The sequence below is a fragment of the Streptomyces sp. PA03-5A genome (genome assembly GCF_033792725.1).
Classification (GTDB): Bacteria; Actinomycetota; Actinomycetes; order Streptomycetales; family Streptomycetaceae; genus Actinacidiphila.
The window spans coordinates 57,510-115,180 of record NZ_JARAVL010000028.1 but is presented as its reverse complement, the minus strand read 5'-3'; the positions used below and the strand labels follow the sequence as shown (position 1 = coordinate 115,180).

49 protein-coding genes (2 of these 49 cut by a window edge) are annotated in these 57,671 nt (G+C 73.4%); 24 read left to right on the top strand and 25 right to left on the bottom strand.

The window, feature by feature from the left end; translation table 11 throughout:
• Together PV410_RS30595 and PV410_RS30590 are read left to right on the top strand one after the other, a co-directional pair.
• Positions 1-225, top strand: partial view of a MarR family winged helix-turn-helix transcriptional regulator gene (locus tag PV410_RS30595; RefSeq protein WP_326575414.1) — the 3' end only. 273 nt of this gene lie to the left of the window's left edge; the window shows 225 of its 498 coding nt (coding positions 274-498); the start codon falls outside the window, past its left edge; the stop codon is at positions 223-225.
• Between the two features lie 242 nt (positions 226-467).
• On the top strand, positions 468-1,970 hold the full coding sequence (locus PV410_RS30590) for an SH3 domain-containing protein (RefSeq protein WP_500328999.1): 1,503 nt from the start codon (positions 468-470) through the stop codon (positions 1,968-1,970).
• 75 nt (positions 1,971-2,045) lie between these two features.
• On the opposite strand, the gene PV410_RS30585 is transcribed toward PV410_RS30590, so the two are convergent.
• From PV410_RS30585 to galT, 4 genes are all read right to left on the bottom strand, one after another.
• Complete coding sequence (locus PV410_RS30585) at positions 2,046-2,861, bottom strand: LuxR C-terminal-related transcriptional regulator (protein ID WP_500328998.1); 816 nt, start codon at positions 2,859-2,861, stop codon at positions 2,046-2,048.
• 444 nt (positions 2,862-3,305) lie between these two features.
• A complete protein-coding gene (galK, locus tag PV410_RS30580; protein WP_500328997.1) occupies positions 3,306-4,451 on the bottom strand; it encodes a galactokinase in 1,146 nt (381 codons plus the stop codon).
• On the bottom strand, positions 4,448-5,437 hold the full coding sequence (gene galE / locus PV410_RS30575; protein WP_500328996.1) for a UDP-glucose 4-epimerase GalE: 990 nt from the start codon (positions 5,435-5,437) through the stop codon (positions 4,448-4,450). The genes galK and galE overlap by 4 nt, the downstream gene beginning before the upstream one ends.
• Positions 5,438-5,536: 99 nt before the next feature.
• Complete coding sequence (gene galT / locus PV410_RS30570; RefSeq protein WP_500328995.1) at positions 5,537-6,586, bottom strand: galactose-1-phosphate uridylyltransferase; 1,050 nt, start codon at positions 6,584-6,586, stop codon at positions 5,537-5,539.
• A gap of 103 nt (positions 6,587-6,689) precedes the next feature.
• Here galT and PV410_RS30565 point away from each other — a divergent pair, with 103 nt between their 5' ends.
• Together PV410_RS30565 and PV410_RS30560 are read left to right on the top strand one after the other, a co-directional pair.
• Positions 6,690-8,360 carry a sodium:solute symporter family protein gene (locus PV410_RS30565; protein WP_500328994.1) on the top strand — a complete coding sequence of 557 codons (1,671 nt, stop codon included), beginning with the start codon at positions 6,690-6,692 and terminating at the stop codon, positions 8,358-8,360.
• 11 nt (positions 8,361-8,371) lie between these two features.
• Positions 8,372-8,704: a hypothetical protein gene (locus tag PV410_RS30560; protein WP_500328993.1), complete on the top strand. Its 333-nt coding sequence runs from the start codon at positions 8,372-8,374 to the stop codon at positions 8,702-8,704.
• Here PV410_RS30560 and PV410_RS30555 read toward each other — a convergent pair.
• The 3 genes from PV410_RS30555 to PV410_RS30545 all read right to left on the bottom strand — a co-directional run bounded on the left by PV410_RS30555 (position 8,628) and on the right by PV410_RS30545 (position 13,101).
• Positions 8,628-9,359: a helix-turn-helix transcriptional regulator gene (locus PV410_RS30555; protein WP_500329014.1), complete on the bottom strand. Its 732-nt coding sequence runs from the start codon at positions 9,357-9,359 to the stop codon at positions 8,628-8,630. The two genes, PV410_RS30560 and PV410_RS30555, sit on opposite strands and share 77 nt — an antisense overlap.
• A 277-nt stretch (positions 9,360-9,636) precedes the next feature.
• Positions 9,637-11,205, bottom strand: coding sequence for an outer membrane protein assembly factor BamB family protein (locus PV410_RS30550; RefSeq protein WP_500328992.1), 1,569 nt, complete (start codon positions 11,203-11,205; stop codon positions 9,637-9,639).
• Between the two features lie 105 nt (positions 11,206-11,310).
• Entirely contained in the window at positions 11,311-13,101 is a 1,791-nt protein-coding gene (locus PV410_RS30545) for an ABC-F family ATP-binding cassette domain-containing protein (protein WP_500328991.1), read from the bottom strand.
• A gap of 157 nt (positions 13,102-13,258) precedes the next feature.
• On the opposite strand from PV410_RS30545, the gene PV410_RS30540 reads away from it, so the two are divergent.
• A complete protein-coding gene (locus PV410_RS30540) occupies positions 13,259-13,534 on the top strand; it encodes a type II toxin-antitoxin system Phd/YefM family antitoxin (RefSeq protein ID WP_500328990.1) in 276 nt (91 codons plus the stop codon).
• A 153-nt stretch (positions 13,535-13,687) separates the two neighbouring features.
• On the opposite strand, the gene PV410_RS30535 is transcribed toward PV410_RS30540, so the two are convergent.
• From PV410_RS30535 to rsmI, 7 genes are all read right to left on the bottom strand, one after another.
• Entirely contained in the window at positions 13,688-15,019 is a 1,332-nt protein-coding gene (locus PV410_RS30535; RefSeq protein WP_500328989.1) for an acyltransferase family protein, read from the bottom strand.
• Positions 15,020-15,101: 82 nt separating this feature from the next.
• Positions 15,102-16,010, bottom strand: coding sequence for a 4-(cytidine 5'-diphospho)-2-C-methyl-D-erythritol kinase (locus tag PV410_RS30530; RefSeq protein WP_500328988.1), 909 nt, complete (start codon positions 16,008-16,010; stop codon positions 15,102-15,104).
• Between the two features lie 91 nt (positions 16,011-16,101).
• A complete protein-coding gene (gene rsmA / locus PV410_RS30525; protein ID WP_500328987.1) occupies positions 16,102-16,995 on the bottom strand; it encodes a 16S rRNA (adenine(1518)-N(6)/adenine(1519)-N(6))-dimethyltransferase RsmA in 894 nt (297 codons plus the stop codon).
• Positions 16,996-17,306: 311 nt separating this feature from the next.
• Entirely contained in the window at positions 17,307-18,554 is a 1,248-nt protein-coding gene (locus tag PV410_RS30520; protein ID WP_500328986.1) for a resuscitation-promoting factor, read from the bottom strand.
• 231 nt (positions 18,555-18,785) lie between these two features.
• Positions 18,786-19,691, bottom strand: a complete 906-nt coding sequence (locus PV410_RS30515; RefSeq protein WP_500328985.1) for a TatD family hydrolase — start codon at positions 19,689-19,691, stop codon at positions 18,786-18,788.
• 31 nt (positions 19,692-19,722) lie between these two features.
• Positions 19,723-20,121 carry a hypothetical protein gene (locus PV410_RS30510; protein ID WP_500328984.1) on the bottom strand — a complete coding sequence of 133 codons (399 nt, stop codon included), beginning with the start codon at positions 20,119-20,121 and terminating at the stop codon, positions 19,723-19,725.
• A 191-nt stretch (positions 20,122-20,312) separates the two neighbouring features.
• Complete coding sequence (rsmI, locus tag PV410_RS30505; RefSeq protein ID WP_499512282.1) at positions 20,313-21,197, bottom strand: 16S rRNA (cytidine(1402)-2'-O)-methyltransferase; 885 nt, start codon at positions 21,195-21,197, stop codon at positions 20,313-20,315.
• Positions 21,198-21,287: 90 nt separating this feature from the next.
• Here rsmI and PV410_RS30500 point away from each other — a divergent pair, with 90 nt between their 5' ends.
• The 5 genes from PV410_RS30500 (at position 21,288) to PV410_RS30480 (ending at position 28,696) form a co-directional block, all read left to right on the top strand.
• A complete protein-coding gene (locus PV410_RS30500) occupies positions 21,288-23,018 on the top strand; it encodes a dolichyl-phosphate-mannose--protein mannosyltransferase (RefSeq protein ID WP_500328983.1) in 1,731 nt (576 codons plus the stop codon).
• A gap of 91 nt (positions 23,019-23,109) precedes the next feature.
• The gene (locus PV410_RS30495; RefSeq protein WP_500328982.1) at positions 23,110-25,530 is read left to right on the top strand and encodes a SpoIIE family protein phosphatase; all 2,421 of its coding nucleotides are present in this window, start codon (positions 23,110-23,112) and stop codon (positions 25,528-25,530) included.
• A 167-nt stretch (positions 25,531-25,697) separates the two neighbouring features.
• The gene (locus tag PV410_RS30490) at positions 25,698-27,317 is read left to right on the top strand and encodes a penicillin-binding transpeptidase domain-containing protein (protein ID WP_500328981.1); all 1,620 of its coding nucleotides are present in this window, start codon (positions 25,698-25,700) and stop codon (positions 27,315-27,317) included.
• 54 nt (positions 27,318-27,371) lie between these two features.
• Complete coding sequence (locus PV410_RS30485) at positions 27,372-27,857, top strand: YbaK/EbsC family protein (protein ID WP_500328980.1); 486 nt, start codon at positions 27,372-27,374, stop codon at positions 27,855-27,857.
• The gene (locus PV410_RS30480; RefSeq protein ID WP_500328979.1) at positions 27,854-28,696 is read left to right on the top strand and encodes an EamA family transporter; all 843 of its coding nucleotides are present in this window, start codon (positions 27,854-27,856) and stop codon (positions 28,694-28,696) included. The genes PV410_RS30485 and PV410_RS30480 overlap by 4 nt, the downstream gene beginning before the upstream one ends.
• A gap of 207 nt (positions 28,697-28,903) precedes the next feature.
• Here PV410_RS30480 and PV410_RS30475 read toward each other — a convergent pair whose 3' ends face one another.
• Positions 28,904-29,683 (bottom strand): SDR family NAD(P)-dependent oxidoreductase, encoded by a 780-nt coding sequence (locus PV410_RS30475; RefSeq protein WP_500328978.1) that lies wholly within the window; start codon positions 29,681-29,683, stop codon positions 28,904-28,906.
• A 109-nt stretch (positions 29,684-29,792) separates the two neighbouring features.
• Here PV410_RS30475 and PV410_RS30470 point away from each other — a divergent pair, with 109 nt between their 5' ends.
• The 3 genes from PV410_RS30470 (at position 29,793) to PV410_RS30460 (ending at position 36,174) form a co-directional block, all read left to right on the top strand.
• Complete coding sequence (locus PV410_RS30470) at positions 29,793-31,448, top strand: FAD-binding dehydrogenase (protein WP_499512289.1); 1,656 nt, start codon at positions 29,793-29,795, stop codon at positions 31,446-31,448.
• Positions 31,449-31,549: 101 nt separating this feature from the next.
• Positions 31,550-32,755, top strand: coding sequence for a serine hydrolase domain-containing protein (locus tag PV410_RS30465; protein WP_500328977.1), 1,206 nt, complete (start codon positions 31,550-31,552; stop codon positions 32,753-32,755).
• 50 nt (positions 32,756-32,805) lie between these two features.
• Positions 32,806-36,174 (top strand): S41 family peptidase, encoded by a 3,369-nt coding sequence (locus PV410_RS30460; protein WP_500328976.1) that lies wholly within the window; start codon positions 32,806-32,808, stop codon positions 36,172-36,174.
• 81 nt (positions 36,175-36,255) lie between these two features.
• Here PV410_RS30460 and PV410_RS30455 read toward each other — a convergent pair whose 3' ends face one another.
• From PV410_RS30455 to PV410_RS30440, 4 genes are all read right to left on the bottom strand, one after another.
• The gene (locus PV410_RS30455) at positions 36,256-36,516 is read right to left on the bottom strand and encodes a hypothetical protein (protein ID WP_500328975.1); all 261 of its coding nucleotides are present in this window, start codon (positions 36,514-36,516) and stop codon (positions 36,256-36,258) included.
• Positions 36,517-36,614: 98 nt separating this feature from the next.
• Positions 36,615-37,508: an SDR family oxidoreductase gene (locus tag PV410_RS30450; RefSeq protein ID WP_500328974.1), complete on the bottom strand. Its 894-nt coding sequence runs from the start codon at positions 37,506-37,508 to the stop codon at positions 36,615-36,617.
• A complete protein-coding gene (locus PV410_RS30445) occupies positions 37,505-38,437 on the bottom strand; it encodes an alpha/beta fold hydrolase (protein WP_500328973.1) in 933 nt (310 codons plus the stop codon). The genes PV410_RS30450 and PV410_RS30445 overlap by 4 nt, the downstream gene beginning before the upstream one ends.
• The gene (locus PV410_RS30440) at positions 38,434-39,945 is read right to left on the bottom strand and encodes a flavin-containing monooxygenase (RefSeq protein ID WP_500328972.1); all 1,512 of its coding nucleotides are present in this window, start codon (positions 39,943-39,945) and stop codon (positions 38,434-38,436) included. The genes PV410_RS30445 and PV410_RS30440 overlap by 4 nt, the downstream gene beginning before the upstream one ends.
• Positions 39,946-40,084: 139 nt before the next feature.
• Here PV410_RS30440 and PV410_RS30435 point away from each other — a divergent pair, with 139 nt between their 5' ends.
• From PV410_RS30435 to PV410_RS30425, 3 genes are all read left to right on the top strand, one after another.
• Complete coding sequence (locus PV410_RS30435; RefSeq protein WP_500328971.1) at positions 40,085-40,801, top strand: MerR family transcriptional regulator; 717 nt, start codon at positions 40,085-40,087, stop codon at positions 40,799-40,801.
• 71 nt (positions 40,802-40,872) lie between these two features.
• Positions 40,873-42,906, top strand: coding sequence for an MDR family MFS transporter (locus PV410_RS30430; RefSeq protein WP_500328970.1), 2,034 nt, complete (start codon positions 40,873-40,875; stop codon positions 42,904-42,906).
• A gap of 50 nt (positions 42,907-42,956) precedes the next feature.
• The gene (locus tag PV410_RS30425; RefSeq protein ID WP_500328969.1) at positions 42,957-43,781 is read left to right on the top strand and encodes an arylamine N-acetyltransferase family protein; all 825 of its coding nucleotides are present in this window, start codon (positions 42,957-42,959) and stop codon (positions 43,779-43,781) included.
• Positions 43,782-43,789: 8 nt separating this feature from the next.
• Here the strand turns inward: PV410_RS30425 and PV410_RS30420 are convergent, their stop codons facing one another.
• Positions 43,790-44,005, bottom strand: coding sequence for a DUF4287 domain-containing protein (locus PV410_RS30420; protein ID WP_499512298.1), 216 nt, complete (start codon positions 44,003-44,005; stop codon positions 43,790-43,792).
• Positions 44,006-44,184: 179 nt separating this feature from the next.
• Between PV410_RS30420 and PV410_RS30415 the strand changes: the two genes are divergently transcribed.
• The 4 genes from PV410_RS30415 to PV410_RS30400 all read left to right on the top strand — a co-directional run bounded on the left by PV410_RS30415 (position 44,185) and on the right by PV410_RS30400 (position 47,112).
• Positions 44,185-44,997: a helix-turn-helix domain-containing protein gene (locus PV410_RS30415; protein WP_500328968.1), complete on the top strand. Its 813-nt coding sequence runs from the start codon at positions 44,185-44,187 to the stop codon at positions 44,995-44,997.
• Positions 44,994-45,188 (top strand): DUF397 domain-containing protein, encoded by a 195-nt coding sequence (locus tag PV410_RS30410; protein WP_500328967.1) that lies wholly within the window; start codon positions 44,994-44,996, stop codon positions 45,186-45,188. The genes PV410_RS30415 and PV410_RS30410 overlap by 4 nt, the downstream gene beginning before the upstream one ends.
• A 60-nt stretch (positions 45,189-45,248) precedes the next feature.
• Entirely contained in the window at positions 45,249-45,899 is a 651-nt protein-coding gene (locus PV410_RS30405; protein WP_500328966.1) for an HAD family acid phosphatase, read from the top strand.
• Between the two features lie 139 nt (positions 45,900-46,038).
• Positions 46,039-47,112, top strand: coding sequence for a glycerophosphodiester phosphodiesterase family protein (locus tag PV410_RS30400; protein ID WP_500328965.1), 1,074 nt, complete (start codon positions 46,039-46,041; stop codon positions 47,110-47,112).
• Between the two features lie 67 nt (positions 47,113-47,179).
• Here PV410_RS30400 and PV410_RS30395 read toward each other — a convergent pair whose 3' ends face one another.
• From PV410_RS30395 to PV410_RS30385, 3 genes are all read right to left on the bottom strand, one after another.
• Positions 47,180-48,085, bottom strand: coding sequence for a DMT family transporter (locus PV410_RS30395; RefSeq protein ID WP_500328964.1), 906 nt, complete (start codon positions 48,083-48,085; stop codon positions 47,180-47,182).
• Positions 48,086-48,290: 205 nt separating this feature from the next.
• A complete protein-coding gene (locus tag PV410_RS30390; RefSeq protein ID WP_500328963.1) occupies positions 48,291-49,487 on the bottom strand; it encodes a MarP family serine protease in 1,197 nt (398 codons plus the stop codon).
• 274 nt (positions 49,488-49,761) lie between these two features.
• Positions 49,762-51,285, bottom strand: a complete 1,524-nt coding sequence (locus tag PV410_RS30385; RefSeq protein WP_500328962.1) for an MFS transporter — start codon at positions 51,283-51,285, stop codon at positions 49,762-49,764.
• Between the two features lie 186 nt (positions 51,286-51,471).
• On the opposite strand from PV410_RS30385, the gene PV410_RS30380 reads away from it, so the two are divergent.
• Entirely contained in the window at positions 51,472-51,741 is a 270-nt protein-coding gene (locus PV410_RS30380; protein WP_500328961.1) for a DUF2630 family protein, read from the top strand.
• A complete protein-coding gene (locus PV410_RS30375) occupies positions 51,738-52,046 on the top strand; it encodes a GNAT family N-acetyltransferase (protein ID WP_500328960.1) in 309 nt (102 codons plus the stop codon). The genes PV410_RS30380 and PV410_RS30375 overlap by 4 nt, the downstream gene beginning before the upstream one ends.
• A 94-nt stretch (positions 52,047-52,140) precedes the next feature.
• Here PV410_RS30375 and PV410_RS30370 read toward each other — a convergent pair whose 3' ends face one another.
• Positions 52,141-52,782: a TetR/AcrR family transcriptional regulator gene (locus PV410_RS30370; protein ID WP_500328959.1), complete on the bottom strand. Its 642-nt coding sequence runs from the start codon at positions 52,780-52,782 to the stop codon at positions 52,141-52,143.
• 133 nt (positions 52,783-52,915) lie between these two features.
• Positions 52,916-53,356: an OsmC family protein gene (locus PV410_RS30365; protein ID WP_499512309.1), complete on the bottom strand. Its 441-nt coding sequence runs from the start codon at positions 53,354-53,356 to the stop codon at positions 52,916-52,918.
• Positions 53,357-53,585: 229 nt separating this feature from the next.
• On the opposite strand from PV410_RS30365, the gene PV410_RS30360 reads away from it, so the two are divergent.
• Both PV410_RS30360 and PV410_RS30355 read left to right on the top strand, forming a co-directional pair.
• Complete coding sequence (locus PV410_RS30360; protein WP_500328958.1) at positions 53,586-56,120, top strand: SpoIIE family protein phosphatase; 2,535 nt, start codon at positions 53,586-53,588, stop codon at positions 56,118-56,120.
• 258 nt (positions 56,121-56,378) lie between these two features.
• On the top strand, positions 56,379-57,671 hold the 5' portion of the coding sequence (locus PV410_RS30355; RefSeq protein WP_500328957.1) for a dihydrolipoyl dehydrogenase family protein. 186 nt of this gene lie beyond the right edge of the window; only the first 1,293 of its 1,479 coding nucleotides appear in the window; it begins with the start codon at positions 56,379-56,381; the stop codon falls past the right edge of the window.

The following is a 57,671-nucleotide window of genomic DNA, read 5'->3' as shown; positions in this document are numbered from 1 at the left end:
CGGCTCACCAAGAAGGGGCTCGTGGAGCGGCTGCCCGACCCCTCGGACCGGCGCGGCGTCCTCGTACGGCTCACCCCGGAGGGCCGGGACCGGGCGGACCAGGCCCTGGCGGGCCTGCTGGCCCAGGAGCGGGCCATCCTCGGCGAGCTCTCCGGCCGCCAGCGGGGGGAACTCGCGAACCTGCTCCGACAGTTGACCGCACCCTTCGACAACGTCCCCGGTTGACGGCGATTACCCGGCGTAACCGCCAGGGAATGATCACAAACGGCCACGCTCCGCCACCGGTTGCGCACACAAAGTGGCGCACTTAGCGTGATGACCGTGAACGCCGCATAAAGGCTCAAATGGCCACTTTTGCGGCTGCCGGCGCACCACATTCCGACAACGTCAAGTGGAAGGCGGTCGGGGCGCGTCCGGCTTCCATTTCCCTGGACCCCGCCGGGTCCCGCTCCACCTTGGAGATGCAGATGACTCTGCACACCCGCGCAAGCAAGATAGCCGCAACCGCGGTGACCGGCGCCTTGGCCGGCACCCTCGCCATCGGCACCATGGGCACCGCCTTCGCCACCGACGGCCGGCCTGCCGCCGGGGTGCCTGCCGCTCCTGGACCGGACGGCCAAAGTGAACTCGTTTCCCCCTCGGAGCGTCTCCGGGACCTGTCCCGTGAAGTGGCGGTGAAGTCCGCACGCTCCCCCAACGCAGCCCTGTTCCAGGGCCGCGTCGTCGCCCGTACGGGTCTGCGGGTCCGCAGCGGACCGGGCGTCCAATTCGCCAGCGTCGGCGTCATCCCCTTCAACGCCCTGGTGGCCATCGTCTGCAAGTCCGTGGGCAGCCCCATCGGCGGCAACCCCCGCTGGTACCAGCTCAGCGGCAACCTCTGGGCCTGGTCCTCGGCCCGCTTCGTCGCCAACGTCGGTCCCGTGCCCGGCTGGTGCAGCGGCACCGGTGGGGTAGGCGGCGTCGGCGGCGTCGGCGGCGTCGGCGGTGTCGGCGGCGTCGGCGGCGTCGGTGGCGTCGGTGGGGTCGGCGGGGTCGGCGGAGTCGGTGGCATCGGTGTCCCCGGCTTCGTCGGTGGTATCGGCGGCATCGGCATCTGCCGCAACAACGGGCACGGCGGCCGCGAGCACGGCCGCGGCGACGAGCGCTTCAACGGCGTGGACGACCCGTTCCGCGAGGACACCCGCGCCGAGGAACCCCTGGACAGCGTCGCCCTCGCCAAGCGCAGCGACGGCCCCGGCGGTCGCGGTGGTCCCGGCTTTGTCGGTGGCGTCGGCGGTGTCGGTGGTGTCGGTGGCGTCGGCGGAGTCGGCGGCGTCGGCGGTGTCGCCGGTCCCGGCTTCGTCGGCGGTCCCGGTGGCGTCGGCGGGGTCGGCGGCGTCGGTGGCGTCGGCGGAGTCGGCGGAGTCGGCGGTCCGGGCTTCGTCGGTGGCGTCGGCGGAGTCGGCGGTCCGGGCTTCGTCGGCGGTCCCGGTGGCGTCGGCGGGGTCGGCGGCGTCGGTGGCATCGGCGGAGTCGGCGGTCCGGGCTTCGTCGGCGGCATCGGCGGCATCGGTGGCGTCGGCGGTATCGCCGGTCCCGGCTTCGTCGGCGGTCCCGGCTTCAACGGTGGCTTCAACTGCCGTGACAACGGCCGGGGCGGCAACCGCGGCGACAACGGCCGGGGCGGCAACCGCGGCGACAACGGTCGCGGCGGCAACGGCGGCAACGGCGGCAACGGCGGGGACAACGGTCGCGGCGGCAACGGCCGGGGCGACAACCGCGGCGACAACAACCGCGACCCCTTCGACGACGCGGGTGACAACCACCGCGGCGACAACAACGGCCGCGACCCGTTCGACGGCCTCAATGACCGCGGTCAGGAGAACGGTCACCGCGACCGTGCCAACGACCGTGACACCAGCCGCTCGGCGCCGACCACCGGCGTCAGCGGTGACCGCCCGGCGCCGGCCACCGGCGTCGGCGGTGAATGACCGCGGGTATCCGCGGTGACCCGGCGGGTCGCTCTCCCCGGTCACGGGGAGGGCGATCCGCCGCGCTCCATGCCGTCAGACGTGCTGCACCGGGGCCGCGGAACCCACCCGGCCGCCCTCTCCGTCGGCCGGTGGCACCCCGGCCCGCCGGGCCAGCGCCACGGCGGCCAGCGTCGAATGCACACCCAGCTTGCCCAGCACGTTCTGCATGTGGGTGCGGACGGTGTGCGGCGACAGGTACAGCCGCTCGGCGACCGCCTTGCGGCCCAGGCCGGCCACCATGCAGCGCAGCACCTCCTGCTCGCGCGGGGTGAGCGACTCCACCAGCCGCTCGCTCTCCGTCCGGTGCCGGCGCGCGGCGGTCAACTCCCGCAGCACGCCGGTGAGCAGGGCGGGCGGCAGATGCGTCTCGTCCCGCAGGACGCCGCGCATCACGGCCAGCAGCCGGGACAGCGAGCAGTCCTTGGCGACCCAGCCGCAGGCGCCGGCCTGCAGGGCGCGGGCGGCACGGCGCGCGTCGTCCCGCTCGGCGAGCACGACCGTCCGGGTGGCGGGGTGTTCGGACCGTACGCGTTCCACCAGGGCGATGCCGTCGAGCCCGGCCTGGGCGCCGCCGTCGGCCGCGCCGAGCGGGGCTGCCCTGGGCGCGCCCATCACCCGGGCCCCCACGGCGGACGTCGTCCCCAGGTCGGCGTCGACGAGGAGCACGTCGTAGCGGCGGCCGTCGGAGGCCGCGCGTTCCAGGCAGCGCTGGGCAGCCGCCCCGCTCCCGGCGGCCGAGACGTCGACATCGGGCTCGGCCGCGAGGGCGGCCGCAAGCGATTCGGCGAAGATGCGATGGTCGTCGACGACGAGAACGCGGATTCGTCCCACGGGCCCCACTCCCGGCATTCGGCACTTCCCCCCACGGACGAGGTCGATGTGCACGGAGGCCCGGCACCTGGAGCGGACGCCGCACGCCGCCGGGCTAGCAGCCGTCCCCAACCAGGTGCCGAACCCTTGTGTCTCGCCCCCTGATGCCGCCGGCCCCCACCGGCGCTGCCAAAAAGCGTAGGGGCAGGAGCAGACAAAGGCGCCCGAATGGAAAAACTTGCGGGACGGAGTTCCCCGGGACGTGCCGAACTGTGGCCCACGGTGCGGTTTTCCACAGCGGTGGACGGAGGAAGGCGTGCCGAGCCGCGGCAGCGCCGGTGGGGGCGCGGACCGTGGGCTCCCCGGCGTCGTCCACGCGGTGCCCGGCCACCCGCCGGGCGTGACGGACTTCCTGCCGTGCAGGCCTCCCACGGCAGGGAGCCGGCCCCGGGACCGGGGCCGGCTCCCTGTCTCCGCAACGGGTCAGACCAGCCGGCGGGCCCCCGCGGACGGCACCGCGGTGAAGATGCGCGGCTCGCGGTGGCCGGCCGTGGCGAAGGCACCGGCGATCGCCTCGGCGGTCTTCTCCGCGGCGGACTCCTCCACCAGCACGATCGCCGAACCGCCGAAGCCGCCGCCGGTCATGCGCGCGCCGAGGGCACCCGCCTCCACACCGGCCGACACCACCAGGTCGAGCTCCGGGCAGGAGACCTTGAAGTCGTCGCGCAGCGAGGCGTGGCCCTCGGTCAGCACCGGCCCGATGGCACGGGCGTCGCCCGTCTCCAGCAGTTCGACGACCCGCTCGACCCGGCGGTCCTCGGTGACCACGTGCCGTACCAGCGGCCGCAGTTCGGGGTCCTCGACGCGGGCGAGGGCCTCGTCGAGCCCCTCGTACGGGATGTCCCGCAGCGCGTCCACGCCGAGCAGCGCCGCCGCCTCCTCGCAGCCCGCCCGCCGCTTGCCGTACTCGCCCTCGCTGTGGGCGTGGGTGACCCGGGTGTCGACGACGAGCAGCCGCAGGCCCTGGGAGGCCAGGTCGAAGGGGATCTGGCGCTGCGACAGGTCGCGGGTGTCGAGCCACAGGGCGTGCCCCTCGGTGCAGCACGCCGAGGCGGTCTGGTCCATGATCCCGGTGGGGGCGCCCACGTAGACGTTCTCCGCGCGCTGGCAGAGCCGGGCGATCCGCCACCGCTCCAGGCCCAGGCCGTAGAGGTCGTTCAGGGCGACGGCGGTGACGACCTCGAGGGCTGCCGAGGAGGACAGGCCGGCGCCGGTGGGGACGGTGCTCTCGAAGTGGATATCGGCGCCGGTGATCTCGTGCCCGGCGTCGCGCAGCGCCCAGATGACGCCCGCGGGGTAGTCGGCCCAGCCGGCACCGCCGCCGGGTGCGAGTTCGTCGACGTGCAGTTCGACGACGCCGGCGGGGACGTCCGGCGAGCCGCTGTGCAGCCGCAGCCGGCCGTCGGCGCGGCGGGCGACCGCGGCGACGGTGGTGTGCGGCAGCGCGAACGGCATCACGAAGCCGTCGTTGTAGTCGGTGTGCTCGCCGATCAGGTTCACCCGGCCGGGGGCGGCCCAGACCCCTTCGGGGCCGGTGCCGTACGTGGCGCGGAAGCCGTCCTCGCTCACTTGGCGTCCTCCCGGTCCCGCAGGTCCTGGGCGAAGGTCCAGGCGTCGCGGACGATCTGGGCGAGGTCGGTGCGCGAGGGACGCCAGCCCAGGCGCTCCTTGGCCCGCTCGGCGGAGGCCACCAGGACGGCCGGGTCGCCGCCGCGGCGCGGGGCGACGACCTCGGGGACGGGGTGACCGGTGACCTGGCGGACGGTCTCGACGACCTCGCGTACGGAGAAGCCGTTGCCGTTGCCGAGGTTGCAGATCAGGTGCTCGCCGGAGGCGGGCGCGTCGACGGCGAGCAGATGCGCCTCGGCCAGGTCGGCGACGTGGATGTAGTCGCGGACGCAGGTGCCGTCGGGGGTGGGGTAGTCGTCGCCGTAGACCGAGATCGCCTCCCGGCGTCCCTGGGCGACCTGCAGCACGAGCGGGATGAGGTGCGACTCGGGGTCGTGGCGCTCGCCGAACGTCCCGTAGGCGCCCGCGACGTTGAAGTAGCGCAGGGAGACTGCCGCCAGGCCGTGGGCGACGGCCTCGCTGGTGATCATGTGGTCGACGGCGAGCTTGGACGCGCCGTACGGGCTGGTCGGCAGCGTCGGGTCGTCCTCGGTGATCGGGACGGACTTCGGCTCCCCGTAGGTGGCGGCGGTGGAGGAGAAGACCAGCCGCCGGACCCCGGCGTCACGCATTGCCGTGAGCAGGTCCAGCGTGCCCACCACGTTGTTGCGCCAGTACTTCTCGGGGTGGACGACGGACTCGCCGACCTGGGAGCTGGCGGCGAAGTGCAGCACGGCGTCGTAGGTGGCGTCGAGCACCTTCGCCGCGTCCTGGACCCGCCCCTCGACGAAGTCGGCGCCCTCGGGGACGCCGTCCCGGAAGCCGGTGGACAGGTCGTCCAGGACGGTGACCCGGTGGCCCGCCTCCAGCAGATGGGCCGCCACGACGCTGCCGACGTAACCAGCGCCTCCGGTGACCAGAACCTTCTTCGTGCTCGGGTCGCTCACAGGGTCACAGCCTTTCTCGGGTTCGACTCGGGGCCACGGTAGCGGCGCCGGATGAACACTCGCCGGTAGGGGGCGGGGTGACGATCACGGGTGCGCCGCTCACGGGGAGGCGACCTCCCTCAGGCGGCTCGCGGCGGTCTCCGGCGGCACGTCGTTGATGAAGACGCTCATGCCGGACTCGGAGCCCGCGAGGTACTTGAGCTTCCCCTCGGTGCGGCGGATCGTGAACAGCTCCAGGTGGAGCGCGAACTCCTCGCGCTGCGCGCTGCTGAACGGCGCCTGGTGCCAACCGGAGATGTACGGGGTGGGCGGCGCCCCCTCGGGACCGAACAGCCGGTCGAAGCGGCGCAGCAGTTCCAGGTAGAGCCCGGGGAACTCGGCGCGGGCCGCCTCGTCCAGGGCCGTGAGGTCCGGCACCCTGCGGCGGGGGTAGAGGTGCACCTCGTACGGCCAGTGCGCGGAGTACGGCACGAACGCCGTCCAGTGCTCGCCCTCCAGGACGACACGGCTGCCGTCCTCGCGCTCGCGCGCCACGAGGTCGTCGAAGAGGTTGCGGCCGCCGGTGGCCTCGCGGTGCCGCTCCAGCGAACGCAGCATCAGCTCGGTGCGCGGGGTGGCGTGCGGGTAGCCGTAGATCTGGCCGTGCGGGTGGCCGAGGGTGACGCCGATCTCCTCGCCGCGGTTCTCGAAGCAGTAGACCTGCTCGACGCCGGGCAGCCGGGAGAGTTCGGCCGTGCGGTCGGTCCAGGCGTCGAGGACCAGCCGCGCCTGCTCGGGGGTGAGGTCGGCGAAGGACCTGTCGTGCCGGTCGGTGAAGCAGACGACCTCGCAGCGGCCATGTTTTCCGCTGAGCGAGGGAAAGCGGTTCTCGAAGACGGCCACGTCGTAGTGGTCCTCGGGGATCTCGCTCAACCGGCCGTCCCGGGAAGGGCACAGCGGGCACTCGTCCGCGGGCGGGTGGTAGGTGCGGGCCTGACGGTGGGAGGCGATGGCGACGAAGTCACCGAGCAGCGGGTCGTGGCGGATCTCCGAGGCGCTGGTCACCGGGTCCAGCGGGCGGCGGTCGACGGCGTCGCGGGGCTCGTCGTCGCGCAGGTCGTAGTAGATCAGCTCGCGCCCGTCGGCGAGCCGGGTCGATGTCTTCTTCACCCTGCGGGCTCCTCACACCACGCCAGCAAACAGAACCAAACACAATGAACCACAACGCAACAGCAACGTCAACGGAGACCCCGTTGCGGGGAGTGATCACACCATGCAGAACCTGGCAGAAGGGCTACGGCTCCCCACGAACGCGCTCGACTACTCGATCCTCGCGATCTACTTCGTCGTCGTCCTCGGCATCGGCTTCGCCGCCCGCCGCGCCGTCCGGACCAGCCTCGACTTCTTCCTGTCCGGCCGGTCACTGCCCGCCTGGGTCACGGGTCTGGCGTTCATCGCCGCCAACCTGGGCGCCACCGAGATCCTGGGGATGGCCGCCAACGGCGCACAGTACGGGGCGTACACGGTGCACTGGTACTGGATCGGCGCCATTCCGGCCATGGTCTTCCTCGGCCTGGTGATGATGCCGTTCTACTACGGCTCCAAGGTCCGCTCCGTGCCGGAGTTCCTGCTGCACCGCTTCGGACCGGCCTCGCACCTGCTCAGCTCGATCATCTTCGCGGTGTCCGCGCTGCTGATCGCGGGCGTCAACCTCTACGCGATGGCGATCGTGCTGGAGGCGCTGATCGGCTGGCCGCAGTGGGTGGCGATCGTCGTCTCCGGCTTCTTCGTGCTCTTCTACATCACCCTCGGCGGCCTGTCCTCGGCCATCTACAACGAGGTGCTGCAGTTCTTCGTGATCCTCGCGGCGCTGATCCCGCTCACCGTCGTCGGCCTGAAGCGGGTCGGCGGCTGGTCCGGGCTGACGGACTCGCTCACCGACTCGCACGGCGCCGCGTTCCTCACCGCCTGGGACGGCACCGGCATCGGCTCGTCGAACCCGCTGGGGGCGAACTGGCTGACCATCGTGCTGGGCCTCGGTTTCGTCCTCAGCTTCGGCTACTGGACGACCAACTTCGCCGAGGTGCAGCGCGCCCTGTCCGCGAAGAACCTCTCGGCCGCCCAGCGCACCCCGCTCATCGCTGCGTACCCCAAGATCTTCATCCCGCTGATCGTGGTCCTGCCGGGACTGATCGCCCTCGTCATGGAGCCGGACATCGGCAAGCCGGGCAGCGGGCTCCAGTACAACGACGCGATCCCGGTGCTCATGCGCGACCTGCTGCCCAACGGCGTCCTCGGCATCGCGATCACCGGGCTGCTCGCCGCCTTCATGGCCGGCATGGCGGCCAACGTCTCGTCCTTCAACACCGTCTTCACGTACGACATCTGGGGCGCCTACGTACGGCGCGACCGGCCCGACCGGTACTACGTCACCACCGGCCGCGTGGTGACCGCGATCGGCGTGCTGATCGGCATGGGCACGGCCTTCATCGCCTCGTCCTTCAGCAACATCATGAACTACCTGCAGACGCTGTTCTCGTTCTTCAACGTGCCGCTGTTCTGCGTCTTCATCCTCGGCATGTTCTGGAAGCGCTCCACCGCCGCGGCCGGCTTCTGGGGGCTGCTGAGCGGCACGGTCGCCGCGATGATCAACTACTTCTGGTTCTACAAGGGCGGCCTGATCTCGATCCCCAGCGACCAGGGCGCCAACTTCGTCTCCGCCATCGCCGCCTTCGTCGTCGGCGGTGTCGTGATGGTCCTCGTCTCGTGGTTCACCCAGCCCAAGCCCGTCGAATCACTGGCCGGACTCGTCTACGGGACCACCTCCCCCGGCATGGCCGAGCCGCCCGCCCAGGGCGACGACGCCTGGTACCGCAGGCCCGCTCTGCTGGGCTGGGGCGCCGTCCTCCTGGCCGCGCTGTGCTACATCCCCTTCTCCCTGTGAGGTGACGCGTCGTGAGCGAGTACGGCAACGAGCCGGATTTCCAGCACCGCATCGAGGACCTGGAGCAGAAGTCGGCCTCGGCGGCACGCCTGTTCGACGTGCGCCGTGTGATCGGCGGCCTCTTCGTGGTCTACGGGGTGATCGTGACCATCGCCGGGATCACCGCGTCCGACGCGGACATCGCCAAGGCCCAGGGCATCAACATCAACCTCTGGACCGGGATCGGCATGCTGGTGCTGGGACTGCTCTTCCTCCTGTGGATGAAGCTCAGTCCCCCTCCTCCCCCGCCCGCTGCGCAGGAGACGCCTGAGGCGGGATCGCACCGCCCGGGAGATGGTGACTGACCCGGTCCAGCAGCCCCGTGCGGGCCGCCAGGGCGGCGGCCTCCAGCCGGGAGCCCACCCCCAGCTTCATCAGCACCCGCTGGACGTGCGTACGGGCGGTGCTCGGCGCGATCCGCATGCCCGCCGCGATCAGCCGGGTGTCCTCGCCCTCCGCGACCCGCAGCAGCACCTCGACCTCGCGCGGGGTGAGCATCTGCAGCAGCCTGGTGCCCTCGTCGTCCGGCTCGGCCACCGGGTTGAGCAGCTCGGCGAATGCGCCCTGCAGCAGCGCGGGCGCGACCGCCACCTCGCCGGCACGCGCCTTGGCCATCGCCCGCTCGACGCCCTCGATCCGCTCGTCGTGCCGTACGTAGCCGGAGGCGCCGGCGGCGAACGCGGCGGCTATGCCGCGCGGGTTGGGCACCGGCCCCAGGACCAGCACCGCGACCCCCGGCCGCTCCCGCTTGATGCGGACGACCGCGTCGAAGGCGCCCGGCTCGGCCGGCGCCGCCGTCCCGATCAGGCACACCTCGGGCGACCGGCTCAGTACGAGATCCGCCGCGCCCGACGCGGGCGCGGCCGCCGCGAGCACCCGGTGCCCGCGCAGCTTCAGCGCCGAGGCGAGCGCCTCGGCCAGCAGACGATGGTCGTCGACGACGACGAGCCGTACGCCCATGGGCGTCCCCCTCATCCCCCCATGGACTGGTGCGGGCCTGCCCACCGAGTCCAAGCCGGTCCCCCTTCACATGCCGCGGCGAAGCCCGTCCGGCATACCGCCTGTGCCCCCGCTGCGGCCCCGGGCCATGCCCGGGAAGGTACACGCTTGTTCGACGCTTTGCGCCCCCTACTCGGCAGAAGCCTCCCTAAATCCGCATTATCTCCAAACATGGCCGACTTGCGACCGGGTGTGCTTGTTCGCGGGCCCGCGTTCCGTCCCCCTCCCCCCGGCCCGGTCAGCCGAAGGCGGCGATGGACCGGTCCGTCAGGTTGGCGGAGGCGGAGATGTGGTCGGAGGTCAGGAAGAAGTGGTCCTGGTACAGCCACCAGCCCGAACCGCTGTCCAGGAAGTCGTTCTCCAGGTCCTTGCCGCTCTCCGGCAGTTCCATGAAGACGGTGAACCCGCGGGTCGCGGGATCGAGCCGCAGCAGGCGGCCCGGCTTGTCGTAGGTGTTCTTCTGGTACGCGACGACCTTGCCGCCGCTGATGCCGACGATCTTGAGCTCGCGCTCCTGGTCGGGCTTGGCGAGCCACTTCGGCTTGCCGGTGGTGAGGTCGAGCGCGGCGATCTCGTTCGTCTGGGAGTAGGAGGTGCCGCTGCCCGAGTGGGTCTTGGTGGGCAGGTAGATGGTTGTGCCGTCGACGGCGACGTTGGTGCACCGGTTGTCCTCGCAGTGGATCCGGTACGTGGCGTCCGCGCCGCCCGCGCCCAGCGAGATGCGGCTCTTCATCTTGCCGCCGTCCAGGTACACGACGTCGGTCATCGACAAGCTGCCCGCCGACAGCCCCACGACCACCGGGTCCGTGGAGATGACGCTGTACACCTCACTGCCGCTCGGCACCTGCCAGGACCACTTCTTGGCGCCGCCCTCGCCCAGGCCCTGCACGTACTCGTCACCGCCGAAGCCGCCGCACTCGACGACCGCGACCAGCGCGGCGCCGCCGTGGTAGCCCTTGTCGGTGCACTCCGAACCGGCCTTGGGCGTCCACAGCACGGCCCCGGTGCTGATCTTGTACGCGACCGAACCGCCGATCCAGGAGACGGCCGCCGTGTCGCCCGTGAGCGCGATCTGCGAGTAGCTGTGCGAGGTCCGGCCGTCCGGGTCGGGCAGCTTCTTCGCCCACAGCTTCTTGCCGTGGGCGATGTCGACGGCGATCACGCTGTCGCAGTCCGTGCCGTACTGCAGCACCAGGCGGTCACCGGCCGCCGACTCCGGGCCCGGGCAGGACTCCCCCTCCAGCGGTATCGACCAGTTCTCCTTGCCGCTGTCGATGTCGAAGGAACGCAGCGCGTCCGGCATCGTCTTGACGACCGCGTCGCCGGTGAACCAGGCCTCCGCCACCGGGGCGGTGATCTCGGCCTTGGACGGCCGCACCGCTCTCTTGTCCCACAACGCGCGGGCCTTGAGCGGGCCGTCGCCGGCCGGCCGGGTGCTGCCGCCCTTCGACGGGGTGTCCGAGGGCTCGTCGTCGCCACCGTTCGCGACCAGGAAGACCCCCGCGCCGACGACCAGCAGCGCCGCGATCGCCGCCGCCACGATCCCGGCCACCTTGCCGTTGCCGCGCTTCGGCGGCTGCGGGTACTGCGGGTACGGCTGGTAGCCGTACCCGGGGAGAGGCTGGGTCGGCGCCTGGGCGTACGGGTTGGGGCCGTACGGGCCCGGCGGCGGGGGCGGCGGCTGCTGTCCCTGGGGGTGGGCCGGTGGCTGGGCGTAGGGGTTGGGCTGCTGCGGCGGGTAACCGTACTGAGGCGGCTGCGGCCCGAATCCGGGCTGGTTGCCGGGGGGAGGCGGCGGCTGCGACATCAGCGGGCACCTTTCGGGCACAGGTGTGCGGGGCGGACGGTGACCCTCTTTGTACCACCGGTGACGCACCGTTCCGCCCCGCGCCGAAGGACCGTTACGGCACTGCTACACCTCGTCCGCCAGCTCCAGCCAGCGCATCTCCAGTTCCTCGCGCTCGGCGGCCAGCGACCGCAGTTCCATGTCGAGTTCGGCCACCTTCTCGAAGTCGGTGGCGTTCTCGGCGATGGCGGCGTGCAGCTTCGACTCCCGCTCGCCGATCTTGTCCAGCTGCCGCTCGATGCGCTGCAGTTCCTTCTTGGCCGCGCGGCTGTCGCCGCCGCCCTTCGGCTTGGCCGGGGCGGGGGCGGGGGTGGCGGCCTCGACGGCGGCGCGGCGCCGCTCCAGGTACTCGTCGATGCCGCGCGGCAGCATGCGCAGCGTCGCGTCGCCGAGCAGGGCGAAGGTGCGGTCGGTGGTGCGCTCCAGGAAGTACCGGTCGTGGGAGATGACCACCATCGAGCCGGGCCAGCCGTCGAGCAGGTCCTCCAGCTGGGTCAGGGTCTCGATGTCCAGGTCGTTGGTGGGCTCGTCGAGGAAGAGCACGTTGGGCTCGTCCATCAGCAGCCGCAGCAACTGCAGCCGGCGCCGCTCGCCACCGGACAGGTCACCGACCGGGGTCCACTGCTTCTCCTTGGTGAACCCGAACTTCTCGCAGAGCTGACCCGCCGTCATCTCCCGTCCCTTGCCGAGGTCGACGCGGCCGCGCACCGACTCCACCGCCTGCAGCACCCGCAGCGACGGCTCGAGTTCGGCGACCTCCTGCGACAGGTAGGCCAGCCGTACGGTCTTGCCGACCACCACCTTGCCGGCCACCGGCTGCTGCTCGCCCTCGCTGACGGCGGCGTCCGCGAGCGCCCGCAGCAGGGACGTCTTGCCCGCGCCGTTGACACCGACCAGGCCGACCCGGTCGCCGGGGCCCAGCTGCCAGGTCAGGTGCTTCAGCAGCACCTTGGGCCCGGCCTGCACGGTCACGTTCTCCAGGTCGAAGACGGTCCTGCCCAGCCGGGTCGTCGCGAACTTCATCAGCTCGGCGTTGTCACGCGGCGGCGGCACGTCGGCGATCAGCTCGTTGGCCGCCTCGATGCGGAAGCGCGGCTTGCTGGTGCGGGCGGGGGCACCGCGGCGCAGCCAGGCCAGCTCCTTGCGCATCAGGTTCTGCCGCTTGACCTCCTCGGTCGCGGCGATCCGCTCGCGCTCGGCGCGGGCGAAGACGTAGTCGCTGTAACCGCCCTCGTACTCGTGGACGTCACCGCGCTGCACGTCCCACATGCGGGTGCAGACCTGGTCCAGGAACCAGCGGTCGTGGGTCACGCACACCAGGGCCGAGCGCCGTGCCCGCAGATGACCGGCCAGCCAGGAGATGCCCTCGACGTCGAGGTGGTTGGTGGGCTCGTCGAGCACGACCAGGTCCTGCTCGGCGATCAGCAGCTTCGCCAGCGCGATCCGGCGGCGCTCACCACCGGACAGCGGCCCGATCACCGTGTCCAGCCCCTGCGGGAAGCCGGGCAGGTCCAGCCCGCCGAAGAGGCCGGTGAGCACGTCCCGGATCTTCGCGTCGCCCGCCCACTCGTGGTCCGCGCGGTCGCCGACCACCTCGTGCCGGACGGTGGCCTGCGGGTCCAGGCTGTCGTGCTGCGTCAGCACGCCCAGCCGCAGGTCCGAGGTGTGCGTCACCCGCCCGGTGTCCGGTCCCTCCAGCTTCGCCAGCATCCGGATCAGGGTCGTCTTCCCGTCGCCGTTGCGGCCGACGACGCCGATGCGGTCGCCCTCCGATACGCCGAGCGAGATCCCGTCCAGCAGGGTGCGCGTTCCGTACACCTTGCTGACGGACTCGACGTTGACCAGGTTGACGGCCATGGGACTCCTGTCACTACGAAAGAACGACCTCCCAGGGTAGTGCGGCCCCCTCACCCCCCGGGCACGGCGACCGCCCCCCGGACACCCGTGCGGGTGGGCTCGCCCACCACAGGTGAATCGCCAACCGTACACAGCCGCAGCTCTGTGCAGTTTTCCCATGGATACGTATCCGCTCGTGGAAGCGCGCAACCGGCTCGGGCAGCTCGTCGGCCGAGTCCGGCACGGGCATGAACACATCCTGATCAGCGAGTACGGGAAACCCGCCGCCGCGCTCATCCAGATAAGCGAACTCGAGGAACTGCAGCGTCTGCGCGATGCGGCGGACGCCGCCGAGGCAGCGGCCCGCGAATCGGCTCCCACCGGCCCCGCGATGACGCACGACGAGTTCACGGCCCGGTTGGAGGACGAGGACCGTCAGGCCGATGCCTCGTGACCCAGGGCGTGCGCGGCTGCTGTCCGGGATGTGGCCGGGGAACCGCCCCCCCGGACTGCGCGCGCCCTGGGAGCTTCGGGGTACTGGCGGCTGACCGTCGGCGACTGGCGTGTCTGTACCGGCCCGGCGCCGAGACCGTCACCGTGCTCGTCCTCAAGGTCGGCCGGGTGGGGTGAAGTCCGGCTCAGCCCTGACGCGGCCCGCCCGTTCGACCAGAGCCCAGCCGGCGACGGCCATGAGGACGGCGGCCGGTGCCGTGACGCGGAAGGCGATCAGGGTGGCCGAGTGGCCGTCGAGGAGGCCGCCGAAGCCGACGGCGGACAGGCCGAGGACGCCCAGCAGCGCGAGGGCGACGCCGAACGCGGCACCGGGGCCGGAGAGCGGGCCCGGCGCCTGGGCGGGGCGCGGGGCCGGGGGGCGTTCGGCGCGGCGGAAGACGGCGACCAGGGCGGCGGTGAGGGCGGTCGCGGCCGCCACGCGCAGCGGCACCTGGGCCCACCAGGCGGCGGTGGCCGGGGCGGGCAGCGTGCGGCCCAGGGAGATCAGCGCGCCGTACACGGCGAGCATGGCCGTGAGGTGCCAGAGGAAGGCCGTCATCGCGATGCCGTTCGCGGCGACCACGCCGCGCCACACGCGCGGGCGCTCCAGCAGGCGCGCGGCGGGGCGCCGCAGCAGTTCGACCGCGCCGACCAGCCACACGCCGTGGCAGAGCAGGGCGAGCGTGGGCGGCGCCATGTTCGAGATCCGCTCGCCGGGCATGCCCACCATGGACAGCGGGTACGGCCCGAGCGCCACCAGCGCGACCGCCCCGGCCAGCCCGCACGTGGCCGCCGCCGCGGGCAGGCGCAGCCGGCCGTCCGCCCGCAGGAAGCCCAGCTGGTGCACCGCGAGCCAGACGAAGGCGAAGTTCAGGAACGGCACGTAGGGCACGTCGAAGGCGAAGCGCAGCACGTCCACCACGACCGCGCCGGCCGACAGTGCGGCGAAGGCGCCCCAGCCGTACCGCTCGTGCAGCCGCAGCAACGGCGGGGTGAAGGCCACCATGCCGAGGTAGATCCCGATGAACCACAGCGGCTGCGCCACCAGTCGCGCCGCCACGTCCGGCACCGGGGGCAGCAGCGCGACCGCGGCCCACACCGCGGTGAACAGCATCGTCGGCCGCAGCAGCCGGCGCAGCCGGGCCCGCAGGAAGGCCGCGTACCCGCCGCCGGAGCGTGCGACGGAGCGGTAGGAGAGCGCGTGCGAGAAGCCGCCGACGAAGAAGAACACCGGCATGACCTGCAGCACCCAGGTCAGCGGTTGCAGCGCCGGGCGCAGCGCCAGCAGGTTGCCGACCTCGACGCCCCCGTCGGCCCCGGTGGTCACCGCCGCCATCAGCCAGTGCCCCAGCACGACCGTGGCCAGCGACGCCACCCGCAGGAAGTCGGCGTAACGGTCCCGTGCCGCGGGCGTGGCCGCGGCGATCTCTCCGGCTGTCATCCCCATGCCGGCACGATCCCGCGCCGGGGCGCCGCTCCGTCAGGCCCGCCCTACTCAACTCGCCCCGGAAGACGGTGAGTACGGGTACTCAGAGCAGGGTCGCGCCCTGCGCGGGGCCGGTGGTGACCCGTACCGCGCGGCAGGTGCCGGAGGCGGCGAGGGCGGCGGCGACGGCCTGCGCGGACTCGGCGTCCTTGGCGAGGAAGGCGGTGGTGGGCCCGGAGCCGGAGACCAGGGTGGCCAGGGAGCCGGCCTCGGCGCCCGCGGCGAGGGTCGCGGCCAGCGAGGGGCGCAGGGAGAGAGCGGCCGGCTGGAGGTCGTTCGCCAGGGAGGCGGCGAGGGCCACCGCGTCACCGGTGCGCAGCGCGTCGAGCAGGTCCAAGGACGCCTCGGGCTCCGCCACCTCCGCGTCGCCGCGCAGCCGGTCGCACTCGCGGTAGACCTCGGGCGTGGACAGGCCGCCGTCGGCGACGGCGAAGACCCAGTGGAAGGTCCCGCCCGTCTCCAGCGGCTCCAGCAGCTCGCCGCGGCCCCGGCCGAGGGCGGCGCCGCCCACCAGGCTGAACGGGACGTCGCTGCCGAGCCCGGCGCAGATCGCGAGCAGCTCCTCGCGGCTCGCGCCGGTGCCCCACAGCGCGTCGCAGGCGACCAGGGCGCCCGCCGCGTCGGCGCTGCCTCCGGCCATGCCGCCCGCGACGGGGATGTCCTTGGCGATGTGGATGTGGACGCGCGGCTCCAGCCCGTGCCGCGCCGCGAGCGCGATCGCGGCGCGGGCGGCGAGGTTGCTCGCGTCGGCCGGGACCTGGTCGGCGTCCGGTCCGGCGACCGTGATCCGCAGCTCTTCGGCGGGAGTGACGGTGACCTCGTCGTACAGGCCGACGGCGAGGAAGACGTTGGCCAGGTCGTGGAAGCCGTCGGGGCGCGGTCCGCCCACCGCGAGCTGGACGTTGACCTTGGCGGGGACGCGGACGGTCACGGACGCGGGTCGGCGGGTCACTTGCGCGGTTCTCCTCGGAGCGTGAGCGTGGGGCACTCGATGCGGGGCCTTCGGTACGTGGGGCACGGCGGCGCCCCCATTGTGCCCTCTGTCACCGCGGTGAGCGGCCGCCACCGCCGTGCTCGGCGATCGCCGCGAACTCCTCCACGGTCAGTGCCTCCCCGCGCGCCTGCGGCGACACCCCCGCGGCCACCAGCGCCTCCTCGGCGGCGGCGGCCGAGCCCGCCCAGCCGGCCAGCGCGGCCCGCAGCGTCTTGCGGCGCTGCGCGAAGGCGGCGTCCACGACCGCGAAGACCTGCTCGCGGGTGGCGGTGGTGGCGAGCGGCTCCTTGCGGCGTACGAGCGAGACCAGCCCGGAGTCCACGTTCGGGGCGGGCCAGAAGACGTTGCGGCCGATGGCCCCGGCCCGCTTCACCTCGGCGTACCAGGCCGCCTTCACCGAGGGCACCCCGTACACCTTGGAACCGGGCCCTGCGGCCAGCCGGTCGGCGACCTCGGACTGCACCATGACCAGGGAGCGCTCGATGCTCGGGAAGGTCGCGAGCATGTGCAGCAGTACCGGGACGGCCACGTTGTACGGCAGGTTGGCCACCAGCGCCGTGGGCGGCGGGCCGGGCAGCTCCTCGACGCGCAGCGCGTCGCGGTGCACGAGCGCGAAGCGGCCGGCCCGGCCCGGCAGCCGGGCGGCGACGGTCGAGGGGAGGGCCTCGGCCAGCACGTCGTCGATCTCCACGGCGGTGACGTGCTCGGCCACCTCCAGCAGCGCCAGCGTGAGCGAGCCGAGCCCCGGGCCGACCTCGACGACCACGTCGTCGGGCCGGACGTCCGCGGTGCGCACGATGCGGCGCACCGTGTTCGCGTCGATGACGAAGTTCTGGCCGCGCTGCTTGGTGGGGCGGACGCCCAGCGCGGCGGCCAGCTCACGGATGTCGGCGGGGCCGAGCAGGGCGTCGTCGGCGGGACCGGAGTGGTCGGTGGTGCTCACCGCTCAAGGGTATCCGGGCCCGGCGGGACCTCCCGCGGGCCAGGGCCCTGTCGTCGAAGTCCTGCCGGCCGCCCGAAGGGCGGGCCCAGCGGCACCCCCGGCTCCGCTGGGAGGTGCCCCCAGGTGCGGTGCATCGCAAGGCGGAGAGTCGTCCTCGTAGTGGGCTACTCGGACGATTCGACGACTCCCCCGGGCCGAAGGCTGGGGGAGTGCCGTGCCTGGGGCACCTCCCAGCGCCGGCTGGGGGGGGAGCGGCGCGGGGTGGGGGCACCCCCGGCCGAAGGTTGGGGGAGGACACCTGACGACACGGCCTAGGAGTAGAGCTTGCGGCCGCACACCGGCCAGGGGCTGGCACCGCGCTGGATGTACAGGCGCTTGGCGCGGTACGTCTGCTCCTTGGCGGAGGCGTCCTGGGGGCGGCCGTGGCCGCCCAGGTTGCGCCAGGTGCGCTGGTCGAACTGGTAGAGGCCGCCGTAGGTGCCGGAGGCGTCCACCGCGTTCGGGCGGCCGCCCGCCTCGCACCGGCCGAGGGCCTTCCAGTTGAGGTGGTCGGCGCCCTGGACGCTGTCGGGGAGCGGCTTGGTGCCGACGCGCACGACCTGCCGCACGGGCTCGCGCAGCACCTCCTCGGCGATGCGCCGCGGCTTGCGCCGGACCCCGTCGACCGTGCGGTACGCGTACGTGACGCGGCGCAGCCCGTTCCTGCCCCGGGTGTCGACGGCGGTGGTGCCCTCGAACAGCGAGGGGTCCTGCGTCCGCTCGACGGGGAAGGGCACCGGCTCCTCGTGGACCTCGTCGTGGCCCCGGATGCGCCGGACGGAGATCGTCTGGCCCTCGCGCGGGAAGCTGTCGGGGTCGGCGGAGGTGGTGTCGAGGCCGTGCAAGGCGATGCCGGCGTCACGCAGCGCCTCGCCGACGGTGGCGGCGTTGGTGCGGACCGGCCGTTCGTGGCCGTCGACGAGGAAGGTCACCTGGCGTTCCGTGCGGACGTCCAGCTCCAGCCCGTGCCGCCCGATCGCCTCGCCGCGGGAGGCGGACAGGTACGCGCCGTCCGCGCGCACGCCCAGCTGACGCAGGGCGCCGTCCACGGTGCCGGCCGTGGTCCAGATCCGCCGGGGCCGGCCGTCGAGGGTCAGCGCGATCGGGCGGCCGTAGCGGACGGCGACGGCGTCGCCGTCCTGCAGCGCCGCGTCGGGGTCGGGGGCGACGATGTCGTGGTCGCCGACGTCGATGCCCTGGCGCTGCAGCAGTTCCTCCACGCTCCCGGCGAAGGTGTGCAGGGTGCGCGGCCGGCCGTCCACGCTGAGCTGCACGGCCTTGCCGCCGGCGAGGTAGGCGGTGCTGCCGCCCGCCAGACAGGCGACGACCAGGGCCTGGGGCAGCAGCCTGCTCAGCGCGTCCGGGCGCCGTGCGGCGCGCCTGCGCCGGGCGGCCGCACGTCCGGGGCGCGGCTCGACGTCCTCGTCGACGGGGGCCGTGCCCGGTGTCCTGCGGTAGGGGCCGTCCGCGTAGGACCGTGTTCCGGCCTGCGTCGTGCCCGCCTTGCTCATGTTGCTCACGGCGTACCTCCGGCCCGGTCCGATCGGACCGAACCGGGACCATAGCGGAGGATTCGTCACTCTCCCAAGCCGAACGGTCACGCCGTGTCGCCGGACGAGGGGGCCGCGACACCCTTCGTGACCGTGGTCAGCGCGCCCTGCGCCGCCCCCGGCGGCCGCCGGCGCGGCCACCGGGCGTCCGGAATCGGACATCCGGAGTTACGCCGACCGCGCGAACCGCGCGACGCGGCGTCAGTAGCCGAAGGCCCGGGCCGTGTTGGCCCCGATGGCCGCGGCGAGCTCGTCCTCCGCGGCGCCCCGGGCGGCGGCCATGGCCCGCACCGTGACCGGGATCAGGTACGGGGCGTTGGGGCGGCCGCGGTGCGGTACGGGGGTGAGGAAGGGCGCGTCGGTCTCGACCAGGAGGAGCTCGGCGGGGGCGACGGCGACCGCGTCGCGCAGGTCCTGGGCGGACTTGTAGGTGACGTTGCCGGCGAAGGACATGTAGTAGCCCTTGTCGGCGCAGAGCTTGGCCATCTCCGCGTCGCCGGAGTAGCAGTGGAAGACGACGGTGCCGGGCGCGCCCTCCTCGTCGAGGATGCGCAGCACGTCGGCGTGGGCCTCGCGGTCGTGGATGACCAGGGCCTTGCCGTGCCGCTTGGCGATGTCGATGTGGCGGCGGAAGGAGTACTGCTGGGCCTCGACCCCGTCGGGCCCGGTGCGGAAGTAGTCCAGCCCGGTCTCGCCGACGCCGCGCACCTGGGGCAGCGCGGCGAGGGCGTCGATCTGCGCGAGGGCGGCGTCCAGCGCGGACAGCCCGCCCGCCTGCCGCGCCCCCTGCCGGCTCCAGCCGTCGGGGTCCCCGTGGACGATCCGGGGGGCCTCGTTGGGGTGCAGGGCGACCGCCGCCCACACCTGGTCGTACGCCCCGGCGGTGCGCGCCGCCCAGTGGGAGCCGTCGACGTCGCAGCCGACCTGGACCACGGTCGTCACGCCGACGGACGCCGCCTTCGCCAGCGCCTCCTCGACGCTGCCCTCCTGCATGTCGAGGTGGGTGTGCGAGTCCGCCACCGGGACCGCGAGTGGTTCGGGGAGGGGAGGGGCGGCGGACGCGTCCTTCTTCGGGCGCCGGCTCTGGCTCTGGTTCTGCTCGGGCATGCCCCAGATCCTAGGCGGGGGGCCGAGGCGGCTACCGGGCGTCCCTCCTGCGGTGCAGCAGGTTGCGGGGCGACCAGTGCCGTGCGCGGCGCTCGGCGTCCTCCACGGCGGGCGAGGCCGGCACCCGGCGCATGTCGGAGGCCGCGGGCAGCGGGCCGGCGGCCGCGGTGGCCGACCAGGACCCGGCGACATCGGAGACCTGTCCGGCCCGCATGATGCGGACCTTGTGGCTCTCGCACTCCACGCACGTCGGCCGGGTCAGCGGGGACGGTACCCGCTTGCCGTCCGCCATGTACCAGACGACCTCGTGACCCTGTGCGTCGACGTGGTGCTCGATCTCGTACGCCTGCTCCCATCCCCGTCCGCAGCTGATGCAGACGAAGGCGTACGCCTCACGAACCGTGCCATCGGTTCCGATGGTCTCGCTCATGGCAGCTCCTGTTGCCCTCCGGACGAGGCGTCCGGAGCGGGACTTCCCTCCATCAGCGAACGCCCGGGAAGGCGCCGGCGATAGCGGGGGTGCCCTTTCTTGAGCCAGTTTTGGGGAGTATGTGACACGGGGCCGAGCAGGCGGCCCAGGTTTTTCCCTCTCCTACGATAGGACTTTGCACCGCGCCGCGTTTAGCCGGTTGTGGGCTGGTTCGCGGCGTGCTTCGCGGACACCACGGCGTCGAAGACCTCCCGCTTGGGCAGCCCCGCCTCCGTCGCCACGGCCGCGATCGCCTCCTTGCGCCGCTCCCCCGCCTCCTCACGGACCCGGACCCGGCGCACCAGCTCGGCGGCGTCCAGTTCCTGCGGCCCGGTCTCCGGGGCGCCCTCGACGACGATCGTGATCTCCCCGCGCACCCCCTCGGCGGCCCAGGCCGCCAGTTCCTCCAGGGGACCGCGCCGGACCTCCTCGTAGGTCTTGGTCAGCTCCCGGCAGACGGCGGCCCGGCGCCCGGCGCCGAAGGCCTCGGCCATCGCCGCGAGGGTGTCGGCGAGGCGGTGCGGGGCCTCGAAGTACACCAGGGTGCGCCGCTCCCCCGCGGCCTCGCCCAGCCGGGCCCGCCGCTCGCCGGCCTTGCGGGGCGGGAAGCCCTCGAAGCAGAAGCGGTCCACGGGCAGCCCGCTGAGGGCGAGCGCGGTCAGCACGGCGGACGGTCCGGGGACGGCCGTCACCCGGATGTCGCGCTCGACGGCCGCCGCGACCAGCCGGTAGCCGGGGTCGGAGACCGAGGGCATCCCGGCGTCGGTGACGAGCAGCACCCGGGCGCCCTCCTCCAGCGCCGTGACCAGCTCCGGGGTGCGGGCCGTCTCGTTGCCCTCGAAGTAGGACACGACCCGCGCGGTGGTGGTCACGCCCAGGGACTGGGTGAGCCGGCGCAGCCGCCGGGTGTCCTCGGCGGCGATCACGTCGGCCCCGGCCAGCTCCGCGGAGAGCCGGGGCGGCGCGTCGGCGACGTCACCGATGGGGGTCCCTGCGAGCACGAGTACGCCTGCGGCCGGTCCTGCGGAGCTAGTCACCGCCCCAGTCTCCCATCCGCCGCACACCCGGCCGGGCCCGCCGCGGCACGGCGGCGTACGCCCGGTTGGCCCGGTCCTCAGCACATACACATGCGGCTTCCCTACGATGGCCCGGTGACGAGTGACACCGCGACGCATGCGCACCGGGTCGAGGACGCCCCCAAGGCCGCGGAGGAGCAGAGCCCCTGGCAGCGGCAGCTGCGCCGCTTCGGCTACGTGGACCGCCCGCGCCCCGACGTGCGCGAGCGCCTGGTCCCGCCGTTCCCCGAGCCGGGGACACGGGCGTGGGCGGCGCTCGGCGTGGGCCCGGCGACGGCGCGCCGGCTGGCCCGCTGGACGGGCTGGGGCGGGCCGCTGCTCGTGGCGTTCTTCGCGGGCCTGCTGCGGTTCTGGAACCTGGGCAGCCCGCACGCGGTGATATTCGACGAGACGTACTACGCGAAGGACGCCTGGTCGCTCCTGCAGTACGGCTACGAGGGCAGCTGGCCGGACAAGGCCAACGACCTGATCCTCGCCACCCCGCCCTCCATCCCGCTCTCCGACGCCCCCTCGTACGTGGTGCACCCGCCGGTCGGCAAGTGGGTGATCGCCTCCGGTGAGTGGATCTTCGGGCTGAACCCCTTCGGCTGGCGCTTCGCGATGGCGGTGCTCGGGACGCTGTCGGTGCTGATGCTCTGCCGGATCGGCCGCCGGCTGTTCCGCTCGACCGCGCTGGGCTGCCTCGCGGGCGGCCTGATGGCGGTCGACGGCCTGCACTTCGTCATGAGCCGCGTCGCCCTGCTCGACCTCGTCGTCATGTTCTTCGTGCTGGCCGCCTTCGGCTGCCTGCTGATCGACCGGGACCGCGCACGGGCCCGGCTCGCCGCCGCCCTCCCCGAGGGCCGCCCGGACGACCGCGTCGCCTCCTTCACGTGGCTGGGCGTCCGCCCGTGGCGGATCGCGGCCGGGATCTGCCTGGGCCTGGCCATCGGCACCAAGTGGAACGGCCTGTACGTGCTGGCGCTGTTCGGCGTCCTCACCGTGCTGTGGGACGCCGGCGCCCGCCGCGTGGCGGGTGCCCGCTACCCCCGGCTGACGGCGTTCTGGCTGGACGGGCTGTGGGCGGGCCTGTCCATGGTCGGCGTCGCCGTCGTCACCTACCTGCTGTCCTGGCTCGGCTGGTTCACCACCGACAAGGGCTACGACCGTGACTGGGCCAAGGGCGACGGCGGCTTCCCCTCCCGGTCCTGGGCGGCGCTGCGCAGCCTGTGGCACTACGAGTCGCAGGTGTACGACTTCCACGTCAACCTGCACTCCCCGCACACCTACCAGTCCAACCCGTGGAGCTGGCTGGTCCTGGGCCGCCCGGTGTCGTACTTCTACGAGTCCCCCAAGCTCGGCGAGGACGGCTGCACCGCGGCCGGCGGCTGCGCCCGCGAGGTGCTCGCGATCGGCACCCCGCTGCTGTGGTGGGCCGGGTGCTTCGCCCTGCTGTACGTCCTGTACCGCTGGATCTTCCGCCGCGACTGGCGCGCCGGCGCGATCGCCTGCGGCATCGCGGCCGGGTACCTCCCGTGGTTCCTCTACCAGGACCGGACGATCTTCCTCTTCTACGCGGTCGTCTTCGTGCCCTTCCTCTGCCTCGCGGTCGCGATGATGCTCGGAGCGATCCTCGGACCCCCCGGCGCGAGCGAACGCCGCCGCATGTGGGGCGCGGTCGGCGCGGGCACGCTGGTGCTGCTGATCGTCTGGAACTTCATCTACTTCTTCCCGCTCTACACCGGGCAGACGATCCCCATGGACGCCTGGCGCGACCGGATGTGGCTGGACACCTGGATCTGACCCGCCCGGCCGCGGGGCCGCTGACCTGCTCGGTGACCGTTTGCAGGGGGACGACCACGGACCTAGCGTGAACCCCGAGGGAATGTCACGTATGTCCGCCCCCGATCGCAACGTGCCCGGTCAGGCGTCGGCGCTCGACAGCGTCGGCGCGGCTCTGGCGGTGGTCGACGCGGAGGGGGTCCTCGTCCGCTGGACCGAGGTCGCGCAGAGGCTGCTGGGCTACGCGGCGGCGGACGTCCTGGGCAGGCCGGCGTCGATGCTGCTGGACGGCCCGGAGGGCGGGCCGCGGGGGTTCACGTGGGAGTGGGCCGGCCCGGTCGCGCTGCGGCACCGCAACGGCGGGCCGCTGGACGTGGACCTGCGGGTGACCGGGTTGCCGGGGGCCTCGGGCATGACGGACTGGTTGGTCTCGACGGCCGGGGTCCCTCCGTCCGTGCTGGAGTCGGCCGCGGAGCTGTGCCCCTTCCCGATGGCGATCTGGGACAGCGACCTGCGCACCGCGTGGCTGAACGACGCCCTGGCCGAGGCGTTCGGCCTCTCCCGGGAGGAGCGCCTGGGCCGGCACCTGGACGAGTCACCGCTCTACTCGAACACCGAGCAGGTCGAGGCCCTGCTGCGCGAGGTCCTGGAGAGCGGCGTCCCGGTGATCGACCGGGAGCTGAGCCAGCTGGACCGGCTGCGGCACCGCGCGTACGCGCTCTCCGTCTTCCGGATCGAGGACGTCCGCCACGGCCGGGCCGGCGTCTGCTCGGTCAACGTGGACGTCACCGAGAGCCGGCGGGCCAGGGACCGCATGACCGTGCTCGGCCGCGCGGCGACCAGCATCGGGACCAACCTGGACGTCCTGCAGACCGCGCAGGACCTCGCCGACCTGCTGGTGCCGCTGCTCGCCGACTACGCGACGATCGACCTCGCGGAATCGGTGCGGCTCGGTGACGCCCCGCTCACCCGGCTCGGCCCGCTGGAGGACGGCAACGTCCCCGTCTTCCACCGGGCGGGGATCGCCTCGGTCCACCACGACTTCCGGGAGTCGCTCTACGCACGCGGCAGCCCCGTCTTCGTCCCCCCGCACTCGCCGTTCATCGAGGTGCTGAGCTCCGGCCGGACGTACATGGAGGCGGAGCTGGACACCGAGCCCGGCACGTGGCTGGAGGAGGACCCGCGGCGACTGGAGCGGGTCCTCGACCTCGGGATGCACAGCCTGCTGATCCTCCCGGTCGTCGCGCGGGACGAGATCCTCGGTGTCGCCGTGCTCGTCCGCAGCGAGAACCCCACGCCGTTCGACGAGAACGACCGGACGCTCGCGGAGGAGCTGGTCAGCCGGGCCGCCCTCAGCCTGGACAACGCCCGCCGCTACACGCGCGAGCACACGATGGCCCTGACGCTGCAGCGCAGCCTGCTCCCCCGCAACCCGAGCGCCGGGTTCTCCCTGGAGACGATCTGGCGCTACCTCCCGGCGGACACGCAGGACGGCGTGGGCGGCGACTGGTTCGACGTGATCCGGCTGTCCGGCGCCCGGGTGGCCCTGGTCGTCGGGGACGTGGTGGGGCACGGGCTCAACGCCGCCGCGGCCATGGGGCGGATCCGCACGGCGGTGAGCACCCTCGCCGGCCTGGACCTGCCCCCCGACCGGCTGCTGTCCGCGCTGGACGACCTCGTCGTCCGGCTGGGTTTCGAGGACTCCGACGAGCCCTCGCCCGCCGCCGGCATCCTCGGCGCCACCTGCCTGTACGCGGTCTACGACCCCACCGACGAGCGCCTGACCATCGCCCGGGCCGGGCATCCGCCGCCGGTGATCATCACCCCGGACGGCACCGCGGGTTTCCCGGAGATCCCCGCGGGCGCGCCGCTGGGCGTGGGACTGCGGTCCTTCCCGTCGGTCGACCTGGAACTGCCCGCGGGTAGCGTGATCGCCCTGTACACCGACGGGCTCGTGGAGACCCGGGACGGTGACATCGACGAGGGCCTGGAGCGCCTGCGGACCGCGCTCAGCCGGCCGCCGGGCACGTCGCTGGAGGACCTGTCCGCCGCGGTGGTCGACCTGCTGCCCAAGAGCGGGCAGGACGACGACGTCGCCCTGCTGCTCGCCAAGACCTGCCGGCTGAGCCCCGAGCGGGTGTTCCGCGTGGAGATGCCCACCGATCCGGCCGCGGTCGGACGGGTGCGGGCCGAGGCGGCCCGGCAGCTGTCCGCCTGGGGGCTGGACCGCCTGCGGGCGGCCGCCGAGCAGATCGTCGGGGAGTTGCTGGCCAACGCCGTCCTGCACGGGGCGGGACCCGTACGGCTGCGGCTCATCCGGCACATGAAGCTGGCCTGCGAGGTCTTCGACGCCGGTCCGGGCCCGCCGCTGCCGTGCCGGCCCGACCCCACCGACGAGGGCGGCCGGGGCATGCTGATCGTCGCGGAGCTGTGCACGCGGTGGGGTGTCCGCAGGACCTCCGAAGGCAAGATCGTCTGGGCGGAACTGGCCCTCACCGACGAGGAACGGCTGCCGCCCGGGCCGGAACGCTGAGCCCGCCGCACGATGGCCCCGACCGGCGGACTTTCCCGATCGATGGGAAGCGCGTGCCGAAGCTGTGACCCGGTCGACAGCCTCAGGCCCCTCTCCGTCCCGTAGAGTGCGCTTGCATTGCCTCATTTTTGAACACGTTCAGGGGGACCACGGGGAGGGTCGGTGCCATGCGCCGAGGTGTGAAGCTGGGGATCGTCGCCACGCTGACCGCGGGACTGGTGGGGACCGCGGGGTACGGGGCGTACAACATCTACAACGGGCTGGCCGGGGGCGGCGGTTTCGCCACGGAGGCAGCCCCGGTGGAGACCGGTCCGCCGACCGCGGCGGAGGTGAAGAAGACCGCCGCGGACTTCCTGGCCGCGTGGGCCAAGGGGGACACCACCGCGGCGGGGGCCCTCACCAACGACGCGGCGGCGGCGTCCGGGGACCTGTCCGCGTACCGGAAGCAGGCGCACGTCGCCCGCGTACGGCTGACGCCGGGCACGGCCCAGGGGGCCGTGGTGCCGTTCAAGGTCGTGGCCTCGCTCTCCTACCAGGGCAAGTCCTCCACGTGGACGTACTCCTCGGCCCTCACCGTCTTCCGCGGCGAGACCACCCATCGCCCCATGGTGGACTGGGAACCCGCGGTGCTTCACCCCAAACTGACGGAGGGTCAGTCGCTGGAGACCGGTGAGGCCTCCTCGCCGCCGGTGGTCGTCGTCGACCGCAACGGCAAGGAACTGGACGCCGACGACTACCCGTCCCTGGCCTCGGTGCTGCCGCAGTTGCGCGAGCGCTACGGGGCCAAGCTCTCCGGAGGCAAGCCGGGCATCGAGACCTGGGTGAACGGCGCCGACGGCCCCGGGCAGACGCTGCACGTGATCACCAAGGGCACGGCCGCGAAGCTCCCCACCACCTTGGACGCGACGCTGCAGAAGGCCGCCGAGCAGGCGGTCAAGCGCAGCAGCCAGTCCTCGGTCGTCGCGGTCAGGACAGGCACGGGCGAGATCCTCGCCTTCGCCAACAACCCGGCGAGCGACAACAACAACGCCTTCAACGCGCAGGTCGCCCCCGGCTCCACCTTCAAGGTCGTCACCGCGACCGCCCTGCTGGAGAAGGGCGTGTCCCCGGGCACCCCGGCGCCGTGCCCGGCGACCGCGAACTTCGACAACGGCAAGATGTTCCACAACGTGGAGAGCTCCTCCGACCCGTCGGCCACCTTCCAGCGGGACTTCGCGATCTCCTGCAACACCGGCTTCATCAAGCTCGCCGGCCACCTCGACGAGTCCTCGGTCCCCTCGGTCGCCCAGCGCTACTACGGCTTCGGCCGCACCTGGAACGTCGGCGTCCCGGCCTGGGACGGCCGCGTCCCCGGCGGCCCGGGCGACGAGATGACGGAGGAGATGATCGGCCAGGGCCAGATACAGATGAGCCCGCTCAACATGGCCTCCGTCGCCGCCACCGTGCAGAACGGGGTGTTCCGCCAGCCCCGGCTGGTGGCCGCCGACCTGATCGAGGGTCCGCTCGCGAAGGCGGGCAGCGCCCTCCCGTCCGGCGTGCGGAGCAACCTCAAGTCGATGATGCGGCTGACCGCGTCGAGCGGCACCGCCGCCGGCGCGATGCGCGGGGTCTACGGCGACGTCGGCGCCAAGACCGGCTCCGCGGAGGTCGGCGGCCAGGAACAGCCCAACGGGTGGTTCCTCGCCTACCGCGGTGACGTCGCCGCCGCCGGGATGGTCCTGGAGGGCGGGCACGGCGGCGACTCCGCCGGGCCGATCGTGGCCTCGGTGCTGAAGGCCGCCTCGTGACCCGCCCGCAAATGGCTTGGCACCCCGGCCCCGCCGAGGGCTAGCGTGCTGGCCATGTCGACATCAGCTGCAGCCCATCCCCGGTTCGCGGAGGCACTCACCGCGCTGGGGCTCCAGGTACCCGTGCGCGCCTTCCCGGACGCGACCCGCACCGCGGCGCAGGCCGCCGCGGCGATCGGCTGCGAGCTCGGCCAGATCGTCAAGTCCCTGATCTTCGCGGCGGACGGGGTCCCGGTGCTGGTGCTGATGGACGGCGCGTCCCGGGTCGACGTGGAGCGGGTCCGCGCCGAACTCGGCGCGAACGAAGTACGCCGGGCCGACGCGGACCTGGTGCGCGAGACCACGGGGTACGCCATCGGCGGCGTACCCCCCTTCGGGCACCGGACCCGCACCACCGTCCTCGCCGACCGGGGGCTGCTGGCGCACGGCACCGTGTGGGCGGCCGCCGGCACCCCGCACACCGTCTTCCCCATGGCCCCGGCCGAACTGGTCGGGCACGCCGGGGCGACCCTCGCCGACGTCCGCGAACGCACCGCGTGACGCCCCTGATAGCGGCGGCCGTCCTGCTCGCGGCGGTCACCCACGCGGCGTGGAACGCCATCGCCCACGGCATCAAGGACCGGCTCGTCGCGTTCACCCTCGTCGGGGGCGGCGGAGCGATCTGCGGCGCGGCGACCGCCGGGTTCGCCCCGCTGCCCGCGGGGGACGCCTGGCCCTACCTGATCGTCTCGGTGGGGATCCACATGGCGTACATGTACCTGCTGATGAAGTCCTTCACGCTGGGGGACTTCGGGCAGGTCTACCCCATCGCGCGCGGTGTCGCCCCCATGGTCGTGACGCTGCTGGCGGCGGTCTTCGTGGGCGAGGTGCCGGACGCCCTGCAGACCGCGGGCGTCCTCGTCGCCTCCGCCGGGCTCGGCGGGGCCGCCCTGTGGGGCATGCGCGGCCGCAGCAAGGACTGGCCGGCGGTGGGCGCGGCCGTGGGCACCGGGCTGACCATCGCGGCGTACACCGTGGTCGACGGGGTCGGCGTCCGCGCGTCCGGCACCGCCCTGGGCTACGTCGCCTGGCTCCTGCTCATCCAGGGCGTCCTGCTCGTGTGCTGCGCCCTCGCGGTGCGCCGCGCCGCGCTCCCCGCGCAACTGCGCCCGGTCGCGGCCCGCGGACTGCTCGGCGGGGCGCTGTCCATGTCCGCGTACGGCCTCGTCCTGTGGGCCCAGACGCGGGGCGCCCTCGCGCCGATCGCGGCCCTCCGGGAGACCTCCATCATCGCGGGGGCGGTCATCGGGGCGGTCTTCTTCAAGGAGCGGCTGGGGCGCCCGCGCATCGTCGCGGCGCTCGTGGTCGTGGCCGGGATCGGGCTCATGCTTCACGTGTGACGACGCGTTCGTCTGCGGCCCGGTGGTTGTGTGCGGGTGCGTTGCGCCTGCGGCGGGCATCCCCCGCCCTCCCGCAGGATTGCCCGGCGCGGTCAGCGACCGCCTCGCCGCGTACGTGTGGGGCCGGTGCCGCGCCGGGCAATCGGGAGGGCGGGCGGGGAAACCGCCCGCCGCAAACGAGCCGCAGACAGACACCGGGCCCGGGCGTCAGTCCAGCGCCGCGCGGAAGGCGGATCCGTTGACGAGGATGCCCCCGTCGACGGGGAGCGTGAGGCCCGTGATCCAGGACGCGTCCCGGGAGGCGAGGAACGCGACGGCCGCCGCGATGTCGTCGGGCTCGCCGACCCGCCCGAGGGGGTAGACCCCGGTGAGGCGGTCGAGGGCCTCCTCGCGCCCCGCCCACGCGGGCGTCCGCACCGTGCCGGGGGCGACGAGGTTGACCCGGACGCCGCGCGGGGCGGCGTGCACGGCCAGCGTGCGGGTCAGCGAGGCGAGGCCCGCCTTGGCGGCGCTGTAGGCGTGGTTGCCGAAGTTCATGTGCCCGTTGACGGAGCCGATGCTGACGATCGCCCCGCGCCCGCCCGCCTGCGCCAGCAGCGGAAGCGCCGCGCGGGCGCAGCGCATGGCCCCGGTGAGGGTGACCTCCAGGTCCTCGTACCACTCCACGTCGGGCAGGTCCTCGAACCGCGGCGGGTCCACGTGGCAGGCGTAGGCGTTGTTGACGAGCACGTCGAGCCGCCCGAAGCGCTCGGCGGCGTACGTCATGGCGGCGTCCACCGCGGCCTGGTCGACGACGTCGCACGCCACCGCCGCGGCCCGGCCGCCGGTCTCCTTGCCGAGGGCCTCCGCCGTCGCGGCGGCACGCTCCGCGTCCAGGTCGGCCAGCAGGACGTCCGCGCCCTCGGACATCAGGCGCCGGGCGGTCGCCGCGCCGATGCCCTGGGCGCCTCCGGTGACGACGGCGACGTGTCCCTCGAACCTGCGCATGGCGTCATCCCCCGCCGGCGAGCGATGTTGAAAGGCGCTGCCCTCTCGCCTCCTTACTCGCGCGTAGCGTAACGTGCCTGCACACCAAAGGGGAGCGGAAAGGCACACCATGGCGCTGGACGCGGACGTCATCGTCGTCGGAGCGGGGCTGGCCGGTCTGGTCGCGACGGCCGAGCTGGCCGACGCGGGCCGCAAGGTCCTCCTGCTCGACCAGGAGCCGGAGAGCAACCTCGGCGGCCAGGCGTTCTGGTCCTTCGGCGGGCTGTTCCTCGTCGACTCCCCCGAGCAGCGCCGGATGCGGATCAAGGACAGCCGCGAACTCGCCCTGCAGGACTGGATGGGGACCGCCGGATTCGACCGTGCCGAGGACCACTGGCCGCGCAAGTGGGCCGAGGCGTACGTGGACTTCGCCGCCGGCGAGAAGCGGTCCTGGCTGCACGCGCAGGGGATACGGTTCTTCCCGGTGGTGGGCTGGGCGGAGCGCGGGGGCTACCTCGCCACCGGGCACGGCAATTCGGTGCCCCGCTTCCACATCACCTGGGGCACCGGGCCGGGCGTCGTGGCGCCGTTCGTCCGCCGGGTGCGGGAGGCGGTCGCCAAGGGGCTGGTCGAGCTGCGTTTCCGGCACCGCGTGACGGCGCTGACGACGACGGGCGACGCGGTGGACGGCGTGGCGGGCGAGGTCCTGGTGGACAGCGACGCCGAGCGCGGCCAGGCGAGTTCGCGGGAGATCCGCGCGGAGTTCCAGCTCAGGGCGCAGGCGGTGGTCGTCACCTCGGGCGGCATCGGCGGCAACCACGACCTGGTGCGCAAGGCCTGGCCGGAGCGCCTGGGCACGCCGCCGCGCAAGCTGCTGTCGGGCGTTCCGGCGCACGTGGACGGCCTGATGCTGGGGATCGCCGAGGCGGCCGGGGCGCACCTGATCAACGGCGACCGGATGTGGCACTACACCGAGGGCATCGAGAACTGGAACCCGATCTGGGCCAGGCACGGCATCCGCATCCTGCCGGGGCCGTCCTCCCTGTGGCTGGACGCGACCGGCAAGCGCCTGCCGGTGCCGCTCTTCCCGGGCTTCGACACGCTGGGGACGCTGGAGCACATCATGCGCTCCGGCCACGAGTACACGTGGTTCGTCCTCACCCAGAAGATCATCGAGAAGGAGTTCGCGCTGTCGGGCTCCGAGCAGAACCCGGACCTGACCGGAAAGAGCGTGCGCGACGTGCTCAAGCGCGCGCTGCCGGGGGCGCCGGGCCCGGTCGAGGCGTTCAAGGAGCACGGCGTCGACTTCGTCGTCGAGGACGACCTGGCGGCGCTGGTGCGCGGCATGAACGCGATCACCAAGGACGACCTGATCGACGAGACCGCGCTGCGCCGCGAGATCGAGGCCCGCGACCGCGAGATCACCAACACCTTCACCAAGGACCTGCAGGTCACCGCGATCCGCGGGGCCCGCAACTACATCGGCGACAAGCTGATCCGCACCGCGGCGCCGCACCGGCTGCTGGACCCGAAGGCGGGCCCGCTGATCGCCGTACGGCTGAACATCCTGACCCGCAAGTCGCTCGGCGGGATGGCGACCGACCTGGACGCGCGGGTGCTGCGCGCCGACGGCGAGCCGCTGCCCGGGCTGTACTCGGCGGGTGAGGCGGCCGGCTTCGGCGGCGGCGGGGTGCACGGCTACCGCTCGCTGGAGGGGACCTTCCTCGGCGGCTGCATCTTCTCCGGCCGTACGGCGGGCCGTGCCGCGGCGAAGGCCACCGCCTGACCGCTTCCCGGGACACCCCCTGGCGCTGCCGCGCCGTGCCGACCCCGGTCCTGACCGGTCGCGGGCGGGAGGCACCATGGGAGGAGCAACAACGGCGGCGCATGGTGGGAGCACGGGCTGTGGTGGACGTCCACGGAGCAGTGACGGAAGGCTTCGAGCCGGTCCGGGAGGCCTTCGTCCGGAACTTCGAGGAGCGGGGCGAGCGCGGCGCGGCCGTGGCGCTGTACCGGGACGGCCGCAAGGTCGTGGACCTGTGGGCGGGCTCCGCCGACGGGGACGGGGACGGGGACGGGGGCGCGCCCTGGGCGCAGGACACCGCGCAGGTGGTGCGCTCGGCGACGAAGGGCGTGGCCGCGGCGTGCCTGCTCCTGCTGCACCAGCGGGGCCAGCTGGACCTGGACGCGCCCGTCGGCACGTACTGGCCCGAGTTCAAGACCGCCGGCAAGGAGCGGGTCACGTTCCGCGACGCCCTGGCGCACCGGGCCGGTGTGCCGGCGCTGGACACCCCGCTCAGCCCGGGCCAGGCGCAAGACGGCAGCAGCGGACCGCGGGCGCTCGCGGCCCAGGCCCCGTTCTGGGCACCGGGGACGGACCACGGCTACCACGCGCAGACCTACAGCTGGCTGATCGGCGAGCTGGTGCAACGGGCGAGCGGCGGCCGGTCCATAGGGCGCTACGTGGCGGAGGAGATCGCCCGCCCGCTCGGCCTCGACCTGTGGGTCGGGCTGCCCGCGGGCGAGGAGCGCCGCGTCGGGCGGATCGCCTCCGTGGAGACCCCGCCGCCGCCGGCCGCGGCCGGGCTGCGGGCGCGACCCAAGCGGAACGTGACCGAGGCGTACGAGGACCCGTCGTCGCTGACCCGGCGCGCGTTCGGCGCGATCGACCCGCTACCGGACGAGAACGACCCCGGGTACCACGCGGCGCAGCTGCCGGCCTCCGGCGGGATCGCCACCGCGCGCTCGCTGGCCCGCTTCTACGCCGCGCTGATCGGGGAGGTCGAGGGCCCGGGGGCGCGGCTCTTCGCCCCGGCGACCCTCACCTCGGCACGCACCCCGGAGTCGGAGGGCCCGGACCGCGTGCTGGTGGTGAACACCCGCTTCGGCCTGGGCTTCATGCTGCACGGCCCGGCGGCCCCGCTCCTGTCCCCCGGCTCCTTCGGCCACCCCGGCCGGGGCGGGTCGCTGGGCTTCGCGGACCCCGGCGAGGGCGTGGCCTTCGGATACGTCACCAACGGCATGCAGAAGAACGTCACCGCCGATCCCCGCGCCCAGGCACTGGTCCGCGCGGTGCGGGAGTGCCTGCGCTGACGCGGACCGGAAAAGTTGCCCGGGCTCCGGGAGCCGCGAACGATGGATGAGTGAGCGACGCCGCATACCTCCGGTTTCCGCATGTTCACGGCGAGCGGCTCTGTTTCGTCGCCGAGGACGACATCTGGGTCGCGCCCCTGGACGAGGGGCGCGCGTGGCGGGTGACGGCCGACCGGATCCGGGTCGGGCATCCGCGCTTCTCGCCCGACGGCTCCGTGATCGCCTTCAACAGCTGGCGTTCCCTCGACCCCGAGGTGTACGTCGCGCCGGTCGAGGGCGGCCCGGCCCGCCGGCTGACCTACTGGGGCAGCACTGACACGCGCGTGCGCTCCTGGACGCCGGACGGCCGGATCCTGGCGGTCTCGTCGCACGGCGAGCCGTTCTCGCACTACACGTGGGCCTACGCGATCCCCGACGAGGGCGGCCCGGGCAGCCGTCTGCCCTGGGGCCCGGTGTCGGACATCGCCGTGGACGACAGCGCCGAGGGCGAGCACCGGACGCTGCTGCTGACGGCGACCGCGCCGCACGAACCGGCCTCGTGGAAGCGGTACCGGGGCGGGGCGACGGGGCGGCTGTGGCTGCAGTGCCGGCGGCTGGTGCCGGAGGTCGACGGCCACCTGGAGTCGCCGATGTTCGTGGCGGGGCGCATCGCCTTCCTCTCCGACCACGAGGGCGTCGGCAACCTGTACTCCTGCCTGCCGGACGGCACGGACCTGCGGCGGCACACCGACCACGCCGACTTCTACGCCCGCAGCGCCGCGACCGACGGCACGCGCGTGGTCTACCAGTGCGCGGGTGAGGTGTGGCTGGTCGACGACCTCGGCCCGGGGTCGGTGCCGCACCGCGTCGCGGTCGACCTCGGCGGCCCGCGCGCCGGCCGGCGCCCGTACCAGGTCCCGGCCTCGGCGTACCTGGACGGGCTGGCCGTGGACCGCACCGGCCGCGCCAGCGCGGTGTGCGTGCGCGGCAGCCTGTACTGGCTCACCCACCGCGACGGGCCCGCGCGCACCATCTCCGACGTGCCCGGGTCGCGGGTCCGGCTGCCGGTCATGCTGGGCGACACCGGTCGGATCGCCTTCGTCACCGACGCCGAGGGCGAGGACGCCATCGAGATCGCCGCGCTGCCGGGCCGCCCCGCGGCGCTGGCCGCGGCCGACATCGCCGACGCCGACGACGCCGTCGCGCAGGCGTTGCGGTCCGTGGAGGAGGCGGAGGAGGAACCGGCGCAGGACCCGGCGTCCGCCGAGGGGCAGACGCTGCCACGGCCCCCGTGCCGCAGCGGCGGCACGCGGCTGGCGTGCGGGCTGCTCGGCCGCGTCCACGAACTGGTGCCCTCGCCCGACGGCCAGATCCTCGCCGTCGCCTCCCACGACGGGCGGCTGCTCATGGTCGACGCGGAGTCGGGCGTCGTGGCCGAGCTCGTCCGCTCCACCAACGGCCCCGTCCGTGACCTGGCCTTCTCCCCGGACTCCAACTGGATCGCCTGGTCCCACCCGGTCATCGGCCGTTCGCTGCGGAAGATCCGGATCGCCCGGCTCAGCCCGGACCCGGAGACCGGCAAGCACACCCTCATCGACGTCACCAACGGCCGTTTCGAGGACGAGCAGCCGGTCTTCACCCGCGACGGCCGCTACCTGGCCTTCCTGTCCTGGCGCGGCTTCGACCCGGTGTACGACGTGCACACCGGCGACCTGTCCTTCCCACTGGGCTGCCGCCCGCACCTGGTGCCGCTGCACTCGGCGACGCCCTCGCCCTTCGCGCTGCCGGTGGAGGGCCGCCCGCCGGGGGGCGGGCTGGACCCGACCGGCTTCGCCGAGGGGCCGCTGGCCGTGGAGGCGGCCGGGCTGCCGATGCGGGTGACGCCCTTCCCGGTGCCCGCCTCCAAGTACAGCTCGCTGGAGGCGGTGCGGGGCGGGCTGACCTGGCTGCGCTGGCCGATCTCCGGCGCGCTCGGCGAGACCTTCGTCAATCCGACCGACCCCTCCGCGCGCCCCACCCTGGAGTACTTCGGCCTGGCCAAGTCCAAGCGGGTCGAGCTGGTGCGGCACATGGACTGGTACCGGGTCAGCGGCGACGGCACGCAGCTGGTGGTCTTCGACGAGGGGGACCTGACCGTGGTCCCGGCGTACGAGCCGGGCGACCTGGACTCCACCGTGTACATCGACATGCGCCGGATCCTGCACGAGGCGAACCCGCCCGCCGAGTGGCGGCAGGCGTTCGACGAGGCCGGGCGGATCATCCGCGACTACTTCTGGGCGCCGGACATGTGCGGCATCGACTGGCCGGCGATCCTCGACCAGTACCGTCCGCTGGTCGAACGGGTCGCCACCCCGGACGAGTTCGCCGACCTCCAGCGCGAGGTCCTGGGCGAACTGGGCACCTCGCACGCGTACGTGGCGCCCGCCCGCCGCAGCGAGGGGCCGCCGCACTACCAGCGGCCGATCGGGCTGCTCGGGATCAACTTCGTCCACACCAAGGACGGCCGGTGGGTGCTCGCGCGCATCCTGCCCGGCGAGTCCTCGGACTCCAGGGCCCGTTCGCCGCTGGCCGGCACCGGCGTCCTGGAGGGCGCGACGCTCACCCACGTCGACGGCCGTGCCGTCGACCCGGTCGCCGGACCCGGTCCGCTGCTGTCGGCCGCGGGCGGCACCACGGTGGAGCTGACCTTCACCCCGCCCGACGGCGGGCATCCGCGCCGGGTCGCGGTCGTGCCGCTGGTGGACGAACGGCCGCTGCGCTACCAGGACTGGGTGGCCAAACGACGCGCGGTCGTCCGGGCGTTGAGCGAGGGCAGGTGCGGCTACCTGCACATCCCCGACCTGGGGGGCTCGGGCTGGGCGCAGTTCAACCGCGACCTGCGCATCGAGATCGTCCATCCGGCGCTCATCGTCGACGTGCGCGGCAACGCGGGCGGCAACATCAGCGACCTGGTGGTGGAGAGCCTGACCCGCAAGATCCTCGGCTGGGACCACACCCGGCACGCGCAGCCGGTGAGTTACGCGGGCAACGCCCCGCGCGGGCCGATCGTCGCGCTGGCGGACGAGGCGACGGCCTCTGACGGCGACATGATCACCGCCACGTTCCGGCTGCTGGGCATCGGCCCGGTGGTGGGTCACCGCACCTGGGGCGGCGTGGTCGGCATGACCGGCCGGCACCGGCTGGGCGACGGCACGGTGATCACGGTGCCGATGAACGCCGCCTGGTTCGAGGCCTACGGCTGGTCGGTGGAGAACTACGGCGTGGAACCGGACATCCCGGTCATCCGCACCCCGCTGGACTGGGCGGAGGGCCGCCGCACCGACCTGGAGGTCGCCGTGCAGACGGCACTTGACCTGCTGGAGAAGCACCCGGCCTCCACACCGCCCGATCTGTCCGACCGCCCGGACCGGCGTCGGCCCCCGCTCCCCCCGCGTCCTTGAGTCCCTCCCCCGTCAGGGGCGACGGAAGGGGCGCGCCCTGAACGGGCGCGCCCCTCCACGCTCACGCCTGGACCACGCGGGTCAGCTGTCCCGGTCCTGCCGCTCGTCGATCTCCTCCAGCGAGCGCTGGCGGTCGCCCTTGGGCATCGACTGCGGGGACGTCCTGGCCGGCTGGCCGTGGCCGGGCTCGCGGTGCTGCTGCTTGCCCTGCTGGCGCATCGGCTCGCCTGCCGGGCCCTGAGCGCGCTCGCGGGTCTGGCCGATGCGCTCCTGGGACTGGGGCTGAGCCTGCGGGCGGTTCTGCTGCCCGGCCTTGTTTCGCGTGGGGTCGTTCTTGCCCATGATCACTCCTTCGTGATGTATGGAATGGGCCTCGACCAGGCTGACACGGCCGGACACAGTACGCACTTCGGACGAACGCGTTCCGTGAACGGCGCTGGTCAGACGGGCCTTTCCGACCGGGCCCGCTCGTCCGCAGCGCCGCCGCGGCCGACGAGTCCGTGCCGGATGCCGCCCGCGGCGGCGATCCTCGGCTCCAGGCGGCGCATTTCGCGCCGCCCCAGGGCACCCCCGATCAGGCCCGGCAAGTACCCGCGCACGGACTGCATTCCACGCAGCCACCACTGGGCGTAGACGTGCGGCGAGCGGCGGGCGATCCCGTCCGCGATGCGCTCGACCGCCGGCTCCAGCGGGTAGGTGCGGTTGGCCGGCCAGGGCAGCCGTGCGCGGGCCTCGCGCATCACGTCGTCCTCGTCGGCGCCGCGCACCATGTCGGTGTCGGTCCAGCTCAGGTACCCCACACCGACCTTGACGCCCTTGACGCCGACTTCGGCGCGCAGGCAGTGCGCGAAGGACTCGACCCCCGCCTTGCTCGCGCAGTACGCGGTCATCAGCGGCGCCGGGGTGATCGCGGCGAGCGAGGCGATCTGCAGCAGGTAGCCGCGCGAGGCGAGCAGGGCGGGCAGGAACGCGCGGGCGGTGACCACGCTGCCGAGCAGGTTGACCTGGATGACGCGTTCGAAGTCGGCGGGGTCCACGTCCAGGAACGGACCGCCGGTCGCCACACCGGCGTTGGCGACCACGACGTCGACGCGGCCGTAGCGCTCCACGACCTCCCCGGCCACGCGGGCCATGGCCTCCCGGTCGGTGACGTCGGCCGTCCAGTACCCGGTGTCGGGGCCGATCTCCGCTGCGACGCGCTTCAGTTCGTCCGGCTCCAGCCCCACCAGCGCCAACCGGGCGCCGCGCGCGGCGAGTTTGCGGGCCAGCAGCGCCCCCACCCCACGGGCGGCGCCGGTCACCACCGCGACCTGCCCGTTCAGCGACCTGCTCATGCCGTCTCCTCCTTGACCTGGGCCCCGGGCCGCAGGTGGTCCTCGACGAGGGTGCGTACGACGCCCGCCACCGCGGCCGGTGCCTCCAGCGGCGTCATGTGGCCGAGGCCCGGCAGTTCGGTGAGCCCGGCGAACCGGGAGAGCCGGGCGGCCATGCCGTGCGCGTGCGCGGGCGGGGTGAGCTTGTCGGCGCCGCCCACGAGCACGGCGGTGGGCGCGCGCAGCGCGGAGACGCCCGCGTCCAGGTCGAGCCCGGCCAGCACCCGGCCCCACGCCGCGCGCTGCCGGCGCCCGCAGGCGTGCACGATGCGGGCGGTGGCGGCCACCAGCTCCTTGCTCGACGCCGCTCCCAGGATCCCGTACTTGAGCGCGGCCCGGGTCACCGCGGACTGCGGGCCGAGCGGCGCCGAACTGACCAGCAGGAAGCGGTGAAAGGCGTCGCGCACCCGCTTGCTGCGCACCCGCGGGGGCAGCACCGCCGCCTCGGCGAGCAGCCGCCCGCTGCCGGTGCTGGCCAGCAGTACCGCGGCCGTGCGGGTCTGCACGGCGGCGCGGTCGCCGGCCGCCATCGCGGTCATCCCGCCCATGGAGTGGCCGACCAGCACCACCTTCTCGTCGCCCTCGACGACGGACTCCAGGACCGCGGTGAGGTCGTCGGCGAGCGCGCCGGTGCCGTAGCCGCCGCGGCGCGGGGTCCCGCTGGCTCCGTGGCCGCGCTGGTCGTACGCCACGACCCGGTACTCCCCGGCGAGTTCGTGGATGAGCGGGGCCCAGAAGAGGGTCCTGCACGTCCAGCCGTGGATCAGCACCACGGTGGGCGCGGTGCCGGCCTCGGGGCCGTACTCCTCCACGTGGATCGAGGTGCCGTCCGCGGACCGCACGGAGTGCGTGCGGCGGGCGGCCGGGAGGTCGAAGACGGACGCGGTCACGAGGCAACCTCCACGCGCTCCGGGTGCTCCCCGGGGGCACCGGCGGGCACGGTCTCGTACTCCTGCAGTTCCAGCCGGCGCGTGGCGCGCCGGAACTCCGCGGTCGTCCCGGGCCAGACGGTGGTGTTGCGGCCCTGGTCGTCCAGGTACCAGCTGACGCAGCCCCCGGTGTTCCAGACCGTGCGCGCCATGCGGCGCTGCAGTTCCTCGTTCCAGGACCGCACGGCCTCCGGGCGGGCGTCGAGCGCGGCGGCGCCGGTGGTGTCCAGGGCGCGCAGGTACGCGGCGACGTAGTTCAGCGAGGACTCGATCATCAGGATCATCGAGCTGTTCCCGAGACCCGTGTTGGGTCCGATGACGAACAGCAGGTTGGGGAACCCGTCGACGGTGCAGCCGCGCAGCGCGGCCATGCCGTCCTTCCAGTGCTCGGTCAGCGAGCGGCCGTCGGCGCCGAACACCCGATCGCCGATGGGCATGTCGGTGACGTGGAAGCCGGTGCCGAACACGATGACGTCGGCCTCGCGCTCGGTGCCGTCGGCCATGACGAGGGTCGAGCCGCGCACCTCCTTCAGCGCGGAGGCGACGACCTCGGTGTTGGGCCGCGCGAGCGCCGGGTAGTAGTCGTTGGACAGCAGGATGCGCTTGCAGCCGATCCGGTAGTCGGGGGTCAGCTTGGCCCGCAGCGCCGGGTCCTTGACGGCCTTGCGCAGGTGCGCGGCCGCCATGGCCTGGGCGCCGCGCATCATCGCCGGGCGCTTGGTGAACGCGCCGACCTGGAACTCGCGGATCAGCCAGAGCAGTCCGCGCCGCGCCCTGGCGGTGGCCGGCACCTTGCCGTGCAGCCACTGCTCGGCCCGGCTGATCCCGCGGTCCATGCGCGGCATCACCCACGGGGGCGTCCGCTGCACCACGGTCAGGCGCTCCACCTCGGGCTGGATCGCGGGCACGATCTGGATGGCCGAGGCCCCGGTGCCGACCATGGCGACCCGCTTGCCCTTGAGGTCGAAGTCGTGGTCCCACTGCGAGGAGTGGAAGACCTTCCCCGGGAAGGCGTCGAGACCGGGGACGTCCGGCAGCTTGGGGTCGGACAGCGGCCCGGTGGCCGAGACCACGACGTCGGCGGTGAGTTCGCCGCGGGAGGTGGTGATGCGCCAGTGCCGGGCGCCGGCCTCCCAGCGGGCCTCGGTGACCTCCGTGCCGAGGCGCAGGTGCGGGCGGAGGCCGAAGGTGTCCGCGACCCGTTCCAGGTAGGCCCGGATGTGCGGCTGGCCGGAGAAGGTGCGCGGCCACTGCGGGTTCGGCGCGAAGGAGAACGAGTACAGGTGCGAGGGCACGTCGCAGGCGCACCCCGGGTAGCTGTTGTCCCGCCACGTCCCGCCGACGGAGTCCCGGCGCTCCAGGACGACGAAGTCGGTGATCCCCTCGCGTCGCAGCCGTACGGCGGCGCCGAGTCCGCCGAACCCCGATCCGATCACCGCAACCCGCACGTGTTCGCTGTGTCCGGCCATACCGCCGCCTCTCGGTGCCGCCCCTTGCCGAATCGCGCCAGTGTTCACTGGCGCGGTTCGGAGCGTAGACCAGAAGGCGTTACCAGCGGTAGAGGGCGGGCGGCGCGACGTGACGCGCGCACCGCATAGGCTGATCGGCGTGGCGACGCACGAGCGCGAGTACCGGATGGACGAGTTGGCCGAAGCGGCCGGGGTCCCGGTGCGTACCGTCCGCTTCTACCGGGAGCGCAAGCTGCTCCCGGCGCCGCGCCGCGAGGGCCGCATCACCTGGTACAACGACCACCACCTGGCCCGGCTGCGGACCATCACGGCCCTGCTGGAGCGGGGCCACACCCTCGGCGGCATCGCCGAGCTGATGGACGCCTGGGAGAGCGGCCGCCGCGACGTCGGCGAACTGCTCGGCCTGGACCCGGGACTGCCCACCCGCTGGTCGGAGGAGGAGCCGCTGCGGCTCACCCCGGAGGGCCTCGCCGACCACTACGGCGACCAGGCCACCGCGGAGAACCTGGCCACCGCCCTGGACATCGGCTACCTCGCCGTGGACGGCGACGACGTCGTCCACGTCAGCCGCCGGCTGCTGGAGGCCTCGGCCGCCCTGGTCCGGGAGGGCGTCCCGCTCGCCGAGGTGCTCGCCGCGGGCCGCGCCATGCGGGGCCGCATGGACCTGCTCGCCGAGCTCTTCGTCGAGCTGGCCCGCACCTACGTCCTGCCGGACGCGGAGGCCGACCTGCAGTCCGGCGACACCACCCGGCTGAGCGAGGCGATCGCCCGGCTGCGCCCCCTGGTGCAGGCCGTCGTCGAGGCGGAGCTCGCCCTGGCGATCGACCGCAGGCTGCGCGAGGAGCTCAAGCGGTAGCGGACGCCCGCGCATAGCCCGTACGGGCGTGTGGCCGGGCGGCACCGGCGGGCCCGCGCGAGGGTGGAGCCATGGCCGTCACCGTCCCCACCGCCGGCCGGCCGCCCGCCCTGAGCCGCCGCCAGACCAACGTCGTCTTCGTGACGATCGTGCTCGGCCTGCTGCTGGCGGCCCTGGACCAGACGATCGTCTCCACCGCGCTCCCGACGATCGTCGCGGACCTCGGCGGTGCCGGGCACATGGCCTGGGTGGTCACGGCCTACCTGCTGGCGGAGACCGTCTCCACCGTGCTGGTCGGCAAGTTCGGCGACCTGTTCGGCCGCAAGGTCGTCTTCCAGGTCAGCGCGGTCGTCTTCGTCGCCGGCTCGGTCTTCGCGGGCGCCGCCACCAGCATGCTCATGCTGATCGTCGCCCGCGCCGTCCAGGGGATCGGCGGCGGCGGACTCATGGTCACGGCGATGGCCCTGATCGCCGACGTCATCCCGCTGCGCGAGCGCGGCAAGTACCAGGGCGCGCTGGGCGCGGTCTTCGGGGTCACGACGGTCGTCGGCCCGACGCTGGGCGGTCTGTTCACCGACCACGCCACCTGGCGCTGGTGCTTCTACGTCAACGTCCCCGTCGCGATCGTGATGGTCGTGATGGCCGCCCGTACCGTCCCCGTCGTCCGGGCCGCCGTCCGCCCCGTCGTCGACTACGCGGGCATCGCGCTGGTCGCCCTGGGCGCCTCGGGACTGGTGCTCGCCCTGGAGTGGGGCGGCAGCCAGTACGCCTGGGACTCCGCCGTCGTGGTCGGGCTGTTCGTCTCCTCGGCCGTGCTGCTGACCGCGTTCGTCCTGGTCGAGCTGCGCGCGAGGGAGCCGATGCTCCCCATGCACCTGTTCCGCAACCCGGTCTTCGTCGTGTGCTCGCTGCTCAGCTTCATCGTCGGCTTCGCGCTGCTGGGCGCGCTCACCTACCTGCCGACCTACCTCCAGTTCGTCGACGGGGTCTCCGCCACCGAGTCCGGGGTCCGCACCCTCCCGCTCGTCGCCGGACTGCTCGGCACGTCCATGGCCTCCGGCACCGTCATCGGCCGCACCGGGCGCTACAAGGCCTTCCCCATCGCGGGCACCGCCGTCATGGCGCTCGGCCTGTACCTGATGTCCACCATGGACCGGGCGACCGGGCCGTGGCTGGAGTCCCTGTACATGCTCGTCTTCGGCCTTGGCATCGGCCTGGCCATGCAGGTCCTGACGATCGCCGTCCAGAACACCGTCGCGTACGCGGAACTGGGCACCGCCACCTCCGGGGTGACCTTCTTCCGCACCCTCGGCAGCGCCTTCGGCACCGCCGTCTTCGGCACCCTGTACGGCAACCGGCTCGGCCCCGCCCTGTCCGCCGCCCTCGCCGAGGTGCCCGGCGTCCCGGCCGCCGCGGCGCAGGACCCGCAGGCCCTGCGGGCGCTCCCGCCCGACCGGGCCGCCCCGATCGTCGACGCCTACGCCGACACGATCCAGCACGTCTTCCTGTGGGTCGCCCCGGTGGCCCTGGCCGGTTTCGTCATCGCCTGGTTCCTCAAGGAGGTGCCGCTGCGCGACAGCGCCCGCGCCGGCGCCTCGGACATGGGCGAGGGCTTCTCCGCCCCCGACTCCCCCGACGCCGTCGTCCAACTGGAGCGGGCGGTCGCGGGCGTCATGCGCCGCGAACACGCCGCGGAGCCCGCCGTCGCCCTCCGCATCCTGGCCGACTCCGGTTCCCCGCTCACCCCGGGCGAGGCCTGGGCGCTCGGGCAGATCCACTGGCGCGACCGCTTCCAGGGCGGCGCCTCACTGGACGCCGTCGCCCGCGCCCACCACATGCCCGGCGAGGTCCTCGAACCCGCCTTCGCCAAGGTGGCCCGCGGCGGCTGGGCCCGCGTGGACGGCGACACCCTCACCCTCACCGCGGCCGGCCGCGCCCAGCTCGACCTCCTCGCCGCGGCCTGGCGCCGCTGGCTGGACTCCCGGCTCGACGACTGGACGATCGCCGACCCCGCCGACCGTGCCCTGATGGACCGCGCCGTCGACAGCCTCGCCCGCAAACTCCTGGAGGAGAGCGAGGACGACCGCCACCCCGCACCCGTGTAGGGGCCGGTCCGTGGGGCGAAGGAATCGCCCCGCATCCGTAGGGTGGTCGTATGACGCTCGATCTCGACGCCTATCTCGCCCGCATCGGCTGGGCCGGGGAACGCCGCCCCACGGCGGAGGTGCTGCGGTCCGTGCACCGCGCCCACATGCTGGGCATCCCGTTCGAGAACCTCGACCCCGTCCTGGGCCGGGCGCCCTCGCTCGCGCTGCCCGATCTGGAGGCAAAGCTCGTCCACGGCCGGCGCGGGGGCTACTGCTACGAGCACAACACCCTGTTCGCCGCGGCGCTCACCGCCCTCGGGTTCCGAGTCACGCTGCTCACCGCGCGCGTGCTGGTGGGGGCGAAGCCGGGGGACGTCCGCCCCCGTACGCACATGCTCATGCTCGCCGAGGTGCCCGGCGAGCCGGTGCCGTACGTGAGCGACGTCGGCTTCGGGAGCATCGGCGCCCTGCTGGAGCCGTTGCCGCTGGTGGCGGACGTGGAGCTGCACGACGCGCCGCGCCGCCACCGGCTGGTCCACGCGCCGCACGACGGGCCGCTGGAACTGTGGAAGCTCCAGGCGTACCCGCCCGGCGCCGCTGACGACGGCTGGGAGGACCAGTACGCCTTCACGGTGGAACCCTTCCAGGCCCCCGACTACGAGGTCATCAACTGGCACGTGGCGACCAACCCGCGCTCCCCCTTCTCCCGCGGCGTCTACGCCCAGCGCACCACCGGCGACGCGCACCTGTCCCTGACCGGACGCCGCCTGACGGAGACGACGGCCGACGGCACCCGCAAGGAACGGGAACTGGCGGACGCGGACGAGGTGCTGCGGGTCCTGGCGGACGACTTCGCCGTACGGCTCCCGGAGGGGACGCGGCTGCCGGAGTGACCCGGCGGCTACGACGCGTCCTTCCCCTCGGCGAGCGTGTGCGCCACCAGGGCGTTGGCGTGTCCGTGCCCGAGTCCGTGCTCGGCCTTCAGCCAGCCGACGAGCTCCATGTGGCGGGTCAGCGGGGAGGAGCGGATGAGCTCCTTCCACTCCTCGACCGGCCGGCCGTACTTCTTCTCGATCGACGGGAAGTAACTCGCCGGGCCCTTCACGTTTTCTGTCATGCCCGGTGGACCGCGCGGGCGCCGTGAATCCATCGGCACCGTGGCGTGGCCTGCGTCACACCCGGTCCTCGATTCCCCGCGTCAGGTGAATTCCGCCGGTTCCCGGCGTGCCGCCGCCCGCCGCGTGCCTAGCGTGGCGCTGCGGGACGACGCCAGGGGAGCCGGACGGGGGTGGCCGCGTGACGGTCGAGGACAAGCGCTCGGTGAGCATGAGGATCTTCGGGGACCTGCTCAAGGCGCTGCGCGAGGGCCAGGGGCTCACCCTGGACGCGGTGGCGGCGCACACGGGCTACTCGAAGTCGCAGACCGTCAAGATCGAGTGCGGTGAGCGCATCGCCAGCACGGCGTTCATCGACAGGGCCGAGCAACTGCTGGGCTCACCCGGGGTGCTGAAGGCGGTGGCACCCCATCTGTCCCGGGAGAAGCTGCCCGTGGGGTACGGGGAGTACGCGGACGAGGAGGCCCGGGCGCTGAGCCTGGGATCGTACAACACCCACGTCATTCACGGCCTATTGCAGACCGAGGCCTACATCCGTGCCGTGTTCGGGGCCCGCTGTCCGGCCCTGGAGGAGGACGAGGTCGAGCGCTGGACCGAGGACCGGCTGGCCCGCCAGACCCTGATCACCCGCCGGCCCGTGTGCATGCTCTCCTTCGTCCTGGAGGAGTGGCTCCTGCGCCGCCCGACGGGCGGACGGGCCGTGATGGGGGCACAGTTGCGGCACCTCGTCGAGGTGGGGCGGCGGCGCAACGTCCAGATCCAGGTCATGCCGGCCCGCTACGAGTCGCACGCCGGACTCGACGGTCCCTTCACCTTCCTGGAGAACCCCGAACGCCAGTTGCTCGCCTACGCTGAAGGTCAGGTCGGGGGCCTGCTCACGGATGACCGGAAAAGGGTCAGTCTGCTCCACCAGCGCTATGGCATGATCCGGGCGCAGGCCCTCACGCCGGAGGACTCTGCCAAGGTGATCGAGCAGATTGCGGGTGAACTGTGAGCGCTCTCGTGTGGTTCACGTCCCGTCACAGCGGCAGCGACGGCGGCGAATGTGTGGAAGTTGCGGTCGGCCCGGCTGCCGTCCACGTACGGGACTCCAAGGACAGGTCCGGCCCGGTTCTGGCCTTCGAGCCGGACGCGTGGACCGCGTTCGTGGCCTTCGCCAGCCAATTGTCCGAACCCCAAGGATAGTTACCAACCGGTAATCCGAACGCCAGTTTCCGCTCACCCGCACCAGCGAACGTACGGTGCATGACAACCCTCAAAACCCTCACCTGGAGACGCGGCGCCGTCGTCGCGGCGATCATCGCCGCCGGGGTGTCCGGCATCGCGCTCCCCGCCGACGCGCACGCCTCCGAGCCCACCGGCGTTGCGGTGGCGGCGGCCACCACGGCCTCCGCCACCGCCGTCTCGGTCGGCCACGAGACCTGGCTGCGGGACGTGCGCCCGGTGATCGACCAGGCGCACACCTACGTCCAGGACCGTACGGCCGCCCGGAAGCCCGGCGAGAAGCTGGCGATCGTGCTGGACATCGACAACACCGCGCTGGAGACGTACTTCGACTGGTGGTTCCCGCCGGCCGTGGCGCCGACGCGTGACCTCGCCCGGTACGCGGACTCCCGTGGCGTGGACGTCTTCTTCGTCACCGCCCGGCCGGACTTCATCTACCCGGCCACGCACTACAACCTCGACCGCGAGGGCTACCCGGTCGCCGGGCTCTACGGCCGTTCGATCCCGGACCTCTTCGACGAGGTCAGCGCGTACAAGACGGCGCAGCGCGCCGCCATCGAGAAGCGCGGATACACGATCGTCGCGAACATCGGCAACAACACCACCGACCTGGTGGGCGGCCACGCCGAGCGCACCTTCAAGCTCCCCGACTACGACGGCCTCCTGGACTGACACCGTCCGTGACCGGGCCACGCCCGGGGGACGATCGTTCCCCGGGCGTTCACCATGCCCTCATGCGCGGGCTTCGTACGCGCTCGACCTGCGGCTTAGCGTCACCAGGTCCTGTTCGTCCGATGTAGACGAGGTGTAAATGTCCCTCCGGCACGCAATCGCAGCCCTGGCCGTCGTACCCGCGCTCGTGGTCCCCACCGCCGCCCAGGCGGCCACGGCCCACGACGGCCACGGCCACTCCCCCAAGGCCTCCTTCGACCTGCAGGCCCACCGCGGTGGCATCGGCATGACCACCGAGGAGTCCCTGGAGGGCTTCGGCAAGGCCCTGCGCCTCGGGGTGAGCACCCTGGAGCTGGACACCCACGTCACCAAGGACCAGAAGGTCGTCGTCAACCACGACCGCCAGATCAGCGCCCAGAAGTGCAAGGACACCGGCCCCGTGACGGCGGGCGACCCGATGTACCCGTACGTCGGCAAGTACATCAAGGACCTGACGCTGGCCCAGATCAAGACGATGGACTGCGGCTACCAGCAGCTGCCCGGCTTCCCCGAGCAGGAGCAGATCAAGGGCCACCGCATGGTGGAGCTCAAGGACGTCCTGGGCCTGGTCAAGAGCTACAAGGCCAAGAAGGTCAAGCTCAACATCGAGACCAAGGTGGAGGCCGGCGCCCCCGAGCAGACCGCGCCGCGCGAGCTGTTCGTGCGCCGGGTCTTCGAGGAGATCCACCGCTCGGGCATCGAGAAGCAGGTCACCATCCAGTCCTTCGACTGGGGCGCCCTGAACGAGATGCACAAGCTCGCGCCGAAGTACCCGCTGGTGGCGCTCACCAACTACGACTTCCTCCAGGTCGGCAAGCCCGGCGCCTCCCCGTGGCTCGGCGGCATCGACGCCGACGACTACGACGGCGACTTCGTCAAGGCCGCCGCCGCCATACCGGGCGTCAAGGCGCTCTCCCCGGTCTACGGCATGCCGCAGAACGGCACCATCGCCGACCCGAACTTCACGTTCTACGTCACCGGGAAGATGGTGGACGACGCCCACGAGCGCGGCCTGAAGGTCATCCCGTGGACCTGTGACGACAACCCGACCATCGAGGCCCTGATGGACATGGGCATCGACGGCATCATCACCGACTACCCCAACCACGTCCGGCAGATCATGGCCGACCGCGGCATGCGCCTGCCCAAGGCGTACCCCGCCCCGCGCCACTGACGAGCGGCGCCCTGCACGCGGACGCCCCCGGGACCGGCTGCCGGTCCCGGGGGCGTCCGCGTGCGGTTCACATGGTCGAGGCGGCGGGTTCCCCGGCCGGGCTGGCCAGGTCCTCCTCGGGGTGGACGCACTTGTACAGGCACTGGGTGCGGGACATCGCGAAGACGCCGTAACTGAGGACCGCGAACCCCGCCAGCGCGGGCAGCAGCCAGAAGCCGGTGCGCGGCTGCTCGCCGTAGAGCGCGACCCCCAGGCAGAAGCCGACGACGGCGTCGCCGAGCGTCAGGGCGGGCTGGGAGGCGATCAGCGGTCCCCCCTGCATCGCGGTCCCCAGCAGGAACAACGAGAACCCGCCGGCCGCGGCGAAGGCGTAGGTCTGCCAGGACAGCAGCCAGGCCGCGATCCCCTGGTGCTCCAGGACGTCCATGGACGACTTGATCAGCGCGGCCGTGAGGGCGTTGCCGACCGCCGCCGCCCCACCGAGGCAGGCGGCGCGCATCAGTCCGGTGGGCCGCCGCAGCCCGGCGAGCACCAGCACGGCGCCGAGCCCGCCGACGATCAGCAGCGTCGGCACCCACCAGATGCCCGGCACCTGGTCCCGCCCACCGCTGGGCGCCATCGAGAAGAGGAACAGCGCCAGGCCCCCGGCGATGCACGCCACACTGGCCCACGCCTTGTGGGACAGCTCCACGTGGAAGACCATGCCGCCGATCACCAGGGCCAGCGGCAGTTCCAGGATGAACACCGGCTGGACCGCGGCGAGCGAACCGGTACCCAGCGCCAGGGCCTGGAAGATCGCGGCGAGGATGACGCCGAGGATGCCGGCGAGCCAGACCGGGGTGCGCAGCAGGTCCTTCATCAGGCCCAGGCGCAGCGACTTCGAGGCGGGGACGGTGAGCACCGCGCGCCGCTGCAGGACCGTCCCGAAGGCGTTGCTGCAGGCCGCGAGGACGGCGAAGAGGATGGAGATCATGACAACGGCACCACTCCCGCGTGCTCGGCCGCGGTCGTCCTCGTCCGGCTCGGCGCCGGACGACGCTCGATGGTTTCTATGTCTTCGATGGGTTCGTCCGGTTTTCCGCGTAAAGGGAAAGTCTAACGTCGAACGTATGCGGAGGCCCGCCGCGGTCCGGCGGTCACCGCGCGGCCGTCACAGCGCGGCCGTCACAGCGCGGCCGTCACAGCGCGGCCCGGTCGCCGGTGTCCACCGGCTCCGTGGCGCGCGCCCCGCGCAGCGCGTCGGAGCGCACCTCGTCGGCGGTCAGCACGTAGCCCGTCGTGGAGTCGGCGGTGGAGCGGGCGAAGACCACCCCGTAGACACGTCCGGAGGTGTCCAGCAGCGGGCCGCCGGAGTTGCCGGGGCGCACCACGGACCGGACCTGGTAGATGTCGCGGGTGACCGTTCCGTCGCCGTAGATGTCCTGGCCGGTGGCGCGGATGCGGCCGGCCACCGTCGCGGCGCGCAGGTCGAGGCCGCCGTCCTGCGGGTAGCCCGCCACGACCGCGCCGTCACCGCTCACGGCGTCGCCGGTGAAGCTCAGCGCGGGCGCGTCCAGCCCAGGGACGTCCAGGACGGCGACGTCCTTGCCGGGGTCGAAGAGCACCACGGTGGCCCGGTAGGCCCGCCCGAGGCCGCCGACCTGCACCGCGGGTTCGTCCACCCCGGCCACCACGTGGGCGTTGGTCATGACGTGCTCGTCGGCGAAGACGAAACCGGTGCCCTCCTGGCCCTGACGGCGGCCGTCCACGAAGGCGACGCCCTCGATCTTGACGGTGCTGCGCGCGGCCGCGCCGGCCGCGGCGGTGGTGACGTTGTCCCCGGAGGGCGCGGGCACCCCGTTGACGGGCTCGGACTCGAAGGGGTTGAACACCTGCGGGAACCCGGCCTCGGCCAGTGCGCTGGTCGCCCTGCTGAACCAGGTGGGTGCCTGCCGGGGCATGGTGTCCTGGACCGCGCCGAGCACCTCGGACCCGCGGATCGACTGCGCCAGCACGCTGGAGGAGGACGTCACCAGCACGCTCGCGGCCACCCAGGCGACCAGCAGCACGGCCACGGCGTTCGCCACCGCGCCGCCCACCCCGTCGAGCCAGCGCAGCGGGCCCCAGTCCAGACCCGTCCGCACCTTCCAGGCGACCCCGGAGGCGAGGGCGTGCCCGCCGGCCGCGGGCACCAGGACGGTCAGCAGCGCGACCAGCGTCGCCCGTGGCGTGCCCGACTCGACGTACTGCAGCACGTACGGCAGCAGCCACACGCCGACCACCGCACCGCCGAGGAAGCCCGCGAGCGAGATGCAGCCCACGACCAGTCCGCGCCGGAAGCCGGCGACGGCGTAGGCGACGGTCAGCACCAGCAGCAGGAGGTCGAGCAGGTTCAACCGAGGGGCCTTTCGACGAAACCCTGTGGACCAGTGAAAACGCACATTAACTGCCCATAGGTTCCCTTTTGCGGTGCACCGCACGCAGATTCCGTCACATCTGCCCCGGGCTCCCCGGATCACCGTGGAATCGCATGGGAAAGGCCCGGCACGGCTTCCGTGTGCAACCACGGACGCCGGCACCGGGCCCTCCGTCGCACCGCACCCCGTCCCCACGGGTCGGCGCGTGCGGGACCTTCCCACCGCTCAGGGGCGGCCCCGCAGCTCATTCCCCCTACATGTGGACGACCGGGGCGGCCTCAGCATTCCCGTCCTGAGCAGGAATTCCACGCCGGTAGAGCAGGAAGCTGATCACCAGGCCGGCCGCGAAGAAGGCCGCGGCCCACCAGTAGGCCGTCGCGTAGCCCTCCAGCGCGGCCTGCGCCTTCACCAGCGGATCGGTGCGGTGGGCCAGGGCGTAGTCGGTGGCGGCACCGGTGGCCAGGGTGTTCAGCAGCGCGGTGCCGATCGAGCCGCCGACCTGCTGCATGGCGTTGACGGCGGCGGAGGCGACACCCGCGTCCTCGGCGCCGACACCGGTGGTGGCCAGGTTCATCGCGGGCGGGAAGATCAGGCCCATGCCCAGGCCGATCACCAGCAGCGGCGGCAGCACGTCGGCCGCGTAGCCGCTGTCCAGGCCGAGCCCGGTCAGCCAGGCCAGGCCCGCCGCCGCGAGGCCGAAACCGGCCGGCACCACGGGCTTCGGGCCCACCCGGGGCACCAGCACGGTGGTGGCGACCTGGGCGCCGACCATCAGGGCGCCGACCAGTGGGAGGAAGGCCAGGCCCGTCCGCACCGAGGAGTAGCCGAGGGTGAGCCGCAGATAGTAGGTGAGGAAGAGGAAGACCGCGAACATGCCGGCGCTGGAGACCAGCGAGGCGGCGAAGGAGGCGCCCCGGTTGCGGTCCAGCAGCACGCGCAGCGGCAGCAGCGGGTGCCGCGCCCGGGTCTGCCACCAGGCGAAGGCGGCCAGCAGCAGCGCGCCCGCGGCCAGGCAGCCCCACACCTGCGGCGAGCTCCAGTCGTGGCTCTCGGCGTTGGAGAAGCCGAAGACGACGGCGAACAGCCCCGCGGAGACCAGCACGGTGCCGGGCAGGTCGATCGTCGCGCCGGGACGGCGGCTCGCCCGCCGCAGCAGGGCCGCGCCGCCGAGGAAGGCGACCAGCGCGAAGGCCAGGTTGACGTAGAGGGTCCAGCGCCAGTTCAGGTACTCGGTCAGCACCCCGCCGAGCAGCAGGCCGACGGCCGCCCCGGAGCCGGCGATGGCGCCGTAGATGCCGAAGGCGCGGGCGCGTTCCCTGGCGTCGGTGAAGGTCGTGGTGAGCAGCGAGAGCGCGGCGGGTGCGAGGAGCGCCCCGAAGGCTCCCTGCAGGGCCCGGGCGGTCACCAGCATCTCGAAGCTGCCGGCGGCGCCGCCGAGCGCGGAGGCCCCGGCGAAGCCCGCGACGCCGACGAGGAAGGCGGTCTTGCGGCCGAAGAGGTCCGCGATCCGGCCGCCGAGCAGCAGCAGGCTGCCGAAGGCGAGGGCGTAGGCGGTGACGATCCACTGCCGGTTGCCGTCGGTGAAGCCCAGGTCGGCCTGGGCGGAGGGGAGGGCGATGTTCACGATGGTCGCGTCGAGCACGACCATCAGCTGGGCGATGCCGATGACGGCGAGGACCCACCAGCGCTGCGCCGCCGGGGCGTCGGGCGCCTTCGTCTCGGCCCCCACGGGGGGTGCGCCGGTGCCGGCCTTCGGCTCGGCGGTGCTCTGGGACATGCGGGACGCGCTCCAGTCGGTCACGGGGAGGGCAGGGAGGGGTCGGGACGCCGGGAACCCGACGAGATACGAAACCGTTTCGTACACGTCGAGACTAGGGCCCGCCTTATCGAAACGCAAGTGTTTCGATCGCAGGGGCGCAACCGGCTGCCTAGAGTGGGAGCCGAGGACCGAGGAGGTGCGGCCGTGGCCGAGCAGCACGCGGGAGATCGCCCCGAGAGGGCGATCCTGGAACGGATCAGCGCGATGGTCTCCGACGAGCGGACCCTGCGCGAGCTCCTCAGCGAGGGGCGGGTGGACAGCGGGACCGAGCAGGCCCGGCTCGACGAACTGGAGCGCGAGCTCGACCAGTGCTGGGACCTGCTCCGCCAGCGCCGCGCCAAGACCGAGGCGGGCGGGGACCCGGGCGAGGCGAAGGTGCGCCCCTCGCACACCGTGGAGGGCTACCAGTCGTGAAGAGCGACGCACAGGTGACGGACACTCCCGGCGCGCGACGCTACGAGGCGCACGTCGGCGGCAGGCTGGCGGGCTTCGCCACGTACATCCGCACCCCCGAGATGATCGCCTTCCTGCACACCGAGGTGGACCCGGAGTTCGAGGGCCGGGGCGTGGGTTCCGCGCTCGCCCGCCACGCGCTGGACGAGGCGCGGGAGCACGGCCAGAGCGTGCTGGCGGCCTGCCCGTTCATCGCGGGCTGGATCGCGCACCACCCCGAGTACGAGGACCTGGAGTACCGGCCGCGCAGCACGGTCAGCGACTAGGCCTGTCGTCAAAGCAGTGCCGGCCGCCCGGAGGGCGGGCCCCGCGGGGTCTGGTGCGGTACATCGCACGGCGGAGAGGCGCCCTCGTCGTGGGCTACTCGGACGATTCGCCAACGCAGCGAGGCGCCGTGCCGCGACCGGGTCCGATGCCGAGCGCCGGCAGCACCACCGCGTCGATGTAGCGGTGCATGAAGGCGGCGTCGACCTCCACGTCCTCCAGCAGGCGGCGGGTGATCACGGCGCCGAGCATCATGTGCGGCATGAACTCGGCCGCGGGGACGGCCGCGTCGATCTCCCCCCGGTCGGCGGCCCGCCCCAGCAGCTGCCGCACCCCGGTGAGCTCGGGCTCGATCAGGTGCTGGCGCATCGCCTCGGCGAGGTCGGGGTTGGTGGCGGAGGCGTGGGCCAGGCCCCGGATCAGCGGGGTGTCCACGTCCGAGCCGTCGCCGATGCGGTCGGCGAGCTCGTGCAGGTCGCCGGGGAGCGAACCGGTGTCCACGTTCTCCACGTGCACCGGCTTGGTGCACCTGAGCGCGGTCACGACCAGCTCCGGCTTGCTCTTCCACTGCCGGTAGAGGGTGGCCTTGCTGGACCGGGTGCGGGTGGCGACCGCGTCCATCGTCAGCGCGTCGTACCCGACCTCGCGCAGCAGGTCGATCACCGCGCCGTACAGCTCCTGCTCCCGCTCGGGCGTCAGCCGGGTGCGGCGCGCCGGTGCGCTCGCGTCGGTCGTCATGTTCCGTGCTCCGTCTCTCGTCCCCTGCGAAACGGTTTCGTATCCCAACGACAATATGGCACCGCCCACCGAAACCGAAACGTTTCGATGGGCGGTGCACACGGTCCGGCTCACGCGCCGGCGCCGCGCGGCGTCAGGCCAGCGAGGCCGTGAGCGTGATCTCCGTGCCCGCGAGCGCCTTGCTCACCGGGCAGTTCGCCTTGGCATCCTCGGCCGCCTTGACGAACTCCGCCTCGTCGATCCCGGGCACCTCGCCCTCGACGGTCAGGTGGATGCCGGTGATCCCGGTGCCCGGCTTGAAGGTGACGTCGGCCTGCGTGCGCAGCCGGGTCGGCGGGGTGCCCGCCTTGCCCAGGCCGGCCGACAGGGCCATCGAGAAGCAGCTGGAGTGGGCGGCGGCGATGAGCTCCTCGGGGCTGGTCTTCCCGCCCGGCTCCTGGGAACGGGCGACCCAGGTCACCGGGTACTCCCCGATGCCGGAGGAGTCGAGGGTCACGACCCCGCTGCCCTCCGTCAGACTGCCGTCCCAGACGGTGTGCGCGACCCGCGTGGTGGAGTGCGGCGTGGTGGACATGGTGGATCCTCCCAAGTACGGCGTACGGCTGCGGCGGGTCCAAGTCTTCACCACCGCGCGCCGCTTCGCGAAGCGATCTCCCCCGCCGTGACGGTCGTGTTGCCCCCTGTCAAACGGGCCGTCACCCACAAGGGTGGCTGTACGCAGGGATTTCACCGACCCGCCCCCTGTCGCCGTGCCGCCGCCCTACGTTCGGGACCTGGGACGCGGACGTCAAGGAGTGAGCCTGGTGGTCGAATCCGTGCGGGTACCCATCCTCGCTTCGTGGGAGCGCTGTCAGACCGCCGGCCTCGACCCCGAACGGCTCGAGGTCCCGTACACCGACGACGTCGACCCCACCGGGGCACTGGTCCGGGCCGCCGGTCCGGTCCTCGACCGGCTCGCCGGCACGCTCTCCGGCACCCGTACCGCCGTCCTGCTCACCGACGACCGGGGGCTGGTGATCGACCGCCGGGCCGCCGAGCCGCCGCTGCTGCCCGCCCTTGACCGGGTCCGGCTCGCCCCGGGCTTCAGCTACCACGAACTCGACGCCGGGACCAACGGCATCGGCACCGCCCTGGCCGCCCGGCACCCCGTCCGCGTCTCCGGCGAGGAGCACTTCTCCGCCGCCCTGCGCGGCTTCACCTGCTTCGGCGTGCCCGTCCGCCACCCCCTCAGCGGCCGGGTGGAGGGCGTGCTCGACCTCACCAGCCTGTACGGCGACGCGCACCCCCTCATGGCCGAACTCGCCCGCGGCTGCGCCCTCGCCATCGAGCAGCGGCTCCTGGAGGAGTGCGGGGAGCGCGAACGCGCCCTGCTGCAGGGCTACCTGACCGCCGAGCACCGCGGCGCCGCGGCCGCCCCCCTGCGGCTCGACGGCGTGGGGCACATCCCCGGCGTCGGCCCGCCGGCCGGGCTCACCGACGGGGACGAGTCGGTGCTCGCCGAGACCGCGGCCGGGCTGATCGCCGCCGGACGGCGGGAGGCGCTCGAACTCCCCCTCTCCCACGGCCGCACGGCCCATCTGCTGTGCCGGCCCCTCGCGGGCGGCGCCGTCGTGGAGGTCAGCGTGCCCGGGGACGCCGGCGCGCGCGGCAACGCCCCGGGCGGGGCCGCGAGCCGCCCGCTGCTGGTCGGCGAGCCGGGGGTCGGCCGCCTGGCCGTCGCCGCGCGCCGCCGCCTGGAACTGCTCAGCGACGCCGCCCTGCGGATCGGCACCACCCTCGACGTCGCCCGCACCGCCCGCGAGATCGTCGAGGCCGCCGTGCCCCGGTTCGCCGACCACGCGACCGTCGACCTGTACTGCCCCGTCCTGGACGGCACGGCCCCCGGTGCCCCCGGTGCCCCCGGGGCGGAGCTGCGCCGGGTGGCGACGGACGGCGCGGCCCGCGGCCACGGCCCGTACGCCAGGGGCGAACCGATTCGCCTCGCCCCGGACAGCCCCCAGGCCAGAGCGCTGTACGGCGGCTCCGCGGTCCGCGACACCACCCCGGGCCCCGACGGCGAGCCGAGCGCCGTCCTCGCCGTCCCCCTGCGCGCCCGCGACACCCTGCTGGGCGTCGCCACCTTCCAACGCGCCGCGCGGACGGAACCGTTCGCCGAGGACGACCTCACCCTCGCCCGCGACCTCGCCGCCCGCGCCGCCGTCTGCATCGACAACGCGCGGCTCTTCACCCGCGAGCACCACCTCGCCCTCGAACTCCAGCGCAGCCTGCTCCCCCACGGCGTACCGGAGCAGCACGCCGTGGACGTCGCCCACCGCTACCTCCCCGCGGCGCGCGGCCGGGTCGGCGGCGACTGGTTCGACGTCATCCCGCTCTCCGGCGCGCGGGTGGCCCTGGTCGTCGGTGACGTCGTCGGGCACGGGATCCACGCCGCCGCCGCCATGGGCCGGCTGCGCACCGCCGTGCACAACTTCTCCGCCCTCGACCTGCCCCCGGACGAGCTGCTTGGCCGCCTGGACGACCTCGTCGTCCGCCTCGACGACGAGAGCGGCGCCGGTCCCGGCCTCGCCGGCGCGACCTGCCTCTACGCGGTCTACGACCCGGTCGCACGGCGCTGCCAGCTGGCCCGGGCCGGCCATCCGCCGCCCGCGCTGCTCGCCCCGGACGGCGAGGTGCGCTTCCCCGACCTGCCCGCCGGGCCGCCCCTGGGCCTGGGCGGACTCCCCTTCGAGTCCGCCGAGTTCGCGGTCCCCGAGGGCAGCGGCCTCGTCCTGTACACCGACGGCCTCATCGAGGGCCGCCACCTCGACCCGGACACCGGGATGCGCCGGCTCGGCCGCGCCCTCACCGCCGTCCCGCGGGGCTGCCCGCCGGAGGAGGTCTGCGCGGCGCTCGAGGCCGCGCTGCGCCCCGCCCCCTCCGCCGACGACGTCGTCCTGCTCGTCGCCCGCACCCGGTCCCTGGACGAGCGTCAGGTCGCCTGCTGGGACGTCCCCGACGACCCCGCGGCCGTCTCCGCGCTCCGCTCCGCGATCACCCGCCGGCTGCGCGCCTGGGGCCTCGACGAGCTCAGCTTCACCACCGAGCTGATCGCCAGCGAGCTGATCACCAACGCCATCCGCCACGGCGCCGGCCCCGTGCAGGCCAGGCTGCTGCGCGATCGGGCGCTGGTCTTCGAGGTCGCCGACGCCAGCGGCACCTCCCCCCGGCTCCGCCGCGCGGCCACCACCGACGAGGGCGGCCGCGGGATCTTCCTCGTCGCCCAGCTCTGCCGGCGCTGGGGCACCCGCTACACCGAACGGGGCAAGGTCATCTGGACGGAGCAGCAACTGCCCGCCTGAAGCTGCCCCGACCGGCGGCCGCGGACGCCGGCACCCTCGGGCGCCGCCTGCGGCCTCGCCCTGATGGCCCACCAGTCGCGCGGGATCCCGCTCCCCATGCGCCCCGGGCGATGTCCACGAAGCGCGCTCCCGGCGCCGCCGCCCGTCCCGCCCCTGGGGCCGGTCACCACGGCGGGGACGCCCCTCGCCGTACGGGTGAAGCGGCGGGACACGCTGGTTCCGGCTGTGCGCGGACGCGGTGTTGCCTACGGTGGGACCATGACCACGGCGGCAGACAGCAGCACGAACGCGAGCACGGACACCTACGACGTCATCGTCATCGGCGCGGGCCCCACCGGGGAGAACCTCGCCGACCGCACCAGGCAGGCCGGACTGACCACCGTGGTGGTCGAGGCGGAACTGGTCGGCGGCGAGTGCTCCTACTGGGCGTGCATCCCCAGCAAGGCGCTGCTGCGCCCGCAGGCCGCCCTGGACGCGGCGCGGGCGGTCGCGGGGGCACGAGAGGCGGCCGGCGGGCGGCTCGACGCCGCCGCGGTGCTGGCCCGGCGCGACTGGTGGACGGGGAACTGGAAGGACGACGGGGCGGTGGGCTGGCTGGACTCGGCCGGCATCGACCTCGTCCGGGGGCGCGGCCGGCTCGACGGCCCGCGCCGGGTCGTGGTCGACACCCCGGACGGCGGCGCGCGCGTCCTGGTCGCCCGGCACGCCGTGGCGGTCTGCACCGGTACCCGCGCGCAACTGCCCGACCTGCCCGGCATCGCCGACGACCACGTGTGGACCAGCCGCGACGCCACCAGTTCCCCCGAGGTGCCGGGGCGGCTCGTGGTGGTCGGCGGAGGCGTCGTCTGCGTCGAGATGGCGACCGCCTGGCGGTCGCTCGGCTCCGAGGTGACCGTGCTGGTCCGCGGCTCCGGGCTGCTGCCCCGCTGGGAGCCGTTCGTGGGCGAGCTCGTCGCGGACGGGATGCGCGCCGCCGGGGTGGACATCCGCACCGGCGTGTCGGTCACCGAACTGCGGAGGGCGTCGGAGTCCGGGCCGATCACCCTGGCGCTCTCGGACGGGTCGGAACTCGTCACCGACGAGGTCCTGTTCGCCACCGGCCGCGTCCCGCACACCGACGCCCTGGGCCTGGAGACGGTCGGCCTGACCCCCGGGTCGTGGCTGGACGTCGACGACACCTGCCTGGTCAAGGACGTCGAGGGCGGCTGGCTGTACTGCGCGGGCGACACCAACCACCGCGCCCTCCTCACCCACCAGGGCAAGTACCAGGGCCGTATCGCCGGCGCCGCCATCGCCGCCCGCGCCATGGGGGAACCCCTGGACACCGCCCCCTGGGGCCGGCACGCGGCCACCGCCGACAACGTCGCCGTCCCCCAGGTCGTCTTCACCGAACCCGAGGCCGCCGCCGTCGGCATCACCGCCGAGCAGGCCGAGCGGGAGGGCCGCCGCGTCAAGGTCGTGGACTACGACATCGGCAACGTCTCCGGAGCCGGGCTGTACGCCGACGGGTACAAGGGCAAGGCGCGTGCCGTCGTCGACCTGGACCGGGGT

Coding starts and splice junctions, on each gene's coding strand:
- PV410_RS30590 (WP_500328999.1), top strand. CDS start 468: ATGACTCTGCACACCCGCGCAAGCAAGATAGCCGCAACCGCGGTGACC.
- PV410_RS30585 (WP_500328998.1), bottom strand. CDS start 2,861: ATGCCGGGAGTGGGGCCCGTGGGACGAATCCGCGTTCTCGTCGTCGAC.
- PV410_RS30565 (WP_500328994.1), top strand. CDS start 6,690: ATGCAGAACCTGGCAGAAGGGCTACGGCTCCCCACGAACGCGCTCGAC.
- PV410_RS30555 (WP_500329014.1), bottom strand. CDS start 9,359: ATGGGCGTACGGCTCGTCGTCGTCGACGACCATCGTCTGCTGGCCGAG.
- PV410_RS30550 (WP_500328992.1), bottom strand. CDS start 11,205: ATGTCGCAGCCGCCGCCTCCCCCCGGCAACCAGCCCGGATTCGGGCCG.
- PV410_RS30545 (WP_500328991.1), bottom strand. CDS start 13,101: ATGGCCGTCAACCTGGTCAACGTCGAGTCCGTCAGCAAGGTGTACGGA.
- PV410_RS30540 (WP_500328990.1), top strand. CDS start 13,259: ATGGATACGTATCCGCTCGTGGAAGCGCGCAACCGGCTCGGGCAGCTC.
- PV410_RS30535 (WP_500328989.1), bottom strand. CDS start 15,019: ATGGGGATGACAGCCGGAGAGATCGCCGCGGCCACGCCCGCGGCACGG.
- PV410_RS30515 (WP_500328985.1), bottom strand. CDS start 19,691: ATGCCCGAGCAGAACCAGAGCCAGAGCCGGCGCCCGAAGAAGGACGCG.
- PV410_RS30510 (WP_500328984.1), bottom strand. CDS start 20,121: ATGAGCGAGACCATCGGAACCGATGGCACGGTTCGTGAGGCGTACGCC.
- PV410_RS30500 (WP_500328983.1), top strand. CDS start 21,288: ATGCGGCTTCCCTACGATGGCCCGGTGACGAGTGACACCGCGACGCAT.
- PV410_RS30495 (WP_500328982.1), top strand. CDS start 23,110: ATGTCCGCCCCCGATCGCAACGTGCCCGGTCAGGCGTCGGCGCTCGAC.
- PV410_RS30490 (WP_500328981.1), top strand. CDS start 25,698: ATGCGCCGAGGTGTGAAGCTGGGGATCGTCGCCACGCTGACCGCGGGA.
- PV410_RS30485 (WP_500328980.1), top strand. CDS start 27,372: ATGTCGACATCAGCTGCAGCCCATCCCCGGTTCGCGGAGGCACTCACC.
- PV410_RS30475 (WP_500328978.1), bottom strand. CDS start 29,683: ATGCGCAGGTTCGAGGGACACGTCGCCGTCGTCACCGGAGGCGCCCAG.
- PV410_RS30470 (WP_499512289.1), top strand. CDS start 29,793: ATGGCGCTGGACGCGGACGTCATCGTCGTCGGAGCGGGGCTGGCCGGT.
- PV410_RS30465 (WP_500328977.1), top strand. CDS start 31,550: ATGGTGGGAGCACGGGCTGTGGTGGACGTCCACGGAGCAGTGACGGAA.
- PV410_RS30455 (WP_500328975.1), bottom strand. CDS start 36,516: ATGGGCAAGAACGACCCCACGCGAAACAAGGCCGGGCAGCAGAACCGC.
- PV410_RS30450 (WP_500328974.1), bottom strand. CDS start 37,508: ATGAGCAGGTCGCTGAACGGGCAGGTCGCGGTGGTGACCGGCGCCGCC.
- PV410_RS30440 (WP_500328972.1), bottom strand. CDS start 39,945: ATGGCCGGACACAGCGAACACGTGCGGGTTGCGGTGATCGGATCGGGG.
- PV410_RS30430 (WP_500328970.1), top strand. CDS start 40,873: ATGGCCGTCACCGTCCCCACCGCCGGCCGGCCGCCCGCCCTGAGCCGC.
- PV410_RS30425 (WP_500328969.1), top strand. CDS start 42,957: ATGACGCTCGATCTCGACGCCTATCTCGCCCGCATCGGCTGGGCCGGG.
- PV410_RS30420 (WP_499512298.1), bottom strand. CDS start 44,005: ATGACAGAAAACGTGAAGGGCCCGGCGAGTTACTTCCCGTCGATCGAG.
- PV410_RS30405 (WP_500328966.1), top strand. CDS start 45,249: ATGACAACCCTCAAAACCCTCACCTGGAGACGCGGCGCCGTCGTCGCG.
- PV410_RS30400 (WP_500328965.1), top strand. CDS start 46,039: ATGTCCCTCCGGCACGCAATCGCAGCCCTGGCCGTCGTACCCGCGCTC.
- PV410_RS30395 (WP_500328964.1), bottom strand. CDS start 48,085: ATGATCTCCATCCTCTTCGCCGTCCTCGCGGCCTGCAGCAACGCCTTC.
- PV410_RS30385 (WP_500328962.1), bottom strand. CDS start 51,285: ATGTCCCAGAGCACCGCCGAGCCGAAGGCCGGCACCGGCGCACCCCCC.
- PV410_RS30370 (WP_500328959.1), bottom strand. CDS start 52,782: ATGACGACCGACGCGAGCGCACCGGCGCGCCGCACCCGGCTGACGCCC.
- PV410_RS30365 (WP_499512309.1), bottom strand. CDS start 53,356: ATGTCCACCACGCCGCACTCCACCACGCGGGTCGCGCACACCGTCTGG.